This window comes from Anaerocolumna xylanovorans DSM 12503, assembly GCF_900143645.1.
GTDB classification, from domain to species: domain Bacteria; phylum Bacillota; class Clostridia; order Lachnospirales; family Lachnospiraceae; genus Anaerocolumna; species Anaerocolumna xylanovorans.
Map to the genome: position 1 here is coordinate 57,672 of NZ_FRFD01000012.1, position 57,671 is coordinate 115,342.

Genomic DNA, 57,671 nt, shown 5'->3' on the forward strand with positions numbered 1-57,671 from the left:
AGCTTTATGCCGAATATTTTGGTAAACCCGGCAGCCATAAGGCTCATGAGGTTCTTCATACAAGCTATGTTAAGAGAACAGTTAACAGCGTAAAATAAGCAGTGACTTAAGAGGAGAGTAACTACTCTCCTCTTTTTTATTCCAGCCCATATACCATATACTGAATTTCTGTATACGTTTTCAGCAACAGATGAATTGACCCTGTCTTTTAATATGCGTATATAGAAAAACGATTTGCAAACCCTATATATTACTGGTATATGGATTGTCAAAATATGATTTATACATTTAAAATACAAGAGTAAAGTTATGGAAATGTTCATTATTTATCAAATATTAGTTGACAAATACATTATATATAATATAATAGACCCATAATATTTACGAGACAAAGCGGTCGCGAAAAGGTTTCCTTTTTGCGGCCGTTTTTTGTTTCCATTAAAAAGGAGGAACATTTGTGATAAAAGTGAAAAAATTAGTGGCATTATTCTTTTCTCTTGTTTTGGTATTATCCTTAACTGCCTGCAGCGGTAAAAACACGGAAGAAAAGACGAATAATGCAGGTACAGATTCACCTGCCGCTACAGAAGGTACGGATGAAAATGCTGCCGGCGGCAATGTATTAAATGTTCAATTCGATGTGGAAGTTGCTTCTTTGGATCCGCAGATAGCAACGGACGGTACTTCCTTTGAAGTATTATCTGATGTTACAGAAGGTCTCTACACCATTGACGCTTCCGGTCTTCCGGCACTTGCAATGGCACAAGACGTACAAAAGAGCGATGACGGACTTACCTATACCTTCACCTTAAAGGACGCAAAATGGTCTAACGGAACTCCCGTTACTGCGAAAGATTTCGTATTTGCCTGGAGGAGATTGGTAGATCCCACAGTTGCCAGTGAATATTCCTTTATTGCAGAAATCGCAAACATCAAGAATGCTGCCGATATTATCGGAGGCAAAAAAGGTATTGAAGAATTAGGCGTAACAGCAAAGGACGACAAGACCTTAGAAGTTCAGCTTGATGTTCCGGTTCCTTTCTTTGAATCCCTGTTGGCATTCCCTTCCTTTCTGCCGGTAAATGAAGATTTCTTTACCAACGCAGGGGATAGCTACGGTACTTCACCGGATACGATTTTAAGCAACGGTGCTTTTAAGATTACATCTTATGAGCCTGCTGCAACTACTATTTCCTTAGTAAAAAATCCTGACTACTGGGATGCTGGCAAGGTTGGTTTGGATGGCATCAATTATCAGGTAATCAAGGATTCCCAGACAGCTATGCTTTCCTATCAGAACGGTGACTTAGACGTTGTTACCCTTTCCGGTGAGCAGGTAGAACAGTTCCAGGCTGATACAGAGTTCCACAATATTATGGCTGGTTACTTATGGTACATCTCCCCGAACCAGAAGGTAAAAGGACTTGAGAACCTGAATCTTCGTATGGCTCTGGCACTTGCCTATGACAAATCCGCTATCGTAAGCAATATCTTAAAAGATGGTTCTATTGTAGCTGATTTTGCTGTTCCTACTCTCCTTGCTACCGGTCCTGACGGAAAAGATTTCCGCGAAACCACTGGTACTTACCTTCCCAGTGATAAGACAAAAGCTCAGGATTACTGGAAGAAAGCTCAGGCAGAGCTTGGCATAGATAAATTAACATACACCATGATTGTTGAAGATACGGAATCTGCTCAGAACGTTGCACAGTTTATCCAGTCTGAAATCCAGACCACTCTTCCCGGCATTACCATTAAGATTGAAACCATGCCGAAGAAAAACCGTGTAGAAAGAATGCAGTCCGGCGACTTTGAACTTGGACTTACACGTTGGGGTCCTGACTATTCAGATCCTATGACATATCTGGATATGTGGGAAACCGGTAATCCAAACAACTATGGTTTCTGGTCTAACTCTGACTATGATGCTATTATCGAATCTGCCAAGAAAGGCGAACTTGCCTTAGATCCTGCTAAGAGATGGGAAGCCTTAAAGAATGCAGAAAAAATTGTAATGGATAATGCCGTAATCTTCCCTGTATATCAAAAGGGTGATGCCGTAATGATTAAATCCGGTGTAGAAGGCATTGAATTCCACTCTGTAGGCATTAACCGTATCTATAAGGATGCAACGAAGAAGTAGATTGGAATTAATGACTGAACTTATTAACCTGGACTTTTGATTTCAATTATGGATGTTGGAATAATAATTCAGATATTATTGAAATATTCTATTAAACAGATATCCATATATATATTTATGACGCTGTCAGGCGTGTTAACTCACCGTTGACAGCGTCATTTATGCATTGTATATGGTAAGGAGAGTGGTTACGTGAAAAAATATATACTTAAAAGGGTAGCAATTTCTATCGTGACATTATTGGTAATCCTGCTGGTATTATTCCTAATGCTTGAATTTATGCCAGGTTCACCATTTAACGATGAAAAACTGACTGCTGCACAAAAGGCAATCTTAAATAAAAAGTATGGCTTGGATAAACCAATGCTCATAAGGTTTTTTAATTACATTAAGGCAATGCTCTCCGGTGACTTCGGAGTTTCCTATACGATATCGAAAAATACACCTATTACATCCCTCCTTCAGACAAGGCTTCCCATATCCTTAAGGCTGGGCGGACAGGCGATTCTTATTGGAACCGTTATAGGTCTTATTCTGGGTCTTATTGCTGCCATAAAGCATAATACCATATTCGATACTATCACAACGGTTATTTCCGTATTGGGTGTCAGCCTTCCTTCCTACGTATTCGCCATGGCTTTGATATATGGTTTAGGCTTTCGTTTAAAATGGTTTCCTATCCTCTATGATGTAAAGAAACCTTTTGACTCCTCGATTATGCCTACGATTTCCCTTTGCATGTTTACCATTGCAACTGTTGCCAGATTTACAAGAACTGAAATGCTTGAAGTCCTGGGCTCTGATTACATGCTGCTTGCGGAAAGCAAAGGTATTAACAGCTTCCGCCTCATTTTCAGGCATGCTTTAAGAAATGCCCTGATTCCTATCATAACTGTTCTGGCCCCTCTGGTAGTCGGTCTTATGACAGGAAGTCTGGTAATTGAAAAGCTCTTTTCCATACCGGGCATCGGAAGTCTTTTAGTATCTGCCATACAGTCCAATGACTACAATGTTGTAGTGGCCCTGACCTTTATCTACAGCTTAATGTACATTGGCATTATGCTAATAGTCGATATCCTGTACGGTGTTATCGATCCCAGAATCAGACTTGTAAAGGGGGCTGGCAATGAATAATCCAAACATAAAAACAGAATTTCTGCCTGGTGATTTTGACCTTCTAGGAAGTGAAAAGATATCCCAGATAGATGAAACTTATGCAAGCCAATCCTATTGGCATGATATCCTAAAGCGCTTTACAAATAATAAGGGGGCCGTTGTGGGACTTATCTTCATCCTCCTGGTTATTCTTATGGCTATAGTAGGTCCTCACATGAGCGGCCGCACGTACTATGACCAAAATATCACCCACCAGAACCTGGCTCCAAGAGTTCCGGGACTTGAAAAGATCGGCTTTCTGGACGGTTCGGAAAAAATGCACACCTCCCAGGGAGCAATAAAGCAGAACAAGTACATTTCGGCTGACTCTTCTAAAACAACCGGTCTTGAAGATGTTTATTACTGGTTCGGCACCGATGTACTGGGACGCGATATCTTCACGAGAACCTGGATCGGAACCCGTATCTCTCTCTACATTGCTCTGGTAGCCGTTTTAGTAGATATGTGCTTTGGTATGGGATACGGACTTATCTCCGGCTATTTTGGCGGCAAGGTGGATATGTTCCTTCAGAGATTTTCAGAAATATTAAACGGAATTCCTACTCTTGTTATTGTAACTCTTTTGATTCTTGTATTCAGACCGGGATTGCTGACCATTACCCTGGCCCTGGCTATAACCGGCTGGATTGGTATGAGTAAGATTGCAAGAGCTCAGGTATTGAAACTTAAGGAGCAGGAATTTATCCTGGCTTCAAAGACATTGGGTGCCAAAGATTTCTTTATTATATTCCGTGAAATCCTTCCGAATATATTTGGGCAGTTAATTGTTATGTCCATGTTTTCCATTCCCAATGCCATCTTTACCGAGGCCTTCTTAGCCTTTATCGGTCTTGGTGTGCCGCAGCCCCTTGCTTCTCTTGGTACTTTAATCAGTGATGCCTTTAAATCCTTTACCACCCATCCTTACATGATTGTATTTCCAGTTATTGTTCTGGCAATTATCATGTTAAGCTTTAACCTGGTGGCTGACGGCCTAAGAGATGCCTTTGACCCGAAGATGAAAGAGGTATAGTTGAAAGGAGCATGGTTATAAAAATGGAAAATAAGAAAAAAGAGAAAGTCCTCTCCATTAAGGACCTGTCAATAACTTTTAAAACCTCTGCCGGCGAAGTGAATGTCATAAGAGGCATGAATCTCTCCCTCTATAAAGGAGAAACCCTGGCTATTGTTGGTGAAAGCGGCAGCGGTAAATCCGTAACTGTAAAAGCCATTATGGGCATCTTAAGCAATAACGGCAGAATAGACAGCGGAAGCATCGAATTTACCTATCACAGGGGAGACAAAGAGATAAAGGAAGATTTATTAAAATTCTCCAAAAAAGAAATACGGAGACGTATCAATGGAAAGCGTATCTCTATGGTATTTCAGGACCCTATGACCTCCTTAAACCCCACCATGACGGTTGGTGCGCAGATTATGGAAGGTATGATTTACCACTATAAAACGCCTAAGAAGGAAGCTTACCAAAAGGCTGTATCCCTCTTAGAGTTAGTTGGCATTACCAATCCGGAAAAGCGCATGAAGAATTATCCTCATCAGCTCTCCGGCGGTATGCGCCAGAGAGTTGTCATTGCAATTGCCCTGGCCTGTGACCCTGAGCTATTAATCTGTGATGAGCCCACCACTGCGCTGGATGTTACTATTCAGTCCAAGATACTGGAATTAATTAAGGACATTCAGGAAAAGACAGGCATATCCGTTATTTATATCACTCATGACTTGGGCGTTGTTGCAAAGGTAGCAGACTATGTAGCCGTTATGTATGCCGGAAAGATTGTAGAAAAGGGTACTGTGGATGAGATTTTCTATGATCCGAAGCACCCTTATACCTGGGGACTTCTCTCTGCCATGCCGGACCTTAACTGTAATGATGACAAGCTCTATACCATACCAGGAAGTCCGCCAAACCTCTTGCACCGGATTGAAGGAGACTCCTTTGCACCCAGAAATATCTATGCCCTTAATATCGACTTTCGCAAGGAGCCGCCGATGTTTCACATTACCGATACCCATTATGCCTCTACCTGGCTTCTTCATGAAAATGCTCCTAAGGTGGAGATGCCGGGAGAATTACGCCAAAGAATTGATTACATGCTAAAGGAGGCGAAATAAGATGGCACAGCCCTTATTGGAAGTAAAAGATCTAAAGCAATATTTTAGAATAAACCGCCGCTTTATCATAAAGGCCGTGGACGGCGTCTCTTTTGTACTCTATCCCGGTGAGACCTATGGCCTGGTAGGAGAATCCGGAAGCGGAAAATCCACCATCGGCCGTTCCATCATAAGACTTTATGAACCGACAGAAGGTGATATCCTCTTTCAGGGTGTGAATATATCCGGGAAGCTTTCCGCCAAGGATACCACCCATCTAAGGACCAAGATGCAGATGATATTCCAGGACCCCATGGCATGCTTAAATCCCCGCAAGAAGGTCATAGATATCATTGCACAGGGACTTGATATCCACCATATGTATGCCTCACAGCAAGAGAGAAAGGAAAAGGTCTACCGCATACTTGATATGGTTGGTCTTTCAAGAGAACATGCCAACCGCTACCCCCACCAGTTTTCCGGCGGACAAAGGCAGCGTATCGGTATCGCCAGAGCCCTGATTATGAATCCTGACCTGATTATTGCAGACGAAGCCATCAGCGCTCTTGATGTATCCATACAGGCACAGGTTATTAATCTTATGAAAGATATTCAGCAGGAAACCGGAACTGCTTATCTTTTCATCGCCCATGATTTATCGATGGTAAAGTATATTTCAGACCGCATTGGTGTTTTGCATCTGGGACATATGGTTGAGACCGGAACCAAGGATGAGATATTTCAAAACCCTATTCATCCTTATACCAAATCCCTGCTCTCTGCCATCCCGCAGGCCAATCCTAAGATAGAAAAGAAACGGATTGCCATGTCCTACGATTATGGCACCAGCGGAATCGATTATACAAAAGGAGTGCAGCAGCATATCGGCGGACAGCATTATGTACTGGCTACCGAAACAGAGCTAAAAGCCTGGACATAAAGGCTGTGGCTAAAAAGGCTGTGAAATAGAAATGAGTGTAAGCAGTAACAAAGGAGATATTCCTTTTGTCAGGCTTACACTCATTTTTATTTCACACTAACACCCATGCATTTCGCAAGTTTACTTGCGAAACTGCCTAAATCAAAAGTGAAAAATGCTTTCTATTTTTCACACTAGCTCCCATGGCATAAATCATCTGCTTGCAGATGATTTACTGCCTCAAATCAGGGTGTGAATTATGCTTTTAATAATTCACACTACTCTTCACCGCCGCAACAGCCTCCGGAGGAAGAACCGGCAGAGGGTGTGTAATTTCCCACTTCACTTTTGATTTCATCCAGGTTGACATTCTTAACATCATCCACTACCTTTACATAACCGTGAAGCATATTCATACTGCACTGAAAAGTGTAATCCGCTGTGGTAGGAAGCCAGGGAGTTTCTGTCTCCTTTGTTAAGTCAATCTGCCCCTGATATTCCGGAAATACCACAGTACTGTTGCAGCTGTTTAAATCCTTGCCTTCAAACTTAATCCTGGCATCCACACCCTTTTGCAGTACAATGACGGCTGGTGTGTATCCGTTGCCATCTACTGTAACAGTTACTTCCTGCTTTCCATCCTTTACTTCGGCAACCGTTATATTATCAGTAGGAATCTTGCCGTTCTCAAAACCTTTTGGCGTCGTACCGCAGCAGCCGCCGGATGTACTGCTATCCTCCAGCAGATTTTGGCTCTTTGATATAACCGTATCTTTACCAGATTCGGTATTGATATTATCTACCACCTCTATGCTGCTTCGTATCATTCCCATCCAGCAGGAATAAGGAATTGTACCTGTCTCGTCAGGGGTAAATTCAATGATATTGTCCCCTTCCTTTAAGGCCGCCTGTATGTTATATTTTGGTATGATAATTGTATCATTGCAGCCATTGAGGTCCTTCTTTTCAGCCTTTATGATCCATTTAACAGGAACACCTTTTTGCACTACGATAGGCTCATAGCTTCCTGACTGCAGTTTCGTTGTAACAACCTGGACATTTTCTTCTACTTTTGCTGTATTTCCCGCTTCTGCTGTAATGGAGGCATGGACAAGGTCAATGCCGGATAAGCTTAAACCTCTGTTTAGCATAATAACTCCAAGGGCCATGACCAGCGCAGCGCTTATCTTCATCATCTTCTTCGTATATTTACTGCTTAACAGCCCTGCTACGGCACTAAAGCCAAACATCAGAGGAACGGTACCAAGACTGAATAGGAGCATGGACAGGGCCCCTCCTATAAAGCTCCCTGTTCCAAGGGCATACAGCTGCATGGACTGAAGAGGTCCGCAGGGCATTAATCCGTTTAAAAGTCCGATATAAAAAGGTCCTTTCATTCTTCCTGACGCCGCCAGTTTCTTTCGGAATATCTTTGGCATGCGGGGCATGATTTTTCTTAAAGCCGGAAAAATGTTCAGCATATTCAGCCCCATAACTACCATGAAGATACCGGAGATTACTGCTACTGCTCCTCTCGCCGTACCCGACAGGCTTATAACAGAACCAAAAGCCCCCACGATACCTCCAATAACCGTATAAGATACTACCCTGCCGGCATTATATAAAAGTCCCGGCTTATATTTTGATATTCCGCTTCCCGCTGTCTCCCTGGCATTAGCAGGCACACACTGGGATAGATTGATTCCTCCGCACATGGCAATACAGTGGACCGATGTAAGAATACCCACTAAAAACAATATTCCATAGCTCATATTCTGATTTATCTGAGGCACAAACTGAAAGACACCGGTATTTTTCTGTATCAAATAAACTGCAAGCAGTATAATTCCGATTCCAAGTATTTGGTTTAAGCCTTCCGCACCCTTACCTGTTTTTCTGTCCTTTTCTCTGCCAATGCCATAATCCAGTTTTTCAATTTCCTTTTCTATCTGCCCCTGGCTTATCACCTGGGAGTTGTAGGAAATAACTGCATTTGCATTCTTATAGCTGACCTTTGCTTTCTCCACTCCTTTTAGCTCATTCAGTCTTTTTTCAATTTTAGCTTCACAGGATACGCAGGACATTCCTTTAATGGAAAGGACCAGACCGGTCAGGGTACTGTTAAAAACCCTGCTTCCCGCAGGCTTGTTTAAAACCCGGTAACCTAAGCTTTCCACTGCATCCGCTAACTCTTCCAGGCTTACTTCTTCTTTTTCATATGTCAGATAAATATTGGCGCTTTGCAGGACTGCTTTTACCTGCAGAACTCCTTTACAGGCTCTAAGTACTTCTTCTATCTTTTCCGCACTTATCTCATCCTTAAGGCCTTCGACCATAAGAACCCCATGAATCTTAGTATTCTCCATACCCTTCCTCCTGTACTTGCTCACTCAAAAATATAATCTTATTGTAGCTGTCCGATATGGAGATACTATGGAGATTTTTCTAAAAATAACTTGTATTTTTTTACAGGATATAAATTTTGAACTTTTTAGTCTTCTATTAAAATGATAACCGTTTCTTTTAAGTCTTTTTTATCCATCCACAATTTATCAATTTTCATATCTTCATCCCATATAGAAGGATATACCTCCTGATTTACAAAGAAAGTACGCTTTTTGCTGTTCTTCTTGCAATAGTGTATCTGCAGCAGGCTATTTTGGTATTTCAGGCTGAACTGATAGTTTTCAAAAGGAATCCAGGCTGCAGGCTGCAGAAAGAATCCGCCGTATTCCGCCTGAAAGCCGAAGACAAAGCGCAGAAGAATCTTTAATACTACATTGGAACTTCCCGTCTGCCAGTCCTGCATGGATTCCCCGTCAATATTTAAGAAAAGATTATCACCATAGGAATTTGGCATTACATAAGGGGAGCAGGATATATGTTCATGGGTAAAGGGCAGAATCTTCCTTAATTGTTCCCAGGCTTTTTCCGGTTCCCCCATCATAAATAATGCCATAATTCCAAAGGCAGTGGCGTGAATATAAGCAGCACCGTTCTCTGCTGTACCTGGAGGCAATTTATAAATCCGTCCGACTCCCGGAGTATCCGGCTTAAAATACGGCTCAAAGGTTTTAAGTCCAAATCGGGAATCCAAATGTGCAAAGGCCTCCAATATCATTTCTTTTCTTTCTCTATCCTTTTTGTACAGGCCGCTTATTACCCAGAAAGCATTGGAGGTAATCCCATAACGGGAAACCAAATCGGGATCCTGATAGCTTCCTACATAATAGGCCTGCCTGTCGCCCCAGCCGTGTACAATCCGCTTCTCTCCCTCTTCATTCTCTATTACTGCATGTCTTTTAAGGCCCTTTTCTATTTCCTCCGATACCTTTTGATAGCTTTTAATTATTTCCTCATAGCCACCCAGAAGTTGCAGCAGCTCCTCCATATCATAAAGATTCTGATATACCTGAAGAGTTACCATAACCGATACCCCGTTGCCAAACTCCCCTGTACCGTCCATGCTCACTCCCAATCCGTCAAGGGCATCGTTCCAATCCCCGTAAAGTGCCCTGATACAGCCCGTCACCGGGTCCTGATTCTGTATGAGATAATCCATAATACAAAGCATATGGGCCAGGACACTGTCCGTCTTAGCGCTTAATCTTACACTTCTTCTTTTCTCATCCACAATCTCATAATAGCCGCAGGATTCTTCTAATATTTCAAAATCTCCGGTGAATTTCAGATAGGCCGTCAACGTATTGATGACCCATACCCCCTGGTCGATAAATTCTCTTAAATCCATTACCGGTGCCGCATCCTTGCTAACCGGAAGGGCATACTGCCTTGGGCATCTTCCATTTGGCGCAATAAAGCCTAAGGCTTCCAGCATTTTAGCTCTTGCTGCTTCCGGGTTATAATACAGCATCCCTTCTATTGCCTGAAACACATCCCTTATACCAATCAGGGAACTCTCTGCCAGCTGGACATATCCTTTAATCAAAGAGCAGAAGGTAACCTGGTACTTTAGATAGGTAAAAAAATGTGTGAACACCCTGTTATCAAAACCTTTTACGGCAGAAGTTCCGAATTCAGCCAATAATCTTTTATCTTCCTCCTTCTCTTCCCTGTTCTTAGCCTGGACCAGTTCATCAGTCTGACAGGGATTCTGCTTTTGTAATAATAACTCGAGATCTTTCGAACTATCCGAATGGATGCAATAGCGGAAGGTAAGCTCCAAACGTACGGACTGGCGGGCAGGAACAGAAAAATATAGCAGTTCTCCTGCAATGGCAGTATCATTAAATGCCGTAGTATGGACTGCCTTTCCAAACCCTCCTCTCTTTAGAGCTTCCCCAATATGTAGACTGCTGTAAATTCCGCCCACATACTGGTATCTGGATGTTGTGGCCTCCTGCTTTTGTAAACGGCACCCCTCTGTCAGGATTACCTTCTGTTCAAGGACACCATAATTGGTAACGGATTTCGTGCGGGATAAATCTTCATTGACAGAAAAGATAAACCGTCCGGAGTCATCGGTCCCGCCTTTTTTGAACTCCCCCTTTCGAAACCATCTGTGCTCTGAATTCTCAAAGATACTATTGCTTAAAAATGGGTTAACATAAGGCGATAAATAGAATTCCTGCTCTTTGTCTCCAAAGTTTTGCATTAAAACCGTAAAGTACATTCCTTTCTTTTCATCTGCCAGCACACGAATAGCAAACCTCATCTGTCTGACTTGTGTGATATAGTTAGTACAGGTCCTGTTAAAGACCGTATACCGTATAACTTCCGGGAACTTTGTTTCCGGAAGCCTTGGTACTGCCAGCAAAGAAAGGACCTCATAGTTATCTTCTCCCTTCCATCCTGCAAAGAAAGCAATCTTTGGTTCCTGCCCCTCATTTGCCCGTATGAAGGGAGAAAACAGTCCATCGTTTGCATGCATATACCCGGAAGCATAGGTCCAGAAATTAAATCCTTTTGTGCCGTAGGGAAAGCGGTTATCTCCGTCCTTTCTCGGAAAGCACAATATGCTCCCGTCACTAAGAAAATACGTATTTCCCGGCATCGCACAGATTTCTTCACTTTTCTCCTGTATCAGCTGCAATTGTTTTGCGTAGAAATCAATCTCTTCCTCCATCCTCATATATAGCGGCCTCCCTTCCTAGGCTGTGGCTTTTATCTGATTCAACTGTAAAAATTCTTCCATCTGTTTTACTGCTTCATATGCCTCTTCCTTTGACTCCATTTCGGAAAATATGCGAAGCACCGGTTCCGTACCGGAAAAACGCACAATAATCCACCCGTCATTTTCAAAATATATTTTTACCCCATCCAGATAGCTGATATGTTTTACCGGTTCAGAATAAGCTGGAAGTTTCTTTTCTTCAAACAAAAGACGGTACAGTTCTTTTTTTCTTTTCTCCGAAAAAGAATAATCCCGCTCCTCTGACCAAAGTCTTCCGTAGCGCTCATGAATCTCCTCTAACAGTCCGGATATATTTTTCCCCGCCACACTGATCAGCTCTGCCATTAAGGCAGCTGCAAAGATCCCGTCTTTACCGCGGATACGGCCGTTTATAGTCAGTCCGCCGCTGCTCTCTCCGCCAATGATTGCCTGATGCTCTTCCATAGCACTGCTGATATGCTTAAATCCAACCGGAACCTCATAGCATACTTGCCCGTGATCTATTGCAATACGGTCAAGCAGATGGGTCGTAGCGATATTTCTTACAACGCTGCCCCTTAGCTTCTTATATTCCAGCAGATAGTAATACAAAAGCACCAGAATATCGTTGGGATGGATGAAATTTCCCTTTTCATCAACGATACCGAGCCTGTCTGCATCTCCGTCGGTTGCAACTCCCAGGTCATAATTTCTCTCCACTACCATATCCTTTAACTTATTTAGGGTATTGGCAGAGGGGGATGGCAATCTGCCTCCGAATAATGGGTCATGCCGGTCATTAATAACGTCAACCTGGCATCTTGCGGATACCAGCACAGCCGCAAGGCAGGTTCTGGAAACACCATACATGGGATCAATTAATATTTTCAAACGCCTTTCCTTAATTTTTTCCAGCTCAATGCTGCTTAAAATATTATCTATATAGCTGTTAAAAGGATCTGTTATCTGAATCCTGCCAAGCCTTAGAGCTTCATCATATTCCATCCTTTTGATATCTTTTTGCTTTAAGCGGTTCCAATTCACCTCTACCTGGTCTGTTATATCCTGGGTAGCATCCTTTCCTCCATCCACAAATAATTTTACGCCATTATAGTCTGAAGAATTATGGCTTGCCGTAACGGCTATCCCATACTCCAGCCCACTGCTTAAGATGGTATACATAATCAAAGGGGTAGGTGCCACTTCTTTGATAAAATAGACTGTTAATCCATTTGCCGCCATAACTTCACTCATCCATACTGCTGCTTTTTGTGATAGAAAGCGCCTGTCGTAACCGATAACAAATCCTAATGCTTCTCTCTGGTCTGCCTGATTCTTTATGTAATCTGCAATAGCCTGCGCAAGTGATGAGATGTTATCCCTTGTAAATTCGTCTCCTATAATTGCTCTCCATCCGCCTGTACCAAAACTTAACATTTCATTTTCCTTTCCTGTCCGTCCTGTGTTTTCTTTACATTTTCTCCGCATACTTACAGGGAGCTGTTGCAGATTACTCAAAATGCAACAGCTCCGATATTTATCTTTTTATTCTGCTACTGATTTATACCTGTCATAAGCCTGTTTCTTTAAGGTCGTCATCTCATCAATACCCAGTTCCTTTACTCTGGAAACAAAATCGTCAAATTCCCCGATGGGTCTTGAGCCTATGAAGAACTTAAGAAGCTCTTCATCAACATAGGTCTTAACAGCACTCATCTTAATATCATAGATTTCCTGCTCTGCTGCTGTCAGCGTTAAAGTAGGGTTATAGGGATAGAAATAATCCTTGTCGATATAGTTGAACAATTGCGCTTTCACATCCTCATTTGCACAGGAAGCTGCTTCATATTCCGGCATCTGCCTTATTCCGATTAATGCCTGCAATCCGTTGGCACGTAACCAGTTGACACGTCCGCCTTCACTGTTGTTAACCTTATCCGTATACTGTGGCACCCCATTTACCATCTCATAACTGTCTCCCTCGATACCAAAGTTAAACAGCAGGGAGCCTTCATCGCTATAAACATAGTCAAACATCTTGATAATATCTTCGGCATTTTTTGCAGAACTTGATATTGCCCAAGAAAAACCTACTATTGCTGACTGCTGGCTGTAGGTCTTTGGATCCTGTCCCTCTTTTAACACAGGGGGCTGAATTACCTGCCAGTTTGTATTTGGATCGTTTTTCAATACTTCAGAATTGATATTCTGTCCTGCAATATATCCGGTCCAATAACAGGTGGCACCTGCTTTATTATTTAAGATATGGTAATTATTTGTGTCTTCCCTTGTAATGAATTCACTGTCAATCAAGCCTTCCTTATACCACTTTGCCATAGTAGCCAGAAATTCCTTTGTTTCCGGAAGGATGGGAGCAAAAGCTACTTCCCCGTCTTTTATCATCCAATAATCATTGTTTCCATTTAGTTCGATTCCCCAGGCATCCGCAAAATTCATAAAATAATTTTCCCAGGCACGGTCAAAGATTAAAGGCGTGACATCACCGGCTCCATGGCCGTTTAAATCATTGGTTTTAAACGCTGTCAGGACATTGTGCCAGTCATCAATAGTAACGGGAACTTCCAAATTCAGTTTCTTAAGCCAGTCCATACGGATGTTATATCCCATAGCCGTACGTATGGCAGATAACATGGGAATTCCGTATATCTTACCGTCGCTGCCGACACACTGTGCCATCGCTTCTTTATTTTCCACCAAATATTTTTTAATATTGGGCGCATATTGGTCGATAAGGTCATCCAGCGGCATAAAAGCTCCGGACATACCAAAGGTATTAACATCACTTACTGTGCCTGCCATAACATCCGGGTAATCACCGGAAGAAACAATTACTCTGAATTTCTGTTTTGCTTCACTTTGAACTACAGATTCGATATCTAACTTCAGATTCAGTTTTTCTGCCAATGTCTTAAAAGTCATTGTGTCTTTATCATAGATGGCTTCCGGCAGACGACTTGGTAAAAACATGGATATTTCCACCGGTTCGCTGCTTTCCGGCTGGGTAATGGAATCAGTGGCAGCGTTGTTGCTGCCCGTCTTCTCTTCCTTTGTTCCTTTGGCACAGCCGGCCAGCAGGCCGATGGCAAGTACCAATACCAGAACTAAACTCATACATTTTTTTGCTTGCTGAAATAACATAAAAATCCTCCTCTTTATTATTTTAACATAGTTCTTATGCTTATCGCAGGCTAACCTGCGGTACTGCCTTTCCTTATTCTTTTACACTGCCCACCAATGCTCCGCTTACAAAATACTTTTGGAGGAATGGATATATTACAATAATAGGTATTGTCGTTATCATAATTGCCGCAAACTTAATTGTGGTCGGTATACTTGCCTCCCCGGGAGATAGTGCTTTTGCTATATCCTGACCCAGTTGGCTGGATATGATAATCCTCTGTAACAATACCTGTACGGGTACTTTTTTATCATCACTAAGTAAGAGCATCTCCCAAAAATAAGAATTCCAACGGCTGACTGCATAATACAGTGCTATGGCAGCCATAATCGGCTTTGACAGGGGAACAAGAATCTTTACTAATATCTGCAGGTCATTGGCTCCTTCCAACTTTGCCGACTCTTCCAGGGATACCGGAAGACTTTGAAAGTGGGTCCGAAAGATAATAACATAAAAAGCACTGATGGCCGGATATAGCAATATCCCTAAACGGCTGTCCAGCAGATGAAGACTTCGCATCACCAAATAGAACGGAATCATTCCGCCGCTAAACCACATGGTAAATACCACAAACAGACTCATAACCTTTCTGGGTGCCCATCTTTCCTTAGAAAGAGGGTAAGCTGCCAGAATAGTCAGCACTAAGCTAAGTACCGTGCCGACGCCGGTGTAAAATATAGTGTTTCCATAGGCCAGCCAAATTCCTCTATACTTTAATACCACCGTATATGCTCTTAAGGTAATATCCTTTGGGAAAAGGAACACTTCATTCCGCATGACACTGGCAGCCGAACTTAAGGATGCTGATATCAGGTAAAGAAAGGGATAAAGTGTAGCGATACATATAACTACGATAATGATGTAACATACACTCACAAATGCAATTTCACTGACACCCATTTTTTGTTTCATACTTAACCGCCTTCCAATTTATTACCACAGGGTAGTTCCATCTAATTTCCTGGTGATCTTGTTTGCCATGTATACTAAAGCAAAACCTACCACATTTTGAAATATCGTCATTGCCTGACCATAGCTGTACCTTCTGTTCAGAATACCTTCCCTGTAGATGTAGGAATTAAATACATCTGCCGTCTCGTAAATAGATGGATTATACAAGAGAATAATTCGTTCATGTCCGACATTTAGGATAGAACCTAAATTAATCAACAGCATAATTACGATGGTAGGTGCCAGCCCCGGCAGGGTAATGTACATCATTTTCTGGAACTTGCCTGCACCATCCACTGTTGCGGCTTCATACTGGTCATTGGAAATCCCCGCCAAAGCCGCCATATAGATAATCGCCCCAAAGCCTGTTCCCTGCCAGATTCCCGTACTGATAAAAATAGTCCGGAAATACTTGGCTTCCTGCAGAAAATGAATACTTTTTATTCCCAGATGATTTAAGAATACATTCACCAAGCCTGTTGTTGAAACAAATTGTATTACCATGGACATTACTACGACGGAAGATATAAAATAGGGCAGATAACTAATCGTCTGTGTTATTTTTTTAAATTTTTTCCGCCGTATTTCATTAAAAGCAATGGCTAATATAATCGGTAACGGAAAACCAAAAACTAAACCGTAAACATTCATCAAAAGTGTGTTACGAAACAAACGGAAAAAATACGGATCATCAAATAATATTTTAAAGTTTCGAAAGCCAACCCATGGACTATGTAATATCCCCTTCACAATATCGTACTTCTGGAATGCGATAACCATCCCTCCCATAGGAAGATAGGAAAATAATAAATACCAGATAAATACCGGTAAAAACATCATATATAACCATATATTTGTTTTTAATTCCACTTTACATTTTTTTATTTTCTTTAATAGCATTTTCAACCTCCTCTCTTTTTGCCTCAGTAACGTTACACCCCCATCATAGGGGGAATTGCCTGGAATCTCAATTGAAAATATTCCTTATCCGTGTATAATTTCATGAAGTATCTTCTTTAAGGCTGTTACCGGGAATAGCAGAATTTCTGCTTTTTATCATTTTTTCCGCTTTCCCCCTGTGGTTTTTTGGTATGGCCTGTCTTCACCGGAAACCTACACAAAAAAGCCCTGTGAACTCCCTTTGCCTGGTGCAGGTAAGAGATTCATAGAGCTCTTTACAGACGGCAGTACGTATAAAAGTACCGCTTTTACATAATGGAATTACGCCGGTATTGTACCGGTGTTACAGAATATTTTTCCTTAAACTTCTTAATAAAATAATTGGAACTGCCAAATCCAATCTTTTTGATCAATTCATCTAAAGGCATATTGGTTTCAATTAATAATTTAGCAGCCTTTTTTAATTTGCAGTCGGTAATAAACTGTGTGATATTAATGCCTTTCTCATCCTTAAATAAACGGCTGATGTATTTAGGGCTTAAGAAGACCTTCTCCGCGATAAATTCTAAGGACAATTCTTCTCCCAGGTTCTCCATAATAACCTTTTCAATCAGCCCTGCCACCGTTTTTGATGGATTATTCTCCACTTTATCTAATTCATCGAATGTATTTTCTATGAGACTTAGGAACCAATAATAGAAATCCTCCACATCATACTGGTCATTTACATCCGTAAAGTGCTGGGTTTCATTATCCTTTCCCTTCATAATATCTCTCATGAAATAGTTGTATATGAATAAATACTTCAAAATAGCTCCGTTTAAATAATTCGTTGAAACCGTCAGCATACTTGCTTCATCAATAAAATCCTTTAGTATTTTACGGATGATTTCAATGTCTCTGGTAACCAGCGCTTCACTGAAGGTTTCATAATGACAATCCATCGTATCTCTTTGTCTTTCCAGCCTGTCTCCCAGCACTTCTGCATCAATAAAATACGTTCTTGGAAGAAAATAAACGTACTCCGACAGCTTTAATAAACTAAGATATGCCTCGTGGGCAATGCCCAGTTCTTTAAAAGTACTGCTTTGCAATATAATGGGGTCAATAGAGAAATTCATCTTCATATAATCGGTGAACTTATTTCTTAAGGCCTTCAGCTCTTCTTTTCCGGAACCTTTTTCCGATACGATTACGCATACTTTCCCGTCAAACAAGTCAGCCGACAGGCATTGCAGATAATCATTTTTATAATTATCAAAATAGTTAATCATATTATAAATAATCAGACTCTTTAACATTTCATCCAGATTTTCATATATTTTGGGATGAATCTTAATCATCAAAACATGGTTCTGCGGATAATCACAGTAATACCCTAAGAATTTCAGCTTATCCTCCGTGGATTTCCTGTCACTTAGTTTCGCAGTAAGAATCCTTACAACAAAATCACTCTTTATGATGTTTTTATTATCATTTAATACCTTTTCCTTTTCATCCGCTTTGTCACAAAGTTCTTCCATTGCCCTGTCTATGTAATAATATTCACTTTCCCTCGCCTTTTTGTCTAACTTTGCTTTCATCAACCTAGTCATGACGGTATTAAATGGCTGATATAGTTTCCTGGCAAAGCAATAGGACAGCACTATTCCAAGCAGGACCACCAGTAAGGATATTATAACAATTCTGGTCTGGATTGCTCTCGTCTCATCAAAATATTCCTTGGTAGAAATCAGATTGACAATCGTCCAATCTCCCATGGCAACAGACTGGCTCATGATAATATGGTCCTTTACTGTATAAAACCGCTTCTTTCCTTTATTAGCAAGAATCTCATCCATATATTTTTTATCTCTGTCCATAAAATTATGAAATCCTTCTACATTACCCTCTGCATCTACAATATCGCCCCGGCTGTTTATGATTGCAACTGCATCCAGTCCTCGGGTGAGGTAATCCCGCAGCAATTCCTGCAGGACTTCCTTACGTATATTAACAATAACATATCCTTTGTATCTTGATTCCTCCTCCGTATACAATGGGTAACCGGAAGTTACCGAATACACCGGTATTTCTCTCGTACTGTACTTCATAATTCTGTCTGATATCCATCTTTTACTGCCTTGGAACTGTACTTCCGATTCAAATATATCAAGACTCTCTTTAAATTTCTTTGCATCTTCCTCCGTATAGTTAATTCCCGTAAAGGTAGAAATCCAGACATCATTATTCTGAACATAAAGCTCAAGGCTTGATACAAAGGAGTCATTTTGAGAACCTAGTATTTGCAGATATTCCAGTAAATTAACCGCCTTGAAAAAATCATTCTTCATGGGATGATACAAAAAGCTTTGAAGCTCCTTATCTTTATTGCCCAGGCTTGTAATTTCCTGTATAATCCGGTTGGACTCCTCAAACAGATTGTTGATTTTATGCTCCAGGTATTCAAGACGGTACTGCTCCAATTCCTCTATCTTCCGGTTGTAGTTATAAGAAAACTGTATTGTTAAAATCCCTCCGATAATAAGCACTACCAGTACAACTAAAATAACAAAAGAGGCTATCATGCGGTTAAATATGGTATCTATTCGGTTCAGATAGTTCCTTACTCTGTTCATTGGACGAATACCTCTTTCTATTGCTGATTGTTACATGCTAGTCTCATTATAATGTTCTTTTGTGCTTTTCTCAATTGCACAAAATCCACATTATATAAATATATACGGTTCTTTTCTTCTTTGCCAAGAAATATCCCTTTGTACAAGTCATACGTCAGGTGGGGCAGGACATGGCTTGCTCTCCTGTCACATGGCACACAAAAAAAACAGGACTTTTCATGATTCTATTCTCATAAAAGGCCCTGCCTGATTATTTTTCACACCTATCTTAAAACATCTTTTCTTTAGTTCATAAATTGTATCATAATCTTATTCTGCAGCTCGTCCAAATCCTTTGTAAGTATTTCTTTATCTTCTTTGTTTTCCACCTTTTCGGCTTCTCTTAATGCCAGCTCCAGATATTTGGTACATTCACTTTTATTTCCCTTCACCAGATATGCCCTTGCTAAAGCCTCATAGGCATATGCCAGGTCAAATCCCCCGAAACCATTCACCTCGCATAAATGAAGGGCTCTCTTTCCATGATATAAACAGGAATCGAAATTGCCAAGAAGGGCATATACCCTTGATACCTGCCATTCCCCTACATAGATATTATGAGGCGTCCCGACTTGTATCCAATGGTATAAAGATGCATGTACCATATGGACCATAAGATAATTTTCCTCTTCCGATCTTCCCTCTTTATCCATCAAAGCCCAAACATCATTAAACAGCTTTGCTGCAAGCGCTTTTGTTTCTTCACTCATATAGTCTCCTCCTTAGCCCAAGCTAGTCTTGCCTCAAATAAACTTACTATAATAGTATTATTTTCTTGCTTAACAGTCAATAGGAAGAATCACACAAAACTACTCTTTTATTACTTTTAATAAAGTAGTAAGGAATTTATCCGAATCGTCTCTTTGAAGGATTTCCCTGATATAGGCTGGATTATCCGTTATAATATTATCTATCCCAAGCCTTTTTAACCGTTCTACTTCACTTCTGGTATTGACTGTCCAGGCAAGTACCTTCTTGCCGTTTCTATGCACTTCATTCACAATATTCTTTGTGACGAGATTTGATTTCATGCTGAAAAAGTCAATTGCATCATTCCCAAAAAGGCTTGTGTAAATCCCATACGTAATATACCCCGTCCTGATTTCGGGATTTGCTTCCTTTACCTCCTTTAAGCAGCGAATACTGGTAGATGTAATGACACATTGCTTTTGCATATCATATTCCCCAATAAGAGCTACCACTTTTTGTGCAAGCTCTTCCGAATCGTTACGGTATTTCAAATCCATGTTAATCTTTATCTGTCCCTTGCAAAGGTCAAAAAGCTCACGCAGGGTGGGAATCTTTGTACCTGTAAACTCACTCCCAAACCAGCTTCCGGCATCCAGCTCACTTACCTGCTCATAAGGTACATCCCATATATATTTGTTAAATCCGGTGGTCCTTTTTAAGCTGGTATCATGTAAAAGCACCATTTCGCCATCCTTTGTGACCCTGACATCTACCTCAACATAATCCGCCTTTTCTGCGATTGCCTTACTGACTGCTGCGAGAGTATTCTCCGGCACGGAATGAGAATAACCTCTATGGGAAGTGACCTGGATATCCTCCATATTCATATATTCAAGAGCTGATCCATTTCGCACCACCTGGTAAAAATAGTAAAAATTAATTGAAAATAAAGCTATTATCAAGAAATATATTATCTTTTTATAGGGATAGGCTGGCTTGAAGAAACCCTCCGCCTCTTCGTGTCCGTTGATTTTAAGCTTTCTGTAACGGTGAAAAGTATAGGAAATCAGAGCCATATTGGCGGTTATTCCAAATACAAAGATAATCAGTGCAAGATACACACTCATACTATCATATACTTCAATAAAGGTTGCTGTTGCCTGTATTCTGTCTGTGAAACCGGATACCAGCAGCGCTGTCATACTCATGGTAAAAACATATATCAGGAACAAAACGCCTGCCAGGAGAATATTCCATCCGCTTATTGAAATGAGAAGGTTCCTCCGCTCATGAGGCAGAATATCTTTTTTACTCACCGCCAGGATTCCGCTTTTTTCGGTCAAAAGACTGTGATAATAATAAGGACCGACATAATAAAGAAATAGCAGCAGCCCGGCAATAAAAAGTATTGCAGCAAGCGCCAGATATCCGTCAGGGGCTGCCTCCATATAATAGTGAAGTATCCGAAAACGCCATATGGAAAAGAAAATGAAGGGTATGCCGCTTAATATGGCTAATATCCACGAAGTAATCAGTGCCGCTGCCCTGCCTTTTTTCAGGCAGTAGAAAAGACGGTATACCGTAAGCTTTACCAAGATAGAAATCTTTATTTTCTGCCCACGTTCTGTCAGTGCAAAAAAAGTAATCAAAAACAAGATATCCAGAGTCAGAAAAATACCAATGATAATAAACAGTATCAAGAGCATTAGAATAGTGACCGGTCGGAGCAAAAAGCTGTCGATATTCCCTACTGTGATATAGCTGTAGCCCGTAAGCTTTAATGTTATATCCACTATCTCGTTAACAAGGGGAAAGAGCAGAAAATACGCGGCAGCCATTAATATACCCTGTCCAATAACGAGATAAAGAATATTCCTTGCAATTATTTTTATCGTTTGGGCATAAATATGAAGTATCTTTTTATGTTCTATTTTATCCATGTTAGGTTTCCTGTCATATAAATCTATGCATATCATTGTACACACAGTGACTTCCTAAAGTCAAGCATATCAAAAAATGGGCGGCAAAAAAATTTTCGCTCGCCCACCTTTTTGCATATCTATGTCAAGCAGCCAAATATTATTTGTGCTTTTCAAGAAGGAAACTAAAAGTATAAGAAGTTCAGCTGCGAAATTTTTAGATATGTAGACCTCTTAGTACTTGATTATCAAAAAAAGCACGAATGGCTGCTTTCATAATAGTATTATATTCTAAAAGCAGGTAATTGTTCCTGCTAAGACAGGCAAAAAACCTTGCACGCCATACACGAAAAAAAGGCTGGACTCCCGTAAGGAACAGCCTTTTTAATGATTTTTGTTCTGGTTATATCATTTCTTTAGCAAGGTCATGGGATCAAGAGTTTCTTTGTTCTTCTCTACCATGAAATAAAGGTTGCCTCCCTCTACGGAGTAGTACATAGTAGGCTTTGCAATTGTTCCAAGGACTTCTCCTTTTTCTACCATGTCACCTACCTTAGCTTTCAGGCTATCATCCAATTGGCCATATACCAGACTATATCCGCTTCCGATATTGACCTTAACTGTAACACCTGTTTCATCTTCCTTTGTAATAGAAGTGATTATACCCGTAGCTGCATTTGTTACCTCTGCCCCGACTTTGGCTTGAATAACAACAGCAGGGTTGCAGCGGAACTGCTCTAAGGTCTTAAAATAAATCACTCTGTCTGGACTGTAGTTAATCAATACATCACCATTAATCGGCCAGGACAGACCCTTTTCTGTATCAAAATACAAAGAATCGGCTGTCATAACTTCCTTGGTGTCATCCGCAGCTTTTGCAGTATCTTCCTGTTTGCCTTTGCTGGCATCTGCTGCTTTTTCTGCTGCTTCCTTTTCTTCTAATGCATGCTTATAATTGGGATCATCTTCTGCATTAGCACTTTCTAAATTATCTCCGGCACCGCCTGGTTCTGTTGGGGTCACCTGAGCTTCTTTGGTACCGCCGGATGAACTGCCAGGCACATTTTTAGCAGTATCCGAGGGGGTTGTGTTATCAGGAACATCTGTGGCTCCCAGAGAGCCATTATCAGCTACATTAGAGTCAGGCGTGTTTAAATCTGCAAGATTTTGCCCTTCATTCTTTCCTGAAGGCTGATTTAAGCTGACTACCGTTATAGCAATGATAGCTAATGCCCCGATGCCCAATAACACGTAAAAGCTTTTGCTCTTGAAAAATTCAGCTAAGCTATGTTTTTTCATTATCATCACCTCTAGATATATTTTCACCAGAAATGATTTTTTTATTCATGTATCAAATAGTGTGAAAAATAAAAAACATTTTTCACTTTCTATTTGGGCAGTATCGCAAGCAGGCTTGCGATATGCACGGGGAATAGTGTGAAACAATAATTTAGCTGATTAGTAGGAAGTATTATCTATGAACCTTCGTCAGATGCCAAATATCCCTTACATATTCTTCAATTGTACGGTCTGATGAGAACTTACCGCACTTCGCAATATTCATTAAAGCTGATTTTGCCCAGCCTTCCTTATTGCAGTATGCCTTCTCAACTTTCTTTTGAGCCTCCTCATAAGATCTGAAATCCTTTAGGATAAAATACCTGTCCGCAGGTTCTCCTCCTCTCCCTGAAAGCAGAGATTCATAAAGAGATGCAAAAAGTGTTTTATCTTCCTTGCTATAGGTACCGTCTACCAATTGGTCTACTACCCGCTTAATCTCCTTATCGGAATTATATACCTCTCTGGGGTTGTATCCCCCCTGATGTTCATATTCTATTACTTCGTCGGAATGAAGCCCGAAGAGAAACGCATTTTCTTCTCCTACTTCTTCAACAATCTCAACATTGGCGCCATCCAGTGTTCCAAGTGTCAATGCACCGTTTAGCATAAACTTCATGTTTCCTGTCCCCGAAGCTTCTTTACTGGCTGTTGATATCTGCTCGGATACATCCGCTGCAGCAAAGATTATTTCTGCATTGGATACCCTGTAATTTTCTATGAAGACGACCTTGATTTTATCTTGGATCGTGCTGTCATTATTCACTACCTCGCCCACACTGTTTATAAGCTTGATAATTGCTTTAGCCCTCTCATAGCCCGCCGACGCTTTTGCTCCAAAGATGAAAGTCCTTGGATAAAATTCCATATCAGGATTATCCTTTATCTTATTGTAAAGATACATTACGTGGAGAATATTAAGCAGCTGCCTTTTGTATTCATGAAGCCTTTTAACCTGTACGTCAAAGATGGAATCCGGACTTACGGTAATACCATTCTTCTCCTTAATGTAATTCATAAGACGCAGTTTGTTTTTGTATTTGATTTCAAGAAATTCCTTCTGACTTTGTTTATCCTCTGCGTAGGGTATAAGCCTCTGCATCTGAGATAAGTCCGTAATCCAGCCGTCACCAATCTTATGTGTTACCCAGGAAGCCAACAGGGGGTTGCCGTGAAGAAGAAATCTTCTCTGGGTGATACCATTGGTTTTATTGTTGAATTTTCCGGGGAACATTTCATAAAAATCCTTTAATTCCTGTTTTTTCAGTATTTCCGTATGAAGCTTTGCTACCCCGTTGACAGAAAAGCTTCCTACAATAGCAAGGTTTGCCATCCTTACCTGGCCGTCATAAAGAATTGCCATCTTTTCTATCTTTTTTGCTTCCGAAGGATATTCCTTTAATATCTGCAGAATAAATCTGCGGTTGATTTCCTCCACTACCTGATAAATTCTGGGAAGCAGTCTTTTGAACAGATCGATAGGCCATTTCTCCAATGCTTCAGACATGATAGTATGATTGGTATAAGCACAGGTCTTTGTCGTAATACTCCATGCTTCCTCCCATCCCAGGTAATAGTCGTCTAAGAGTATTCTCATAAGCTCCGGTACCGTTACAGTCGGATGGGTATCATTTAACTGGAAACACACCTTCTCATGAAGATTATGGATATCATCGTGCCTTTCCATATACTTTGCCACTGCTCTCTGGATACTGGCAGATACAAAGAAATATTGCTGTTTCAGGCGAAGTTCCTTTCCAGCAATATGGTGGTCATTTGGATAAAGTACCTCACAGATTGTTCTTGCAAGATTCTGCTGTTCAACTGCCTTCTGGTATTCTCCCTTATCAAAAGAATCCAGATTAAAAGTGTCAATAGCTTCTGCATTCCAGATACGAAGCGTATTTACCACATGGTTTCCATAACCTAATATGGGCATATCATAGGGGATTGCCCTGACAGACTGGTAATTTTCCTGAATAAAACGGTCATTGCCATATTCATCCCGAATCATTCTTACATAGCCGCCAAACTTCACAGTAGTTGCATACTCACTTCTCTTTATTTCAAACGGGTTACCGTCCTTTAACCAATTATCCGGTACCTCCACCTGATAGCCGTTCTCTATTTTTTGCTCGAACATTCCATATTTATAACGGATTCCGCAGCCATAGGCAGGATACCCAAGTGTTGACAGGGAATCCAAGAAACAGGCAGCCAATCTTCCAAGCCCTCCATTTCCAAGAGCTGCATCCGGCTCCTCATCTTCAATATTCTCCAGGTCATAGCCCAATTCCTCCACGGCTTCTCTGATGGATGCATCTGCTTTTAAATTGGTAATCATATTTCCTAATGCCCTGCCTACCAAAAATTCCATGGAAAGATAGTAAACTGTCTTTAAATCCTGTTCCTCGTAAGCCTTATGAGCCTCCAACCAGTCATCTATAATCATATTCTTTACAGTAAAGGCAACGCCCTGATACACCTGCTGCCTTGTGGCATCCTCAATGGGCCTTCGGAAAAACACACCGATATATTCCTCTACATTCTTTTTAAATTCTTTTTTGTCAAATTCTTGCATATAGCCTCCTATTTGTCCATGCCATGGCATTCCTTTTAATAAAAGTTTCCATACGGCTGTACTCTTTTGTTCTGTGCCTTTTCTTCACACATATCCAGGTTGCTTGTTATACACATTATATCTTATGCCTTGGCAGGTATACAAGGGAAAACTTTAAAGATTATTCCAAAACAGACATCAATATGTATTTTATCCATATATATATCATCAATACCCATATGGTTTTCACTTGTAATAGCATTTTTTAGTAAATTAATTTTGCAGAATACTTTTATTGTATGTTATAATGGAAAAGCGTATTCCGGGGTAGTGCTTCTAAAGCCGATACCCGGAAAAAAAGATGGGAGAAGGGCAGTAATACAAAGCTGCCCTCCAAGAAAGAGGTCAACATGGAACAAAATTACTTAAGAAAAATTATCCAGAAAAATACCCGAGGCCCATTATTGATAAGCCTGATTCTTATTTTTATTTTTGTGGCAGGCTATACCCAGGAATCTCATAAATGGAGCACCTTATTTACTCCTCTGGCAGAGGAAAACAGTGTAGAAGGGATTCAATCCCTCCACAAACAGGGTAAATTTTATTTTCAATTAAAGAAGGCAGATATTTATTTTCTGGACTATGGCATCTATAGTTATAATACTGTAAACGGCATAAAATCAAGTGAAGAAAAGCTTTCCCAGGTATATGGAGTTCTGGTGTTAGATGATGGCTATCTGTTAACCCTCTTACCAAAGAATTACCTTGATATGTCCGAAGAGGAACTAACCTCGGTAACTGCTGTGGCAAACTTAGACGCCTTAAATGGCAATGAATATCACATGGAAGCCTATGACGAAATGGTTACTACCTTAAGTGATGCCTTCGGGATAGATTCCTCCGTAGTAAAAGAAAATGTACCGGAAATCTGTGTAACTATCCCAGAAAATGGCCGTCTGGGTGACCAGGCATTATTCTTGGTTATTCTTTCGGGCTTTCTAATATCACTGGCATTTTTCCTTTATCAGCTTCTTATTATATTTAATTACAGGCTGTCCAAGTTTTACAGAAAGCTTGCCAAGACCGGCAACGCTGAGGATATTGAATACAGTATCAACCGCGCAGCAGCAGACGGAACCTGTCTTTATATAAATACCTTAAAGTCCGCCGGCTTTACAGGCCTTGTTACCTCCGATTATATCATCGGAAAGAAAAATACATCCCTTATGCTGGGGAACACAAAGGATTTAGTTTGGGTCCACCTAAAGCTTATCAGGCATAAGACCTACTTTATTACTGTGGGAAAGAGCTATCAGGTACTTTTTTACTTTAAGGGCGTAAAAGCTCCCATTACTATTAACTGTAATAAAGAAGAAACCGCAGCCGGTCTGATTGGAGCAGTATCAGAAAATTTAAGGGTATGCTGCGAATATTCCGATGAGCTTGCAAAACTTTATAGGAAGAATTATGATGCCTTTCTAAAGGAAGTCACGGAAAGGGTGTCTGCAAGAAACCAGGAAGAATATGGCTATGATGAAAACAGCGAAGCCGGAAATTACCGTACAGACAGCAGTGAGACAGAAAGCAGCCGCGAGGAAAGTAATACTGACGAAACCACCCTTTAAATAAATCTGATGGATTTAAACCGGTAAACTCAATACGAACATCATTAAGATAATAACTGCCTAAAAATAAAGCGGGCCGTTTCATTCTATAAGCAATGAAACGGCCCGCCTTATTTTTTATCATTTTATTTTTTAACAACTCCAAGCACTACATTTTCACCGTTAATATTCCATTCCTTGGTAAATCCCTTGGTTTCTCCAAGCGTAATCTCCTCTGCCAATACCTCTGATTTAATTTCTTCGGCATTTCTTTCAAAGATTCCCTTGATTACTTCATTGCCTTCCTGATATATCAGAATATGGTCCATTACCTCAAAGCCGGCATCTTTTCTCATGGTCTGTATCTTACTGATAAGTTCTCTTACAAAACCTTCTTCAATCAGTTCAGGAGTTAACCTGGTTTCCAGAACTACCGTAATTCCCTTATCAGAATCGGATACGAAGCCTTCGGTCTGAGCAGCTTCAATTAATAAATCATCCTTTTCCAGGTAGCTTTCTGTTCCTTCAAGAGTAATCTTAAGTTTCCCTGTAGCATTGATTTCATCCATGGCTTCGTTGCCGTTAAGTCCTGCCAAAATCCCGCGGATGGCACCGATTTGCTTGCCAAACTTCGGTCCTAAGGTCTTTAACTGGGGCTTAAAGCTGTAGGAGGTAAAGTTTCTCACATCCTGTGTAAATACAACCTTCTTCACATTTAATTCTTCTTCTATGATGCTAAGATAGAAAGAAGGAAGTCCTTCTGCCTGTTCGCCCTTCTCATCGGTATAGGAATAATCCGCCTTTACATACATGGTGCCAATGGGCTGCCTGTTCTTGATATTGGCAGTATTACGGCAGGCACGGCCCAGCACCACGATATCCAGAAGTGCTTCCATATTCTTCTCAAGCTCCTTGTCGATATAATCTTCCCTGTAGGAAGGATATTCGCATAAGTGGATACTTTGAGGCGCAGATTTATCAATCTTAACTACCAGATTGCGGTAAATATCCTCTGTCATGTAAGGAATAAAAGGAGCAGATATCTTTGCCAGGGTAATCAGCGTGGTATAAAGGGTCATATAGGCATTGATCTTATCCTGCTCCATTCCCTTTGCCCAGAAGCGTTCCCTGCTTCTTCTTACGTACCAGTTACTCATCTCATCCACAAAATCATCCAGCAGTCTTGCTGCCTCTGTAATGCGGTAGCTCTCCAGATGGCTGTCAACGGTCTTAACAAGGGTATTTAACTTGGACAGCATCCACTTATCCATAACAGACAGCTTATCGTAATCCAGAGTATATTTTGTGGCGTCAAATTCATCTATGTTGGCATAGAGTACAAAGAAAGCATAGGTGTTCCAGAAAGTACCCATGAATTTCCTCTGTCCTTCCGTTACCGCACCGCTGTGGAAACGGTTGGGAAGCCATAACGCACTGTTAATATAGAAATACCAGCGTACCGCATCGGCTCCATGCTCTGACAGAGTATCAAAAGGATCTACGGCATTGCCTTTGGACTTGGACATCTTCTGTCCGTTCTCATCCTGAACGTGTCCAAGCACAATTACATTCTTATAAGGAGACTTCTCAAATATCAGGGTCGAGATGGCAAGGAGGGAATAGAACCATCCTCTGGTCTGGTCTACCGCTTCACTGATAAAATCTGCCGGGAAATTCTTCTCGAACATTTCCTTATTTTCAAATGGATAATGCCATTGCGCGAAAGGCATAGAACCGGAATCGAACCAACAGTCAATTACCGGCTTTACACGCTTCATTTCCTTGCCGCACTCAGGACACTTGATTGTTACGGCATCAATGAAAGGTCTGTGAAGCTCGATATCATCCGGGCAGTTATCGGACATGGATTTTAGTTCCTCAATGCTTCCGATGGCATGACGGTGTCCGTCCTCACATTCCCAGATATTAAGGGGAGTTCCCCAGTAACGGTCACGGCTGATACCCCAGTCCTGAACGTTCTTAATCCAGTCTCCGAACCTTCCCTGTCCGATACTCTCCGGCATCCAGTTAATGGTATTATTGTTTGCAACCAACTGGTCCTTTACCTCTGTCATCTTGATAAACCAGGAGTCTCTTGCATAGTAGATAAGAGGTGTATCACAGCGCCAGCAGAAAGGATAGCTGTGCTCGAATTTCAAAGTCTTAAATAAGAGGTTCTTAGTAGCTAAGAGCTTTATAATGCCTTCATCTGCCTTCTTGCAAAACATACCGGCAAAGTCGGTTACTTCAGGCTTCATCTCGCCTTTTCCATCAACTAACTGTACAAAGGGAAGATCATATCTGCGGCCGACACTGGCATCATCCTCACCAAAGGCAGGTGCAATATGAACAACGCCGGTACCGTCTGTTAAGGTTACATAAGTATCACAGGTTACATAGTAAGCTTTCTTATCCGGCTTTACATAGTCAAATAAAGGTTCGTATTCCTTGTACTCAAGGTCCGTACCAGCATAAGTCTCTTCTACGGTATATTCCCCGTCGATTACAGAAAGAAGTGCCTCTGCCAGAATGTACTTTTCGGTTTTTACGGCTTCTTTGTCTTCACTGTCCGCCTTTATAATATCTCCTTTGGCATTTAGCTTAACAGATGCTTTAACATAGGTTTCTTTCGGGTTAACGCAGAGTGCCACGTTGGAAGGTAAGGTCCAGGGAGTCGTTGTCCAGGCAAGAATATATTCGTTTTCTTCACCCTTTACCCTGAACTTTGCAATAACGGACTTTTCTTTTACATCTTTATAGCCCATTGCCACTTCGTTACTGGAGAGAGGGGTTCCGCATCTTGGGCAGTAGGGGACAATCTTAAAGCCCTTATATAAAAGTCCCTTTTCCCAGATTTGCTTAAGAGCCCACCATTCGGACTCAATAAACTTGTTGTCATAGGTAACATAAGGGTCTTCCATGTCCACCCAATAGCCTACAGTCTCGGAGAAATCTTCCCACATTCCCTTGTACTTCCACACACTTTCCTTACATTGGTGGATAAAGGGCTCCAAGCCATACTCTTCAATCTGCTCTTTCCCGTCAAGTCCAAGCTTTTTCTCAACCTCTAGCTCAACCGGTAATCCATGGGTATCCCAGCCGGCCTTTCTTAATACATTATAGCCCTTCATGGTGCGGTATCTGGGTATGATATCCTTTATAACCCTGGTTAATACGTGACCGATATGGGGCTTTCCGTTTGCTGTGGGTGGTCCGTCATAAAAGGTATAGGGTTTCCCGTTTTTTCTTTCTTCAATGGTTCTTTCGAAGATTTTTTCATTCTTCCAGAATTTTAATACTTCCTTTTCACGTTCTACAAAGTTCAGATTCGTAGAGACCTTATCATACATGTGATATCCTCCTTACTGTGATTAAAAGTGTCCGCTTGCTGACACTTTCGCGCCCGAGCGGAATGCATAGCAATAAACTTCCTCGCCGCGAGGTGTGCATCCTGCCGGTCGGGCTTTTTATTTCATAGGACGTGCTTTCCTATAAGATAAAAAAGCTCCCATCCATAAACAGGATGAGAGCGTTTGTGCCTCATTGTACCACCTATTTACATACGTTTCCTCTCTAAGCTTTCCCAAAAAGGAACATGATATGCTATCTGTATAACGGCAGATACCGGCGCGGCTTACTAACTTTGCTTTCAGCTTGCAACTTGGGAGTGATTTTCGTAAATCTGCTACTGGTACCGGGCTTTCACTCTCCCCGGCTCGCTTTGAGGTTCGCTGATTTCTACTCTCTCCGTCATGGTCTTTGTAATCTTTATAATATTATAATTCATAATCATAGTATAAAAATTTTTATTTGTCAATCCGAAAGTTCTTCTGTCTGCTCCAGAGTGCTTAGGTATTCATCAAATTCTTTTTCTGATTCCTCATAATAAACATCAATGGAAGGTAAATTCAGTGCAAAAAAAAGTCCTAACAGTGTCTTGGCATCAAAATCAAAGGTTCCGCTCTGTGTCTTCACTCTGATATCCGTCTTGCATCTTTCTGCCTGACGGTTGAACTCATATAGATCATTCGCTTCTTTAAAAACAATAGTCTTAGTTTTCATTTTGGGCTCCCATCTGCGTGCTTTAGCACGCGTGCAAAATCAGGGGGAAGTGAAAGGATCATCTTTCACTCCTATCCTCCTTCCTTTTCATACCTGCTGTACTTTCCTCTGGTTTCCGGTTTTGCTACAGCGCTGCATATGAATGACTGAAACATGAAATATTTGAGATACCGATTACGTTATATGTCATTCCCATTATACTGTAATTATCCATTCATTACAATAGAATCCTTGCGTTATCTCTGTGCAAACGCACGGGGGATCGTCATGTCCATTATCTTCACCGTCAGAGCATATGGGCTATTTATTGCAGCTCCCCATGGCATAAATCATCTGCTTGCAGTACCTTTGCGAACGTTCCATTAAGTGATGCCATAAATGTATTGTGTACTGTTTCGGCGGGAATTACAGCACCGTTCTTTAAGACCAAGTCCATTGTCGTACAGGCATCTTCAAGTACCGTAACCGAAAATCCATAGTCCCATGCAGCTCTGACGGTTGTATCAATACACATGTGGCTCATCATACCGCAAATGACAAGATGATTAATGCCATTGCTTAAAAGCTCCCCGGATAAACCAGTATTATAAAAAGCATTGGGTGCGTGCTTTACGAAAACTTTTTCCTCTGCAAGAGGTGTGACACTCTTATGAATCTCCGCTCCGTTGGTATCCGGCAGAAAAAACGTGGCACCTTCCCCGCCGCTGACATGCTGAACATGATAAACAGGCATTTTGGCGTTTCTAAAAAAGTTCAGCGCCTGTTTGGCATGTACCGCTGCCTTATCCGAATGGTGCAGTTCATTTTTCCCGCCTTCAAAGTAGTCATTTTGGATATCAATTAAAACAATAGCACTTTTCATTTCCCTAACCTCCGGTTATATTATAAAGGTTATTATAGCGCTGTCTTTTGAAGGCGTAAATTACCCACTTATTTGTGGGTATCCCGCTCCTTGTCCTTGTAACTGATGACTTTCCTTTCAAGCATCTCTGTCATGCCATGCTCCACCATATATTCAATGCCGATTTCCTGCATAATTGTAATCGCTTTAAGAATCTTCATGCCTCTGCCTTCTGTCAGAAAATATTCCACATGTAAGGGATAACCTTCAAAGACCCGTTTATCCACTAATCCGAATTCCTGTAATTCCTTCAATTGCTGCAGCAGCATTTTCTGATTGATCCCTACAATATCCCGCTCTAATTTTGACAGCTGTATGCTGCCATTTCTAAGCTGAAACAAGATAATCGTTTTCCACTTCCCTTTGATAATGTCATGGACGATTTCTAAAGGGCAGGTATAGTCCTCTCTTACTTTCATCATTCTTCCTCATTCCCTTTTATAAACTATTACACAGTTGGTACAAGTTGTTCTGATAGTCCTTTACATAATATCTGATATTGCTTCTTCCGCGCTTTACTATGGTATGTCCTTCCGCCTCAAGCTTTTCCTTCTGTACTTTTACACCGCCCGGATATTTTGGATTTAATTCACCATCCGCTTTCAGCGTTCTCCAATATGGTGATTTATCGTTATCTCTCTGCTCGCTTGCCCATGCTGCAATAGAGACAAAAATTCCTGCGGTAATTGGATCCGTAAAATCTGCATTATTTCTCTTAGCAAAATATTCCCTGATTTCACCTACCGTGATAACCTTACCTATGGGTACTGTCTTCATTACTCTGTCATAATCAAGCGGCGGTGCAAAATACATCCGTTTACCGCCATACTTTTCGATGCTTTTTTCATCCGTGATAATCTGTACCTTAGGCATTCCCTTACCATCCTGCAGCATAGCATTGAAATCCTTGTTCTGTTCATTTGCCATATTAATAGTCATGCCTTTCCTGTACCTGTAAACTTTGGGCCGCAGGCACAAAGTTGTGTGTGAAAAGTTTCCATAGCTAAAGAATAAAGCATCTTTTCCTATTATGCAATGAGGCTGTTTTTAATTTATATATTTTTATTCCGTCATAAACTTTCATGATTTGCAGGAAAAAAGCAGCTGTCAAAGGTCACTTATTAAGGCCTTTGACAGCTGCTGTCTTATTATATATCAAAAGTTCTATGTTTATTTTCTTATCCTAGGGAGTCTGTGCATTTGCCCCAGAGGTTCCATCCCCAGAATCAGACGCTCCATCTGTAACATCCGGAGTAGGGGTTATTTCCTCGGTAGGCGTCACCTCCGGTGTTTGTGTTACCTCTTCTGTCGGAGTAGGGGTTACTGTTACCGTAGGCTTATCCTTCCCCGGCTTTTTGGTGGGCGTAACAGAAGGTGTGGGAGTCACACTTGGCTCCTCACTGGGAGTCGGCGTTTCAGTCGGCGTCGGTGTCGGCACTTTTGTCGGTGCCTTTGTCGGTACCTTTACATCATCCGGATTGATTCCGTAGTCCTCCAGGTTGTCATAATTTATACACTGGCTGTAATCCTCTGTAGGTTCAAACTTATAGTATTCCTCCAAGCACATATCATTCTCATAAAGAAACTTTGCCAGAGCCTTTCCCACATAGCGGATGTGCCAGGGTTCAAAGGAATATCCCGTTATACTGGTCTTATCCTCTGGGTAACGTATAACGAAGCCATACAGGTGTGCATTATCCTTAAGCCACTTATACTCATCGGTATCCGCAAAAGAATCATCTATCCGGTAGTTTGCGGATTTTGTTGATATATCAATGGCAAGTCCTGTCTGGTGCTCACTATATCCCGGAATAGCCGAATATTTTACCGTATGGCCCATACCTTGAGTCTTGACATTATTGGTAAATATTTCATATTGCCTTTCATAGGAGCGGTACGCTGAAACCCCGCACAAATCAAGTCCGTTATCCGCCGCTGCATCAAACAGCTCTTTTAGGGCCTGGGCAGCAGATTTTCGCATCAGTTTCTTTTCATCATAATAAGAAATGGAAAAGTTCACATCGGGTATTACTAAATCTGCCGGAATATAATCCGATGGCAGTCTTAATTCTTTATTTACCAGCACTGTCAGACTGTCCGGTGTGGTGTCCAAGACTACATCGTCATTATTTGTAATTTCTTCTTCCTGTGCAGCCACAGAACTATCTCCCTTTGTCTTTCCGTCATCATCTTTATCATATTCGGAATCACCATCCTTATATGAGGAATTGTTATAAAAATGACCGGAGGCAGCAGATTCGTTGGTGCTTGCTAAATCTTTCAAGGAAAAATAGCCCATTCCGCCTATTAGTATAACAGGCAGCCCCACTATAAGAATTCTTCTTATCATTTTTATTCTTCTGACTTTTTTCCTTCTGTTTTGCATAATCTCTCCGTACTTTATTCCTGCTTAATTATTTCCAGCAACATTGATGGTATCAAGCAGTGAATGCTTTAACTGGTATAAATCATTTGATAAATCCACATATACATCATGAGGATTTACAAGTCTTCTGGTCTCATCCCAAAGAGTGTCAAGCTCTCGCTGGCAGTATGCCCTGATGTCCATAACGTTAGGGGATTCATATACACATTTTCCTCCTGCGAAAATAGGCACCAGCAGCTCACGCAAGGTATAGCTTCCGCCCTTTAAATAGGTCTTCTTCCAGGTGGCCATCGGATCAAAAATCTTTAGAGGATATTCCTCTTTATAGACCTCATATGCCATGGAAATTAAGTCCGCTTTTATTTTGCCGGTTTCCTTATCATAAATTCTATATATGGTCTTATTGCCAGGATTCGTTATCTTCCACTGATTCTCTGACAATTTAATCTTTGGTATAAATTCATTCCCCTTCTTAATTGCAGCAAGCTTATACACTCCGCCAAAGGCCGGGCAATCCTTTGAAGTAATCAAATTTGTGCCAACACCCCAGGAATTGATAGCTGCTCCCTGCGTCTTAAGGGAATCTATTAAGTATTCGTCAAGGTCACTGGAAGCAACGATAACCGCATCAGGAAAACCGGCTTCATTCAACATCTTCCTTGCCTTCTTGGACAGATAGGCAAGATCGCCGCTGTCCAAACGGATCCCGTATTTTAACGGCATCTTACCTGCCTCTTTCAGTTCACTGAACACTTTGATGGCATTTGGCATGCCGGAACGCAGAGTGTCATAAGTGTCTACCAAAAGGGTGGTATTTTGAGGATACAGCTGGGCATATTCACGAAATGCCGTAATTTCATCCTCAAAACTCATAATCCAGCTATGTGCATGAGTTCCAAGAGCAGGAACATCAAACATTTTGGCTGTTAAAACATTGCTGGTACCTACACAGCCTCCAATTACGGCGGCTCTTGCACCATATATTCCCGCATCAGGACCTTGCGCTCTTCTTAGCCCAAATTCCATGACCGGCTCTCCCTTTGCCGCATAGCACACTCTGGAAGCCTTTGTTGCTATAAGACTTTGGTGATTGATAATGTTTAAGATAGCTGTCTCAATCAGCTGTGCTTCCATTATGGGTGCAATTACCTTAAGAAGCGGTTCCATCGGAAATACCACTGTTCCTTCCTCTACCGCATAAATATCACCGGTAAAATGAAAGCCTTTCAGATATTCCAGAAAATCCTCTTCAAACATGCCAAGGCTTCTTAAGTAGCTGATATCTTCCTCCATAAAGCAAAGATTCTTGATGTAATCAATAACCTGTTCCAGACCGGCACAAATGGAGTATCCGCTGCCGGAGGGGTTGTTTCGGTAAAATACGTCAAATACAACCGTTTCATTGGTTTTATTTTTATAGTATCCCTGCATCATTGTCAGTTCATAAAAGTCTGTCAGCAGAGTCAAGTTTTCTCTTCCCATTATTCCCTCTTTCTGGATAATCTTTCGTATTTGTCACATTAATCCCGTGCATTTCGCAAGTTCACTTGCAGATTGCGAGCAATCTGCAGTACTGCTCAAACAGGAATTTTAAAAATGCAACGCATTTTTAAACTAATTACCCTATCTTAAATCATTTTCACCAGTCCTTCTCTGATATTATAACACATTATTTTCAGAGTACAAGAAATAGGCGTATTTTTAATAATACTTAAGGAAATTGTAAATTGTTGAAATTCTGCAATGGATAATGATATAATGGAAAGGATGAAATCATAATAGGAGGGTTTATGAAAACCTTAATTGTCTTACTGTTTTTACTAGTATTTTTTATTGTCAGTCTTCCTGTGTTTCTATACGAAATAATTCTGGGGAAAATCAATCCCAGAAAGAAAGCGGCATCTTCCCAGCGGATTGTTTCATGGGCATTTCATGTGATATTATTTTTAAGCGGTGCCAAATACGAAGTGAAAGGGCTTGAAAATGTTCCAAAGGATCAGGCAGTATTATATGTATCAAATCACCGCAGCTATTTTGATATTGTTCTGGCATACTCCACCGTGCCGACACTGACAGGCTTCGTGGCAAAAAAGGAAATTAAGAAGGTCCCAATCCTAAGAGTCTGGATGAAATACTTAAACTGCCTGTTTTTAGACAGGGATAACCCCAGAGAAGGGCTTAAAATGATACTTACGGGAGTAGAACTGGTAAAGCAGGGGTATTCTGTTTTTATCTCTCCGGAAGGAACCAGAAACCATGGTGAGGATATGCTTCCCTTTAAAGAAGGCAGCTTAAAAATCGCAGAAAAAACCGGCTGTCCGATTATTCCGGTAGCACTCACTAATACAGACAATCTCTTTGAGAACCACACTCCCTGGATAAGGAGAGCACATGTGACAATTGAATACGGAAAACCCGTATATGCGGATTCTTTAAGCAAAGAGGAGCGTAAATTCTTAGGCTCCTATGTGCAGAATATTATCCGTACGATGCTTGAGAAAAATGCAAAAGAGACCTCTTAATTACTTGAACTTTTTAAAAAATAATGATACAATAAATCCATTGCAAATTCAGGGGAAGGAGGTAGAATGTTGAAAGTCGGTCTTATTGTATTGATTATAGTTCTGGTTGTAATCCTCGCAGCATTTATTGCTTTGTCCATCTACGGGAGGAAGCTTCAGAAACGTTCCGAAGAAGGTCAGGCTCAGATGAGAGCAGGTGCCCAATCAGTTTCTATTTTAGTAATAGATAAAAAGCGCATAAAGCTTAAAGAAGCCGATCTGCCAAAAATTGTGGTGGATCAGACTCCTAAATATCTGCGCCGTTCGAAGGTTCCAATTGTAAAAGCCAAAATCGGACCTAAGATCATGAACTTAATGTGTGATGATAAGATTTTTGATCTTATCCCTGTTAAGAAAGAAATAAAAGCCGTAATGAACGGTATTTACATCATGGATGTAAAAGGTTTACGTTCCGGACTGGAAGTTAAGCCGGAAAAGAAGAAATTATTTGCAAAAGTTAAAGGTATCTTTACAAAAAAATAACTTCCTAAATAAGAAAATACCCTCTGTCTGAAACGGAATCCATTTGACAGAGGGTATTTTTATTTATTGTTTTCTTGAGGTTATCTTCATCTGTATCTGACAATCAGCGACAAAGGCGTAATTAATATCAAGTCCGTAGTTAATCTGAAGCGACAGCTTATCCTCTTCTTCATTTACCTGAATCTTCGCCGTATACACACCTATCTGCAAATCTCCATAGGGTGTATTGTAGTAGGTAGTATTCTTCTTTCCCGTTTCAAAAACCATATGGACATTATTTGCACCTTTTTTAATAATATCTATTTGTCCGGGTGCTGCCTTAACCGTACAACTGGTTACTCCGTCAGATTCTTCTAATATTTCATCATAACAGATATAATGCTTTCCGTTTTTATTATAATACTGTCCGACAGAAATCACTTCAATAGGCTCGTCCTTATCAACCTCATATTGAAGCCCAGATATGGAAACCAACACATCTTTTTTCATGGAATCCTCCTAATTATGATTACTGCCCCATATGCTCTTAATAAGAAGCTAACAACGAATCAGCAAAGCTTTCAATGTTGACGTCTTCTGTCTCTACCACATCACAGGGAAGTATGGTATTTGCAAACCGCTTAAATTTGTCCGCACCATCACTCACATAGAATTTATGTTCTCTGTGAGGTTCCAGATTCTCAAGTCCTGCCCGCATAAGTACTTCCTTTAACTCTATGGCTGTCTCATAAGCAGGATTGACCAGTGTCACATTTTCACCAACAATATTTCCAATGATATTCCTGATAAGCGGATAATGGGTACAGCCAAGTACCAGCGTATCAATATTCAATTCTAAAAGACTGCTGATGTACCTTTTTGCTATCTCTACTGTTACCGGATCTGTAAGCCACCCTTCCTCCACCAAAGGAACGAACAGGGGACAAGCCTTTCCATAAACTCTGACATCCGGATTTAATTCTTCTATATATGTGTTATAAATACCGCTGTTAATAGTAGCTTCCGTACCGATTATACCGATATTGCCGTTTTTTGTTGTCATAGAGGCTACTTTGGCTCCCGGCTTTACCACTCCGATTACTGGAATGCTAACCTCCTTTGCCACTGCTTCAAGAGCCAGCGCACTTGCCGTATTACAGGCTATTACAATTGCCTTCACATTTTTCGTCTGCAAGAATTTAACAATTTGTTTTGAGTAAGTTATGATTGTCTTTTGTGATTTACTTCCGTATGGAACCCTTGCAGTATCCCCAAAGTAGATTATGGTTTCTCCCGGAATTTGTCTCATAATTTCCCTGGCTACTGTCAATCCCCCGATACCGGAATCAAAAACACCGATGGGTGCATTACAAGGCATCACTCTCTCCTCCTGCTTCTGCTGCTCTGGTAAAGGCAAGCTGCAATAATTTCTCTACCAATTGAGGCTTTCCGATTCCTTTGCCTTCCCAAAGCATGGGATACATGCTGATGGAGGTAAAGCCAGGCATGGTATTAATCTCGTTAAAAATAACCTCGCCGGTATTTCTGTCCACGAAGAAATCTACCCTTGACAAACCATGTCCGTCCACTGCCTTAAATATTCTTATGGCATAGTCTCTTATTGTTTCAGCTGCACCTGCCGGTAACTCAGGAGAGAGTACGGTCTTAGATTCTGCATTGTTATATTTTGCATCATAGTCATAGAACTGGGCTGCTGCTATAATCTCACCGACACCGGAGGCCTTTGGCTCATTGCCTCCCAGAACGGCGCATTCAACTTCCCGTCCGTTAATTGTTTCCTCTACCAAAATCTTGCGGTCATGCTCACTTGCAAGCTTTAATCCTTCTATCAGTTCTTCTTTTGCTCCGGCTTTTGAAATACCTCTGGATGAGCCTGCATTGGAGGGTTTGATAAATACCGGATAGGATAATTCCTTCTCCACTTTTTTAACAGCTTCCGCCATGTCAGAAAGTTCCTTTTTTGTAACAGCTACATATTTTGCCTGTCTGATTCCAAGAGCATCTACGACAATCTTCGTATATAGTTTATCCATGGATACCGCAGAAGCTAACACTCCGCATCCGACATAGGGGATCCTGGCCAGCTCTAAAAGTCCCTGTATTGTGCCGTCCTCTCCATAAAGTCCATGAAGTACTGGAAATACTACATCTATTTTTATGCTTTCCGCTTTTTCTCCATTTAATATTATTGCACATTTCATAGAAGCATCCGGCAGGATTACGGCTGTTTGTGTATTCTGCCTCCATGAACCGGAGGTTATTTCCTCTGTATTGTTTACCTTAAGCCATTTTCCTTCTTTTGTAATACCTATAATGACAATATTATAAATGCCTGTATTGATATTATTGATAACTGTAGTAGCGGAAATGCAGGAAACTTCATGCTCAGAAGACTGTCCTCCGAACAGTACTGCAACTGTTTTTTTACTCATATTGACCTCTTTTCTGAATATCCAATTTTTGATTGAATATTCGTTAATTCTTAATTGAAAAGTTTATGACTTTCCCATCTATTTTTATTTTTTCATTTTCCCATTGTATTCTGGTTTTCACCGCTAAAAAGCAGAAAAAAGCACACCTATTACATCCATTTTATACATATAGCCTTTTTTATTTTACACTTTCTTTTTATAAATCGCAAGGCTTTTATTCTTTTCGGGTATTTTGTTTAAGTTTACGTTTTCTTTCCCATACTTAATTAAACAACTTATTTGAAGGAGGTCATAATTTGAAAAATAAAAAGCATTTTTCAAATTTTTATTTAAGCAATACTGCAGATTGCCCGCAATCTGCCGGCAAGCCTGCGGTATGCACGGGAATTCGATTGAAAAACCTGCACTCTCATATTTTATTATACTTACATAGGAAAAATTCCATAAATTTAATTGCATCACTTTCCCTTTGCCTTATCTGCATTCTTTTATCTTTTAAAGCTTTTAGCAGCTCCGGTCAAAGCGCAGAGGCCATGCAAAAGGATATTGCTTCCGAAATCATACGTTTTCATGTTATTGCAAACAGCGATTCCACAGATGACCAGGCCTTAAAGCTAAAGGTGAAATCTGCCCTGACGCAGAATCTCTACCCGGTGTTATCAGGTACCAAAGACATTGACGCAGCAAGGCATATTATTGAAAAACAACTGCCAAAAATTGAAGAATTAGCAGAAGAAGTTATAGAAAATAACGGATATCATTATACCGTAAAGGCATCTCTTGAAAAAGGCTATTTTCCCATTAAAGTTTACGGTGATCTTACCCTGCCGCCGGGCCAGTATGAAGCCCTGCGAATCGAAATAGGAAAGGCACAGGGGCAGAATTGGTGGTGTGTTATGTTTCCTCCCCTTTGCTTTGTTGATGCCACTTACAGCGTAGTGCCAAAGGACTCCAAAAATCAACTTAAGCATGTTTTAACAGAAGAAGAATATAATTCTGTCTTTTCCTGTAAAAAGGCAGATATTAAAATTAAATTTAAGCTGTTTGATGTCATTAAGGACTGCTTTTCCAAAGAGAGTTAATTCTTGCAATGTGCTTTTCCTAAGCTTATAATAAGGTAACATGACTTGAGATGAATATGTGCAATGAATCAAGTCGTAGAATACTTTCGTACAAGCAAAGGAGTATCCATGAATTCCATTAAGCTGAAAGCATATGCCAAGATTAACCTGGGTTTAGATGTGGTGAGAAAAAGAGAAGACGGCTATCACGAGGTCCGTATGATTATGCAGACCATAGGCCTGTATGATAAGGTGTCCATTCTCCGTACCAACAATACTTCAATAACCGTAAAGACCAATCTTCCTTATCTTCCCACAGATGAAAATAACCTTGTATATAAAGCTGCTGCTTTGATAAAGAAAACCTATAATATCAGCCAGGGCGTCCATATCATACTGGATAAGAAAATACCGGTTGCCGCGGGCCTCGCAGGAGGAAGCAGCAATGCTGCCGCTGTTCTTTACGGCCTAAACCGGCTTTTTCATCTAAGACTTCCAAAGGAGGAGCTTCTGGCGTTGGGACTTAAGCTGGGAGCAGATGTACCTTACTGCCTTATAAGGGGCACTGCCCTGTCAGAAGGTATCGGCGAGAAGCTTACCCCTCTTCCTCCCTTTCCTTCCTGCTATGTACTTATTGTAAAGCCCGGAATTAATGTATCTACCCGGTATGTCTATGAAAATCTGAAATTAAACGAAGAAATTGACCACCCGGATATTGATGCTATTCTTCTGGCAATTAAGGAAAACGACTTACATGGTGCGGTGAAACATTTCGGAAATGTACTGGAAACAGTAACAACAAAGGAATACCCGGTTATCGGGGAGATTAAAGAACAGCTTATTAATGCCGGCGCTATCACTTCCCTGATGAGCGGAAGCGGTCCGACTGTGTTTGGACTCTTTGACAGTAAAGAAAACGCAGAAAGGGCTTTCTACCATTTTAAAACAGGAAAACTGGGAAAACAGGTATATTTAACCGGTTTATTCCAGCCAAGCCTTAAGTTTTTATAAAATCCTTCCGATATTATTAACATCAGAATAATTTTTTGGAACTTTCAATCACAGGGTTTGTGTCTTAAAAATACATGGCTCAAATTTCATATGCACAAAAGACACACTTCTTATTGAAGCAGTATCATGTAGATTGTAAGCAATCGTGTAGATTGTAAGCAATCGTGTAGATTGTAAGCAATCTACAGGCATGCCTGCGATATGTATGGGAGGGATAGCATGAATGTAAATGGAATTACAGCAAATACTTATATACCTTCAGTGAAAGCTGCCGGTAAGACCTCCAGTAAAACTTCATCTTTTGCCGATATCTATGAGAAATCGGCGCATACAACTGGCAATTCCAAGCCAAAGGCACAGAATGCAGCTGTAATTAAAGCATTAAAGGAAGATACCGAAAACAGAGCCGAACAGCTTAGAAGCCTGGTTCAAAAAATGATGCTGGCGCAGGGTAAGACTTTCGATGCAGCCGGTATGTGGAACTTTTTGCAAAGCAAGGAATATTCGGTTGACGAAGAAACCGCAAAGCAAGCTCAGGCGGATATTGCAGAAGACGGCTACTGGGGAATTGAACAGACTTCTGACCGTTTAGTATCCTTTGCCAGGGCACTGGCGGCAGATAATCCCGAAAAGGCAGACGAAATGATAGAAGCTGTGAAAACCGGCTTTGAACAGGCAACAAAAGTCTGGGGCGGAGAGCTGCCGGATATTTGCAAGAAAACTCTGGACGCCACTTTAAAGAAACTCAACAGTTGGAAGAATCCTTCCACTGATGAATCACAGTAAATAAAGAGGTAAACTGTACCCCGTAGGTAAGACACAGCTTCTTTTTCTGTGTCTTACCTACAGGGTACAGCTTACCTCCTCTGTTATGCCCTGTCTATAAATTCTTGCCTAATCTAGATTATTCTGTCTACCCGCTTGGTAATCAAAAGCTTATCGCCCTGCTTAATATTTTCATCTGCCAGATCGTTTAATTCTTTTAATTTATCCACCGTGCTGTAGTATTTTTTGGCAATACTCCACAGGCTGTCGTTGTTTTTCACCACATAGCCAACCATACTTGGCATGTTCTTTAACTTATCATAGTCCAGCTCATGTTCCAGCACATCTGCTATAATTGGTTCTGTCAGAGAATTAAAAACAATAGTGCTAAGCCCGACTCCTGCCTTCACTTCCATTTCTTCCCCGTCAAGAGCCATTACGCTAAGCTGCTCTAAAGAAGGCTTTATACGGTAAATACTTTCAGGATTAATTCCCCTTGCCTCAATGGTTTGATTAAAAGGAACCATTCCTTTAATAGAATTTAAAGGTCTCTTATCATCCGGGCAGATATAGAGTATCTGTACTTCTACGACGCCGTTAACCTCAAGTCCATTGTCAACTACTTCTATGTCGTCTACCTTGACATCTCCTGAGGCATGGCATATCTGCAGAATCTCAGGCTGGCCGGATGCAATACGGATTCTGTCATTCGCACGCACCTTACTGTTATTCTTTACTAACAGGCTCTCATAATGAGCTTCCTTCATAACCGGAACCAGATCCTTGTAAGGAGAATAAACGTCGCTTAACAGTTCCAGATCCTCTTCCTCGTACATTTTGATAGCCATCTCAATAACTGCTTCCACGTCTACGATACGCTCTTCACCGTCAGCATCCGGTACCACTTCCAGGTTCTTTCCTGCTATGGTAAAGACGATATTATCAACCATATCCTCTGTACAGCCATTGCAGTCAATCGTTGTGCTAAACGGTATCTCTGATTCATAATAATCTACCGGATTGTCTTCACTCTCCCCCGCATAGATGAAGAAAACAAGCACTTCACCCTTTACTGCGAACTTATCCTCAAGAAGCCTTACTTCTACATTTCTTAGCTCCACTTCACTGTAAAGAATCTCAGAAATATTACCTTTATTGGCGGGCAGATGAATCTGGTCTTTTACCCTGTAGGTATCCCGTTTATCTACTGCCACATCAGTAACCGTAATGGTTTTATTTTGAAATTGAGTGTCTCCGTCATCCTCAATGCCAACGGCGGTAGCTTCATCATATAAATCCTCCACTAATACCGTCAGGCATACAATTGCTTTTACACTTAATTTTCTGGAGTTAATCAGCCCTGTGGTCATATCCTCCAACTCCCAATTGACAACTGCATCATCACCTGCACAGGCGTCATCCATATGAATCAATTCATCAAAAGGAATCTCACCCGACATATTATGTAAGGGTCTTGCATTTTCATCACTTAAGTAAAGGACATTAAAATTCAGAGAGCCATTTACCATAAGCTTGCCGTTAGACATTTTTACATCATTGATTTTGACCGTGCCTTGTTCTTTAATAATTTTATAAATATCAGGCTTTGCATCCGGCACATTAAAGTCATCATCCAGGGTAAGCTGAAGGCTGGTTTGACATTTTAATTTATTCATATGAACATTTTTCCTTATCAGTTCCACAAAAATATCCCTCCTTGTCTTATACCACATCATATTCGTGGGAGGTTATATTTATGAATGATTTTTCTTTAACGCAAAAAAAGCCCCCCTTATAAAATATAAGGGAAGGCCCTTCCTTCTCAATTAGCACTAACTGTTTACGATACCGCCTAAATAGAAATTGAAAAATGCTTTTCAATAATTCACACTAGCACAGCATCATTTGTACATCCTTTGTCAAAACATCAGCATAGCTAAAAGATAATGTCTTAAATGTATCAGATGATCCATCTTCTATTTTTACCAGAAAGATACTCGGATAGGTTTCTGTAATGATACCTTCTGTTATGTCAATTTTATTTCTGCCCCTATTAGCCTTAATCTTGACTCTGCTTCCTATGTGACTGACTACTTCTCTGCGAACCTTGCTTACATCTGCTTGTTTCATCATCATAACAGCCTCCTTATGGGTATGCCTATTTATATTAAGGGTTTTAGATATCAAACCAATAATTCGGAACACAAACATTAAACACCAATCTTATTATATCACGAATTTGTATAAATGTCAAATAATATTCTGACAATTCAGGACGTTTTTCCTACTTGTTTATATAAAACATGATGGACGGTGAATTAAAAAGGCAATATGCCTTGTTAATATTTTACTATCGTATGCTAGTATGCCCATTTTTTCCAAAATAATGCACATATTTCTTCTAAGTTTTATAGGTTTTATATATATTTTATATAATTTTGAGAATAAAAACAGTTGCTGTGATTGACTCTTTTTGAGTTCTCACAGCAACTGCCTTTTCTTATATTTATTCTACTTATATTTTGGGGTTTTATCAATAAATGCTGTCTTTATTACGACATACGGATAAGTAAGTGCATTTGTTACCTGCTCATTCTCACCCGGTCCTAAAAGATCGGTATCCACAACAACCGCATTATCCGTAAGATACACCGCATTAACGGCAATACTGTATCCGCCTGTAGGCTGCTCGCCGTATCCCACCACTATGTATAGATTTTCCGTATCGGAATAAGAAAGCTTAAAGGGTTCTTTCTTCTTCTCATTTATCATTTTCATAAGGGGTTCCGGTACATCTGCATCCTCAACTATGGTAAATTCCAAATCTTTTATTTTCTTTCCGCCGGTATCTTCTGTTTTACAGCCTGTTAAAAGCAGGAAGTTCCCTGCAAATATAATAAGTAAAAGGCCTATTGCAAGTGTTCTTCCTCTGATAATTCTTCTTACTGCCAGGAAAAATCCGGTCTTTTCCATTCCTCTTTAGCCTCCGCATAAAGTCTACTTACAGTATTCTATGCCCGTAAACAAAAAATATGCAAGAGAAGACCTTCTGCTTTATTTGGATGCCTCAAGAGCAGGAAAATTTAATTTGGTATCCTCTCCATCATTTTTTACCTCTACCGTATAGGTCTTAGTTTCATAACCTGATTGGATAAAGGTTATATAGAGCTGCCCTGCGGTTGTCTTCGGAAAACTGACCGGTGCAATTCCTTTAAACTCACCATTTACATACACAGATGCTCCGTCCGGGCTCTGTATATAGACATAATTTGTGCTGCCATTGTCGGAAGTTGTACCATTAGAAGAGGTATTGGAGGAACCCGTATCCGTGGAACTGTTATTTGCCCCGTTTGTGTTTGTCCCGTTTGTATTGGTGTCTGTTGAATCGGTATTCCCGGAGCCTGAATTTGTGTCAGAGCCGTTCTCTGATGCACTGCTCTCCTCGCTCTTATTGTCCGATTCTACAAGCTTGATAAAAATATCCTTTTCTTCCTCCTCTGTCTCAAGGGTTCCGGTATAGGTTTTATATCCGCCAAGAGAAACCTTGATATCATGCTCACCATACTCTATGTCAACCGGATTATCATAAAAAACCAGCAGATTATCAATGTAGAGCTCTGCTCCAAGGGGTGTTATATGAAAATTAACCTTACAGGTCTTAACGGGAGGCTTCTTAAATTCTCCCATATTAACCTCTGTTTCCTTATCTGGCAGAACCGTCACGGTCTTTGTGCCGGAAAAGCTTCCTTTTTCCATGGTGATATCATAATCACCTTCTCTTACGGTAACAACCATATTCTCTTCAATAGGAAGGATTTCCTTTTTTCCGATATAAACAGTTCCTCCCAGGAAATCACCATAGTCTTCAAAGCGCAAAGTACCATGTCCTTTTGTAACAAGAATAGAATAAACGTTTTTTTCATATCCGATTGCCATCAACTCATCTGTCTTATCGAGATCATTTAAAGTTAAGGACTTTCCCTCCCTGGTAATCAAAAGATAATCCGGATATTTATACAGCCTGTCGGCAATTGTGAAGGTGCCTTCCTCTGTATTTACGCTCCAGTTCTTTATTCCCTCATAACGCCAGGCCTGATCCCACAGTTTGAGGCTGATGATGATGCTGGTATCCGCATCATAGGTAACTTCGGCCAAATCACCAATCTTAAGGCTGTCAGCTACCACATTCTTTCCGTATTTGTCCATAACAGCAGAGCCTCCCGTTAAAGTAAGGCTCAAATCTTGTCCGTCTTCTATATTTCGCAGAGTAAATCCCGGCATCATATCATCTCTGCCCGTAATAACAGCAATCAGCTGGCTTTCATTTCCTTTTGCAGCCTGGTCTGCAGTATTTTGTACTGTGTCTGAACCGTCGCCTTTCACCGGTGTCTTAGGCAGCATGGTTGCCAGGCTTACAATTAATATAAGGATAAAGCCTCCTATAAGCAGGAATATAAAGCTATTACTCTTTTGTTTTTTCTTTACCGGCATTTTTTCTTCCAATGTACTTCCTCACTCAAAGTTTTTCAATAAGTTATGTTTTGCTTTCTTCAATTATAAGACATATACTGTAAAAACTCAAGAATTACTGCTCTTGTTGCTTTAGCTCAGGGTACCGGCAAGACATTCCAGGAATTTTTTTCTTCCCCTTGACTGATCCCATGTACTGGTCAGCTTTTGGATATTTCTCTGGGGCACCCAGGATTTCTTGCCATTATAGTAGAAATTCGTAATTTTCCAGAATTTCTCCGGATACAAAAGCAGTATGTATAGAAGCCTTCTCTCATCCCTGTCAAGAGGCAGGATGTCATTATATGTATCAAGTATCATGCTGCCGGTATCAATGTCCCAATCATTCTTCTCCAGACACTTCCGTATATAAAAGTACAAATCCGTACACTGTACTCCAATACAGGACTTGTCAAAATTGGTCGTTGCCATTTCCACATCCGGCTTGTTTTTAAAAACAGCAGCAGATATAAGACCTTCCCGCATATTAGCTCTCGGTAAGGCGCCTGCTCCCTGGGCAGCGTGAACCATGATAATATTATGATAGGTATAGTTACCGTGACAAATATAACTATGTTCCTTTGCTTCCTTCATAAGCTCCCTGTAATTGCTTTCAAGAAGGAGCCTGCTGGCTTCTTTTGCCTGCTCATAGAACTCATCATAACAATTAATATAACACAGTTCGAATTCATTTTTCTTTTTCTTTTCCCGGATATAGCCTCTGACTCTTTTAAGCTCCCGGTTTCTTTTATCAAAAAGCTCAATGAGATCCGGTCCGGTATTTTTCATAACCTGCTCTTCCGATAACGGTACTTCCCTTAAGCAGCTGTGAAGTAAGGCTAGATTAGCGGCACCGTTGGCAATATCGGACTCATTGCGAAGATTACACTCTTCTCCCGGGAACCAGTTCTTTAACAAGTACTTATTGCCGGCTCCATCCTCTGTTATCAGTTCCCCGGCATTATTTCTCATATATAAATCCACATAAGGATAGTCATACAGATATTCTAAGAGGGTATTCTCAAATTCCACCCGGCTTTTCGAGCTTTCCAAGCTTTTCAACAGCTTGAGTCCCTTATCCGTTTCTGCTATAAATGCCCCCCTGATTCTATATGTGTTATAGATTTTTATATTATATTGTCTAAAAATTTCTAGATTTCTATCCTCCATAGGAAAGCCTCCTGACTCAAACTATTGCACCGCATCATAGGGTGTCTCTTCTAATCCTATGATATAATGCAGTTTTTCATGACAGGAATCCTATGGATTCCGAATAAATTTTAAGGCAATATTTTTTCTGCTGCCAGGGCTATTAAGCTCTCTCTGGTATTAAGGTCCGGATCTGTTAATACTGTCTCTAAAAGCTCTCCTAATACCTGTCCCATTGCCTTACCGGGCTTAAATCCAAGCTCAATTAAGTCCTTACCGTTAAGCATCATGTCCTTCAATTCGATGCACTCCTGCTTTTTCAGTATTTCCTCATAGAGCTCCTTGGCTTCCTCAAGCTTCTTTCCCTTTTCGTTTAAAAGATTCCCCTCCTCCGCCAGAATAAGTGCAGCTTTCATCTGAAAAAGCATTTCCATCAGATCCTTTCCGATGGTGTTAGCCGCCTTTCTCATTCCATAGGGAGTGAGTGTAAATTCATAGCCATACCAGGTTATAAGCCGGTATACATAATCAACGGTTTCATTGTCAAATTTAAGCCTTTTTAAGACCTCTTTTCCTTCCTCTGCCAAAAGTCCATGCAAAAGCATCGCCCAGGCAAGTATCAAAGACTCTTTCCCTTTGCCGCAGAAGCTCCCCGCATCCCTGATAAGCTTAACGCCTCTTAAAGCAAAAATCCCCAAAGGTTCTTCTCCCTTTAAGACAGGCTTACCCTCCGTCATCATACGGTCAAACTCTGTAAACACCACTTCTGTAATTCCAAGCTCATAAGCAATTAAAAGCCTGTCCGGATTTGGCGAGAGTAAGAGCTTATTAATCTCTGTTCTTATCCGCTCTGCACTGATATTCTCAAGATTCTTTGCCATCTCCCTTGCAGCAAGAAGAGTTTCCTTTTCAATGTGAAAGCCAAGCTGGGCAGAAAAGCGTACAGCCCTTAGTATCCGCAGCGCATCTTCATCAAAACGCTTCTTAGCACTTCCAACACAGCGGATACGCCCTTCCTCTATATCCTTAAGCCCCTCAAAAATATCTACCAGCCCGCTTTCTTCATTATATGCCATAGCGTTTATGGTGAAATCCCTTCTCATTAAATCCTCTGAAATATAAGGGGTATAGGTCACTTCCTTCGGGTGTCTGCTATCTTCATATTCCCCGTCAATCCGGTAGGTGGTGACCTCATAGCCTGTCTTATCCAGCATGACAGTAACCGTACCGTGGAGAATACCTGTGTCAACGGTTCTTTTAAAAATTCCCTTTACCTGCATGGGACTTGCCGAGGTGGTGATATCCCAGTCCTCCGGCTCTCTTCCTAATATTACATCTCTGACGCATCCACCTACCGCATAGGCTTCGTATCCTTGTTTCTGCAATTCCTTTATAATATAATCCACATCTTTTGGCAGTTGTATCCTCATAAAAAAATCCTTCCTGACTTACTATCTTTATTATAGCCGAAGTCAGGAAGGATAACAAATTTTTTTTAAGGTTTAATATTCATCATAAGTATAAGGGACCTCTTCCAACCCAACCTTTTTAGACAGCTTGATAAAATGAATAAGAATTAATATGATACCCGCTGCACTTAAAGCAAAGAGAGGCACCCCGGTCACAGGATTTAAAAGTACCTTGTCCGAGAGGAAATAGCCAAGGAATATACCGCTTAAATTAACCGACATATGAAGGGCAATGGGAGCCGCAAGTGTATTAAAGGTGTAGCGCATAAGCCCGAAGCAAAGGCCGATGGCAAATGCATACAGACCCTGAACCATGTTCATGTGGTAGATTCCAAAAAGAAGTGCCTGCAAGATGTTTGCAGCGAAAAAGGGCATAACCCTCCTTGCTTTCTTCATGATAACTCCACGGCAAATCAATTCTTCTGCAATAGGCCCTATGATTCCGACATACAAAAAGGAGAAAAATGAAGTGCCCATGCCCAGCTGTTCCATAAGCTTTCCGTATTCCTCAAACCACTCCGGTCTTAAATGGGATATCAGGGTAAGTATGGCAGAAAGCCCGATCTGAAGGCAAAGGCCAAGTACAATAATAAGGAGCACCCTTTGTACAGAGAGGCTGTTTGCCTGTTCAATAGTTTCTTCCTGCCTTTTAAGCTTCTTTAACCAAATTCCAAACACAATAATATCAATAACACCTAATACTGCCGACAGCAGCAGAAGAAACTCCGGGTTTTGTAAATCGTTTGTGATAGCTTCCTGTACAGTCTCCATATCAAGTCCGTCTTGGGAAGCCAGCTGAACCCCTTTTACAACGGCATAGATAAGTCCAACCCATATACCTCCAAGAATTTGTATTACGAATGCCATTAAAAGGGGTAGAACCGGTGCCAAATATTTTCCTGCTTTTTTCATGTTAATATCCATGCCTTTCCTAAATATCCAACCTACGGTTGAATATTCATTAATTTGTAGTTGAGAAACTATTGCTGTATTAATTTTCTTTCCTGTTACAGGAGGGTTAATAGACCTTTAATCCTACCTCCTTGCTATAAGCCTTTTGAAAGCCCTCGGTCATATATCTTGAAGCAGTGACCTTGTAGCTTCTTTCTTCGGTAATCAGTTCCAACAAAAAGACAGATGCGGTTTTATTCTCAATGTTATAGTTTATGATAGTTTGAAGTTCAAACTCTTTATTGTGCGTCGGTATATAACAAATCCGGTCATTTATGTAAATGCAGTTGGAAAACCATCCCCATATATCAAGCAGTATCATCCAGTAAAAACTATAGAGCGGCGTTACCCCGATTATATCACCGCCATTAAGAATCCAATAATTCTGAACCAGATAAATTGCCATAGCTGCTAAAAGAACCGCGCCTGCCGCTGCATCGGGTATTCTGTAAAACCGATATACCTTACAGCCCTTTAACTTCCGGTATCTATATTCCCTGATGCAGTAATATCCCACAATGCCTATCAGAAATTGTATCACTGACTCACACAACCAGCCAATCCCTATATGAACAGAGAATCCGGTCTCCAAAAACCTTGGAAGCATCATTGCTGTTGCAATAAGCACTGCTGCAGCTGTAATTATAAACCCATCTCTTTTCCGCATTCGTATATTCTCCTGTCAGTTCCCACCCCTGCATCTGTTCACCGTTATTTTACTGTCTTAACCTGTATGTGCGGAATTTCTTTTGTGCCTCCCATAATAATATAGATAAATACAAAACAGAACTATCCCTGCTCCTAAATATATATCTTTTGCATCACATATCTTATTCCCGGCAAGGAGGTAATCAAGGCTGCCCTGATAAAGCAGTTTATCCGCCAGTGAGCATACGCACCCCGCTTCCATTATCAGAATGGCATAATCAAAGTACCTGTCCGTATATTCCCTTTTCTTAAACAAAATATAAATAAGCACTAATGCTATTATGGATATTATATTGATAATAAGCAGTATACCAAGGCTTAAGTTCATATTCAACTCATTATTAAACACCGACAACTGATCTTTATTCATATATGGGAAAAACCCTAATTTTCCATTTGCCGTTCTGTAATCTGCACCCATTAAAGTATAATAGACTATCCCTTTCAGCAGTTGGTCAATGCTAATCAGCGCTCCAAAAACGATTATTTTTTTTCTCATGTGTTCCCCATTTTATGTATTTAATTTCTACTGCCAGGTAATTTATCGAAAAATATATTATAGAAACTACCATTAATGTTCCAAAGAGAAGAACCTTTCCAAAACTTATTGATTCTCCTGATAAATGTTATTATCCAGGATATCCTCCCACTGCATTACTTCCATACAGCAGCTATAAAACTTCAGGCTCACAGACTGCCTGTCCAGATAAGCCTTTTTTACCTCTAACTGCGTAGCTCTTTTGCATTTAAAGCTCTCTTCTATTATTTTACACTTATTATCCGCAATGTCCAGCTCTGTTTTTGCCGATAACATCTTACGGAAAGCTCCTTCATAGGCGTTGATTGCCTTTTTCACATAATCCTCTATCTGCCGCCCTACTTGAACCTTTTGCAGTCTGTAACTTTCTACCGTTAGTTCAGTTTGGCGCCTGTAGGCGGAACTTGCCATAGCATCGGAAGAAAGATAATTTTGATAACTGGTCTCCATATTTTTAAGCTGCAGATAGGCTGGGGTACTATCCATAAATGCATTTACTTTACTTGCTGCCGTATAGTTTTTGTGGTCCAATGTAATATTGAATTGGATTGTATCATTTTCTGCAATGCCGGTCTCCCTCTTGATGCAGGAACTTAAAAAATTATAATCATTCTGCTTTTCCCCAAATAGTCTGTCATTTTCCAGAAGACTTAAGGAAATATCATCAATACGCCCCTTGGTGGAATACCCATGCTGATACTTTATATCTTCTATCTGTTTTTGCATCCCAATGTATTCCTGGTTTAAGGTATAATACTTTATTCCCTCTTCGTTGATTATCAAATTCAGGCAGCTCTGCATAAAACTATGCCTTGCCTTATCCCTTCCGTCCTGTGTTAACAGGTTCTGATAGTTTTTATAAAACTCCGCAAGATCCTGGGACAACTTGGCATCGGAAGCACTTTTAGCAAGAACAGCCGCATTCTTTTGATAGGAGGCAATCTCTGCCTCTACCGCACTTAGCTGATTATCTGCCTGCATGATAAGCGCCTTAATATCCTCTGCCTCGCTGCCTGCCGCAGGAGTATCCCCTTCACTTGTATTACTTTCACCAACTGCCATAGCTTCACTGCTTTGTGCCAACAGTTTATTCTTTGAATCAAGCAGCCTATCCTTTGCCGCGCTAAGCTCCTGTATTTTAGCCTGAACATACAGGTAGTCTGACCGTGCATTATTGTAAGTGTCTCCTGCTGTCAATGCCTTCGCTGCCTGCAGTTCGTTCTGCAGCCTGTTAATCTGATAATCTATGCCATAACTTTCGTATCTGCCTATGACATCCCTGAAATCATAGGCCTTCCCGCCTCCCGGCAAAAGATAGGATACAGTCTCCGCAGATACCGTTTTGCTGCACAGGCAGAAGGTTGTAATCACAAGGCAGATTAAAAGCAACTTTCCTGTTTTAAATACATCACATTTCTTAACCCTTTTCATCCGTGTCTTGTCCTCTAATTCTTTAAGAAGTTCATTTTCTCCAGTACAAACTTAAGAATACGTTTGTTTTCTATAATCATCTGGGCCTGACAGGACATTCCTGTCTTAAGCGCTGCCTCTTTTCCCTTGGAATCATAAAGGGACTTTCCATTTATAGACGCTTCCACCAGATAGTAGCCACTTGCATTTTTCTCGTCCACCTTAAGGTCCTTGGATATCTTTGTTATCCTGCCTGTCAGATATCCATATTCATTATTAGGAAGAGCATAGACATTAAATTTCACTTGCATACCTTCTTTTAATTTCCCAATATCTTTATTGCTGACATAAATATTAGCCTTAAAGCTGCTTTCGTTATCCGGTATAATTGTCATCACCGGAGTTCCGGCATTTAAGGTATCTCCCGTTACAAGTTCCGTACCGCTATTAATAACTCCCGTTTTCGCTGCTTTCACCGCAGCATCCTCTATCTGGGAATTAAGCTTCTCTATTGCCGCTGCCAGTTCTTTCTTCTTATCTTCGTCAGCCTTGATGCTGTCAATGGTACCTCGTATCTCCGTATTCTTATATTCCTCCAAGGCAGCATCCGTCTTTGCCTTTCCTCCGGTCATAAGAACCTTTTTATCTTCCAGCTTCAGATTATCAAGGTTATCCGTAAGGGACTTTATACTATCCTTTAAGGCAGTTATTTTGTCCCGCAGATCCACCTGATAGTTTAACTGAAAATTCAATAGTGCATTCTCTCTCTCTTCTTCGCTCTTTTTAAGAAGATCCTCCTTACTTAGAGTCCCTTTCTGGGAAAGTTTAAGCTCTTCGATGCTTTTCTCTGTTTCTGCTATATTGTTTTTAATTTCTTTTAAGTAGGAAGCCTCATAGGTATCAATTGCCCTCTTTGCATCCTGGACTTTTATCTGGGACTGTTCCACTTCCCACTCTGTTACGGCAAGTCCAGCCAGAGCTTTATTTATATCATAGTCTTCTTTTGCCTGCCCGTAAGCTGTATTTAATTCCGCCAGCTTATTCTCATATTCCTGGTATTGCAGGCTGTAGCTGCTGTTATCCGTAAACAGGCTTTTTCCTTGTTCTATACTTTTCTTTAAGAGATTTAATCCCGTCTTTCTCCCGGTGTAATACTCTAAGGAATCCACTACCCCCTCCGCAGTAGTCGACAGGCGGATTTCCGATTCAGTACTGTCATACTTTTGCACCAGGGTTTTATAATCACTCTGATACTTCCTGTAAAGGTCATAGTACTCCTTCTCACCCCCTGCAGCCTGAAAAGGATTTTCCCCTCCGGTAATGGACTGTTCCAGCTTCGTAAGATTTAAAAGCCGTGCCTCCTCTTCGGATAGCTGCTTTGCTACGGACGCTTGATTCAATCTTCTTGCCTGATTTTTATAATCCGTATCCTTTTGGGATATCTTATAATTTATGTAAAAACTACGGTATTTTAAGTAGTATTCTTCTTCGTTCTTATCAAAATAATTTTCTCCGTCTTCAATGGACTTCTTATATGTCTTCAGATTTTCAAGTTCTTTTGTGATTTCTGACATCTGTTTCTCATAATAGTCCTTTTGCTTTAACAGGTCATCATGCTCTATGACATAGAGCACATCTCCCTTTTCCACCTTCTGCCCATCTTCAATATTAACGGTTTCAATGGTTCCGGCATAGTTATTAACAACAGTTGCCACTTGCTTATTAGGGCGCAGAATTCCTTCGGACTTTACTACAATATCTATTTTCCCAAAGTACGTCCAAATAAGTGCCACAAGAAACATTCCAAGCACCAGGTATACAAACAGGGATAGGAATATATTCGGCTTTGATTCGTAAACTTCCCTGCTGTCAGACATTTCGTTTAAATTTAATATAATTGGTTTCATCAGATAGTCTCTTTCTGGATTTATCTATTGTTTAAGTTCTTTAATTTATTTCTTTCCCTTTGACGTATAGCCATAAATATATAAATTATCTATTTTTTATTGATGTCTCGTATTAATATTTTCCCTTATTAAGTTCCAAAATGGCCTTATTATAAGGTTCTTTTATCTTTTCATAAGATATCCGGTCCAGAACCATTCCAATGCATAGAACAATTGAATATGCCAGAATGAACCAGGCTATATTTTCTGTTCTATTTAATCCATTTAAAGTAAAACATTTCATTAAAAGCTTAAGCTTTATTACAGTTAAAGTTATTACTTTATCCGGTTTGCTGCTTCCAAAGCCTTGCATACTGTCCATCTCTATCCAATAATGCCTGATGGCTTCCATCTTCAATGACTTTCCCTTTTTCCATTACATAAATTCTGTCACATCTTCTGATAGTACTTAACCTATGGGCAATAATTACCGTTGTCATGTCCTTACTGTACTCCTCAATGGTATTCTCAATTGCCCGCTCCGTAATCGAATCCAAATTACTGGTAGCCTCATCAAGTATTAATATGTCCGGTTTCTTTAGTATTGCTCTGGCGATAGCAAGGCGCTGTCTTTGCCCTCCGGATAAATTGGAACCATTCTCTTCTAACCTTGTCTCGTACCTTAAAGGCAGCTCATTGATAAAATCATGGGCCTGTGCCTTTTTGGAAGCTTCGATTACTTCTTCGGGTGTTACATTTTCCAGTCCCAGCATCAGATTATCCATAATGCTTCCGCTAAAAAGGAATGTCTCCTGGGGTATATAAGCAATACGCTCCCTTAAGGCTTCCAGTTGAATATCTTTTATATTGTAATCATTAATTAAAACTTCTCCTGACTCTACGCTGTAGAGATTCAGGAGAAGCTTGGAAAGTGTCGTCTTGCCGGAACCGCTTTCCCCTACCAGGGCAATTTTCTCCCCTTGCCTGATGTGTATGTTAATCCCCTCTAATACCGCTCTTCTGGTTCCATAACGAAATGTAACGTTTTTAAATTGTATATCTCCCTTTAAATCTGCCGGATTAATTTTCTTATTCTCTCCTTCTGTTCTTTCCGCCTCCAGGTCCAGGATTTCTCCCAGCCTGTCCGCTGCAACCACCGCTGTCTGCATCTGCGGTTGAAGGTTAATCAGATTCTTAACCGGTTCAAGAAAATAAGCTAACAGGGAATTAAAGGCTATCAATTGTCCAATTGTAATATTTCCTTTGATAGTCTGATAAGCCCCTACCCATAGAATGACAATGCCGCCGGTTAATTCTGTGAAGCCTACGAGGGAGCCTTGGAGATTACTCACCCAACTGATCTTGAATACGCTTTTTAAAAGCTTGATGAATTTTTTTTCTGTTTCCAATTCAACTTTTCTCTCAGCATTGTAGGCTTTCACTGTCTGAATACCATTTAGGGATTCGACCATGTAGGAGGTCAGCTGCGCATTGTCTTCCATCTGGGCCTGGTTTAGCTTCTTATACCATTTATTAAAACTCAAAACAATAATGAAGTATAAGACAATCACTACAGCAGTCACGCCAAACATATAGGCGTTCTGCATATAAAGTATCACTCCTCCGGCAACCGCCATCAGAGTATCTATCATAATGGTAAGGGTTGCCCCTGATATGGCATCTCTTACCTTGGAAGCATCGTTAAAACGTGAGATAATTTCTCCCACTTTTCTGGTACCAAAAAAGTTCATGGGCAGCTTCAGTACATGTCTGTAATATCCGAGCAGCAAAGCAATATCCAGCTTTTGGCTTAAATACAGCATCAAATGGGAGCGGAAGGCTGATAAAATAACCTTAAAAAGATTTAATAATATTATTCCCACGGACAATATATGTAATGTTTTAATTAATCCGGCTGAAAGAACATCATCTAACAGTACCTTAAAATAAAAGGAACCCAATATTCCCATTGCCGTTATAAGAAGTGATGCCACAAATACATGAAGCAGCAGACGTCTTTGCGGAATGAGTAAGGAAAAGAAACGCTCAAACAGCCCCTTCGTTTCATCTCCCTTTTCAAAGGTCTGGCCAGGAACCAGGAGGATTAAGATTCCTGACCATTGATATAC

Annotated in this window: 47 protein-coding genes (2 of these 47 cut by a window edge); 12 read left to right on the forward strand and 35 right to left on the reverse strand. The window is 40.7% G+C overall.

What is annotated here, in order from left to right:
• The 6 genes from BUF11_RS19255 to BUF11_RS19280 form a co-directional block, all read left to right on the forward strand.
• Positions 1 to 98, forward strand: the 3' end of a protein-coding gene (locus BUF11_RS19255) for an NADH-dependent [FeFe] hydrogenase, group A6 (RefSeq protein ID WP_073590501.1). The gene continues 1,654 nt to the left of window position 1, outside the view; 98 of the gene's 1,752 nt are visible here — the last part of the coding sequence; its start codon lies beyond the left edge, outside the window; the stop codon is at positions 96 to 98.
• 359 nt (positions 99 to 457) lie between these two features.
• Positions 458 to 2,143: a peptide ABC transporter substrate-binding protein gene (locus tag BUF11_RS19260; protein WP_073590502.1), complete on the forward strand. Its 1,686-nt coding sequence runs from the start codon at positions 458 to 460 to the stop codon at positions 2,141 to 2,143.
• A 192-nt stretch (positions 2,144 to 2,335) separates the two neighbouring features.
• Positions 2,336 to 3,277, forward strand: coding sequence for an ABC transporter permease (locus BUF11_RS19265; RefSeq protein ID WP_073590503.1), 942 nt, complete (start codon positions 2,336 to 2,338; stop codon positions 3,275 to 3,277).
• On the forward strand, positions 3,270 to 4,331 hold the full coding sequence (gene opp3C / locus BUF11_RS19270; protein ID WP_073590504.1) for an oligopeptide ABC transporter permease: 1,062 nt from the start codon (positions 3,270 to 3,272) through the stop codon (positions 4,329 to 4,331). The genes BUF11_RS19265 and opp3C overlap by 8 nt, the downstream gene beginning before the upstream one ends.
• A 23-nt stretch (positions 4,332 to 4,354) precedes the next feature.
• Entirely contained in the window at positions 4,355 to 5,431 is a 1,077-nt protein-coding gene (locus tag BUF11_RS19275) for an ABC transporter ATP-binding protein (RefSeq protein WP_073590611.1), read from the forward strand.
• A gap of 1 nt (position 5,432) precedes the next feature.
• On the forward strand, positions 5,433 to 6,350 hold the full coding sequence (locus BUF11_RS19280; protein ID WP_073590505.1) for an ABC transporter ATP-binding protein: 918 nt from the start codon (positions 5,433 to 5,435) through the stop codon (positions 6,348 to 6,350).
• Positions 6,351 to 6,607: 257 nt separating this feature from the next.
• On the opposite strand, the gene BUF11_RS19285 is transcribed toward BUF11_RS19280, so the two are convergent.
• The 11 genes from BUF11_RS19285 to BUF11_RS19340 all read right to left on the reverse strand — a co-directional run bounded on the left by BUF11_RS19285 (position 6,608) and on the right by BUF11_RS19340 (position 25,677).
• Positions 6,608 to 8,695, reverse strand: coding sequence for an urease accessory protein UreH domain-containing protein (locus tag BUF11_RS19285; RefSeq protein WP_084558773.1), 2,088 nt, complete (start codon positions 8,693 to 8,695; stop codon positions 6,608 to 6,610).
• 125 nt (positions 8,696 to 8,820) lie between these two features.
• A complete protein-coding gene (locus BUF11_RS19295) occupies positions 8,821 to 11,421 on the reverse strand; it encodes a GH36-type glycosyl hydrolase domain-containing protein (protein ID WP_073590506.1) in 2,601 nt (866 codons plus the stop codon).
• Positions 11,422 to 11,439: 18 nt separating this feature from the next.
• Complete coding sequence (locus BUF11_RS19300) at positions 11,440 to 12,879, reverse strand: phosphoglucomutase/phosphomannomutase family protein (RefSeq protein WP_073590613.1); 1,440 nt, start codon at positions 12,877 to 12,879, stop codon at positions 11,440 to 11,442.
• Between the two features lie 108 nt (positions 12,880 to 12,987).
• Positions 12,988 to 14,601, reverse strand: a complete 1,614-nt coding sequence (locus BUF11_RS19305; protein ID WP_073590507.1) for an extracellular solute-binding protein — start codon at positions 14,599 to 14,601, stop codon at positions 12,988 to 12,990.
• Between the two features lie 73 nt (positions 14,602 to 14,674).
• A complete protein-coding gene (locus BUF11_RS19310; protein ID WP_073590508.1) occupies positions 14,675 to 15,553 on the reverse strand; it encodes a carbohydrate ABC transporter permease in 879 nt (292 codons plus the stop codon).
• A 21-nt stretch (positions 15,554 to 15,574) separates the two neighbouring features.
• Positions 15,575 to 16,492 (reverse strand): ABC transporter permease, encoded by a 918-nt coding sequence (locus BUF11_RS19315; RefSeq protein WP_073590509.1) that lies wholly within the window; start codon positions 16,490 to 16,492, stop codon positions 15,575 to 15,577.
• Positions 16,493 to 16,800: 308 nt separating this feature from the next.
• The gene (locus tag BUF11_RS19320; protein WP_073590510.1) at positions 16,801 to 19,110 is read right to left on the reverse strand and encodes an AraC family transcriptional regulator; all 2,310 of its coding nucleotides are present in this window, start codon (positions 19,108 to 19,110) and stop codon (positions 16,801 to 16,803) included.
• Between the two features lie 284 nt (positions 19,111 to 19,394).
• Positions 19,395 to 19,859 carry a hypothetical protein gene (locus BUF11_RS19325; protein ID WP_073590511.1) on the reverse strand — a complete coding sequence of 155 codons (465 nt, stop codon included), beginning with the start codon at positions 19,857 to 19,859 and terminating at the stop codon, positions 19,395 to 19,397.
• Between the two features lie 99 nt (positions 19,860 to 19,958).
• Positions 19,959 to 21,779, reverse strand: a complete 1,821-nt coding sequence (locus BUF11_RS19330) for a glycerophosphodiester phosphodiesterase family protein (RefSeq protein ID WP_175562107.1) — start codon at positions 21,777 to 21,779, stop codon at positions 19,959 to 19,961.
• Between the two features lie 387 nt (positions 21,780 to 22,166).
• Positions 22,167 to 23,057 (reverse strand): M23 family metallopeptidase, encoded by an 891-nt coding sequence (locus BUF11_RS19335; protein ID WP_073590513.1) that lies wholly within the window; start codon positions 23,055 to 23,057, stop codon positions 22,167 to 22,169.
• 172 nt (positions 23,058 to 23,229) lie between these two features.
• Positions 23,230 to 25,677, reverse strand: a complete 2,448-nt coding sequence (locus BUF11_RS19340; RefSeq protein WP_073590514.1) for a glycogen/starch/alpha-glucan phosphorylase — start codon at positions 25,675 to 25,677, stop codon at positions 23,230 to 23,232.
• Positions 25,678 to 26,066: 389 nt separating this feature from the next.
• On the opposite strand from BUF11_RS19340, the gene BUF11_RS19345 reads away from it, so the two are divergent.
• Entirely contained in the window at positions 26,067 to 27,281 is a 1,215-nt protein-coding gene (locus tag BUF11_RS19345) for a DUF6709 family protein (protein ID WP_073590515.1), read from the forward strand.
• A 125-nt stretch (positions 27,282 to 27,406) separates the two neighbouring features.
• Here BUF11_RS19345 and ileS read toward each other — a convergent pair whose 3' ends face one another.
• From ileS to BUF11_RS19385, 8 genes are all read right to left on the reverse strand, one after another.
• Positions 27,407 to 30,610, reverse strand: coding sequence for an isoleucine--tRNA ligase (ileS, locus tag BUF11_RS19350; protein ID WP_073590516.1), 3,204 nt, complete (start codon positions 30,608 to 30,610; stop codon positions 27,407 to 27,409).
• Between the two features lie 335 nt (positions 30,611 to 30,945).
• On the reverse strand, positions 30,946 to 31,077 hold the full coding sequence (locus tag BUF11_RS24980; protein WP_278277157.1) for a hypothetical protein: 132 nt from the start codon (positions 31,075 to 31,077) through the stop codon (positions 30,946 to 30,948).
• On the reverse strand, positions 31,074 to 31,322 hold the full coding sequence (locus BUF11_RS19355; protein ID WP_073590517.1) for a hypothetical protein: 249 nt from the start codon (positions 31,320 to 31,322) through the stop codon (positions 31,074 to 31,076). The genes BUF11_RS24980 and BUF11_RS19355 overlap by 4 nt, the downstream gene beginning before the upstream one ends.
• Before the next feature lie 304 nt (positions 31,323 to 31,626).
• Positions 31,627 to 32,184, reverse strand: a complete 558-nt coding sequence (locus BUF11_RS19360; RefSeq protein WP_073590518.1) for a cysteine hydrolase family protein — start codon at positions 32,182 to 32,184, stop codon at positions 31,627 to 31,629.
• 68 nt (positions 32,185 to 32,252) lie between these two features.
• Positions 32,253 to 32,642 carry a winged helix-turn-helix transcriptional regulator gene (locus tag BUF11_RS19365; RefSeq protein ID WP_073590519.1) on the reverse strand — a complete coding sequence of 130 codons (390 nt, stop codon included), beginning with the start codon at positions 32,640 to 32,642 and terminating at the stop codon, positions 32,253 to 32,255.
• A 19-nt stretch (positions 32,643 to 32,661) separates the two neighbouring features.
• Positions 32,662 to 33,150 carry an MGMT family protein gene (locus BUF11_RS19370; RefSeq protein WP_073590614.1) on the reverse strand — a complete coding sequence of 163 codons (489 nt, stop codon included), beginning with the start codon at positions 33,148 to 33,150 and terminating at the stop codon, positions 32,662 to 32,664.
• A 256-nt stretch (positions 33,151 to 33,406) separates the two neighbouring features.
• Positions 33,407 to 34,573 carry a M15 family metallopeptidase gene (locus BUF11_RS23850; RefSeq protein WP_175562108.1) on the reverse strand — a complete coding sequence of 389 codons (1,167 nt, stop codon included), beginning with the start codon at positions 34,571 to 34,573 and terminating at the stop codon, positions 33,407 to 33,409.
• Positions 34,574 to 34,633: 60 nt separating this feature from the next.
• Positions 34,634 to 36,091: a nicotinate phosphoribosyltransferase gene (locus BUF11_RS19385; RefSeq protein ID WP_073590520.1), complete on the reverse strand. Its 1,458-nt coding sequence runs from the start codon at positions 36,089 to 36,091 to the stop codon at positions 34,634 to 34,636.
• Positions 36,092 to 36,399: 308 nt separating this feature from the next.
• Here BUF11_RS19385 and BUF11_RS19390 point away from each other — a divergent pair, with 308 nt between their 5' ends.
• Together BUF11_RS19390 and BUF11_RS19395 are read left to right on the forward strand one after the other, a co-directional pair.
• Positions 36,400 to 37,131, forward strand: a complete 732-nt coding sequence (locus BUF11_RS19390) for a lysophospholipid acyltransferase family protein (protein WP_073590521.1) — start codon at positions 36,400 to 36,402, stop codon at positions 37,129 to 37,131.
• Positions 37,132 to 37,200: 69 nt separating this feature from the next.
• Complete coding sequence (locus tag BUF11_RS19395) at positions 37,201 to 37,653, forward strand: hypothetical protein (RefSeq protein ID WP_073590616.1); 453 nt, start codon at positions 37,201 to 37,203, stop codon at positions 37,651 to 37,653.
• Between the two features lie 63 nt (positions 37,654 to 37,716).
• Here the strand turns inward: BUF11_RS19395 and BUF11_RS19400 are convergent, their stop codons facing one another.
• From BUF11_RS19400 to BUF11_RS19410, 3 genes are read right to left on the reverse strand one after another with little or no spacing between them, the layout of a single operon-like run.
• Positions 37,717 to 38,142, reverse strand: a complete 426-nt coding sequence (locus BUF11_RS19400) for a DUF1934 domain-containing protein (RefSeq protein ID WP_073590522.1) — start codon at positions 38,140 to 38,142, stop codon at positions 37,717 to 37,719.
• Between the two features lie 37 nt (positions 38,143 to 38,179).
• The gene (murI, locus tag BUF11_RS19405) at positions 38,180 to 39,010 is read right to left on the reverse strand and encodes a glutamate racemase (RefSeq protein WP_073590523.1); all 831 of its coding nucleotides are present in this window, start codon (positions 39,008 to 39,010) and stop codon (positions 38,180 to 38,182) included.
• Positions 39,000 to 40,085 carry a D-alanine--D-alanine ligase family protein gene (locus BUF11_RS19410; RefSeq protein ID WP_073590524.1) on the reverse strand — a complete coding sequence of 362 codons (1,086 nt, stop codon included), beginning with the start codon at positions 40,083 to 40,085 and terminating at the stop codon, positions 39,000 to 39,002. Before BUF11_RS19410 ends, murI begins: the two co-directional genes overlap by 11 nt.
• A 392-nt stretch (positions 40,086 to 40,477) precedes the next feature.
• Here BUF11_RS19410 and spoIIR point away from each other — a divergent pair, with 392 nt between their 5' ends.
• The 3 genes from spoIIR (at position 40,478) to BUF11_RS19425 (ending at position 42,943) form a co-directional block, all read left to right on the forward strand.
• On the forward strand, positions 40,478 to 41,167 hold the full coding sequence (gene spoIIR, locus BUF11_RS19415) for a stage II sporulation protein R (RefSeq protein WP_242952428.1): 690 nt from the start codon (positions 40,478 to 40,480) through the stop codon (positions 41,165 to 41,167).
• Between the two features lie 108 nt (positions 41,168 to 41,275).
• The gene (gene ispE / locus BUF11_RS19420; RefSeq protein ID WP_073590525.1) at positions 41,276 to 42,157 is read left to right on the forward strand and encodes a 4-(cytidine 5'-diphospho)-2-C-methyl-D-erythritol kinase; all 882 of its coding nucleotides are present in this window, start codon (positions 41,276 to 41,278) and stop codon (positions 42,155 to 42,157) included.
• 219 nt (positions 42,158 to 42,376) lie between these two features.
• Positions 42,377 to 42,943: a hypothetical protein gene (locus BUF11_RS19425; protein ID WP_073590526.1), complete on the forward strand. Its 567-nt coding sequence runs from the start codon at positions 42,377 to 42,379 to the stop codon at positions 42,941 to 42,943.
• 113 nt (positions 42,944 to 43,056) lie between these two features.
• Here the strand turns inward: BUF11_RS19425 and BUF11_RS19430 are convergent, their stop codons facing one another.
• The 13 genes from BUF11_RS19430 to BUF11_RS19490 all read right to left on the reverse strand — a co-directional run.
• Positions 43,057 to 44,625 (reverse strand): DUF3794 and LysM peptidoglycan-binding domain-containing protein, encoded by a 1,569-nt coding sequence (locus BUF11_RS19430; RefSeq protein ID WP_175562109.1) that lies wholly within the window; start codon positions 44,623 to 44,625, stop codon positions 43,057 to 43,059.
• A gap of 187 nt (positions 44,626 to 44,812) precedes the next feature.
• The gene (locus BUF11_RS19435; RefSeq protein WP_242952422.1) at positions 44,813 to 45,058 is read right to left on the reverse strand and encodes a Veg family protein; all 246 of its coding nucleotides are present in this window, start codon (positions 45,056 to 45,058) and stop codon (positions 44,813 to 44,815) included.
• Positions 45,059 to 45,433: 375 nt separating this feature from the next.
• Entirely contained in the window at positions 45,434 to 45,895 is a 462-nt protein-coding gene (locus tag BUF11_RS19440; protein WP_084558777.1) for a protease complex subunit PrcB family protein, read from the reverse strand.
• An 81-nt stretch (positions 45,896 to 45,976) separates the two neighbouring features.
• Complete coding sequence (locus tag BUF11_RS19445) at positions 45,977 to 47,425, reverse strand: PEGA domain-containing protein (protein WP_073590527.1); 1,449 nt, start codon at positions 47,423 to 47,425, stop codon at positions 45,977 to 45,979.
• A 99-nt stretch (positions 47,426 to 47,524) separates the two neighbouring features.
• On the reverse strand, positions 47,525 to 48,601 hold the full coding sequence (locus tag BUF11_RS19450; protein ID WP_073590528.1) for a protein kinase family protein: 1,077 nt from the start codon (positions 48,599 to 48,601) through the stop codon (positions 47,525 to 47,527).
• A gap of 110 nt (positions 48,602 to 48,711) precedes the next feature.
• The gene (locus tag BUF11_RS19455) at positions 48,712 to 50,010 is read right to left on the reverse strand and encodes a CCA tRNA nucleotidyltransferase (protein ID WP_073590529.1); all 1,299 of its coding nucleotides are present in this window, start codon (positions 50,008 to 50,010) and stop codon (positions 48,712 to 48,714) included.
• A 72-nt stretch (positions 50,011 to 50,082) separates the two neighbouring features.
• The gene (locus BUF11_RS19460) at positions 50,083 to 50,961 is read right to left on the reverse strand and encodes a CPBP family intramembrane glutamic endopeptidase (protein WP_175562110.1); all 879 of its coding nucleotides are present in this window, start codon (positions 50,959 to 50,961) and stop codon (positions 50,083 to 50,085) included.
• 106 nt (positions 50,962 to 51,067) lie between these two features.
• Complete coding sequence (locus BUF11_RS19465) at positions 51,068 to 51,667, reverse strand: hypothetical protein (protein ID WP_073590531.1); 600 nt, start codon at positions 51,665 to 51,667, stop codon at positions 51,068 to 51,070.
• Positions 51,668 to 51,724: 57 nt separating this feature from the next.
• Positions 51,725 to 52,207, reverse strand: a complete 483-nt coding sequence (locus BUF11_RS19470) for a signal peptidase II (protein ID WP_073590532.1) — start codon at positions 52,205 to 52,207, stop codon at positions 51,725 to 51,727.
• 105 nt (positions 52,208 to 52,312) lie between these two features.
• Positions 52,313 to 53,677 carry a hypothetical protein gene (locus tag BUF11_RS19475; RefSeq protein WP_073590533.1) on the reverse strand — a complete coding sequence of 455 codons (1,365 nt, stop codon included), beginning with the start codon at positions 53,675 to 53,677 and terminating at the stop codon, positions 52,313 to 52,315.
• A gap of 14 nt (positions 53,678 to 53,691) precedes the next feature.
• Complete coding sequence (locus BUF11_RS19480) at positions 53,692 to 55,563, reverse strand: HlyD family efflux transporter periplasmic adaptor subunit (RefSeq protein WP_073590534.1); 1,872 nt, start codon at positions 55,561 to 55,563, stop codon at positions 53,692 to 53,694.
• 112 nt (positions 55,564 to 55,675) lie between these two features.
• Positions 55,676 to 55,915, reverse strand: coding sequence for a hypothetical protein (locus tag BUF11_RS19485; protein ID WP_073590535.1), 240 nt, complete (start codon positions 55,913 to 55,915; stop codon positions 55,676 to 55,678).
• Positions 55,884 to 57,671, reverse strand: the 3' portion of a protein-coding gene (locus BUF11_RS19490) for a peptidase domain-containing ABC transporter (protein WP_073590536.1). Its footprint extends 402 nt past the window's final position; only the last 1,788 of its 2,190 coding nucleotides appear in the window; its start codon lies off the right edge, out of view; it ends in the stop codon at positions 55,884 to 55,886. Before BUF11_RS19490 ends, BUF11_RS19485 begins: the two co-directional genes overlap by 32 nt.

Bases quoted from the DNA above. Each gene is read 5' to 3' on its own strand.
- BUF11_RS19435 (WP_242952422.1), bottom strand. From the start codon at position 45,058: ATGATGATGAAACAAGCAGATGTAAGCAAGGTTCGCAGAGAAGTAGTC.
- BUF11_RS19370 (WP_073590614.1), bottom strand. From the start codon at position 33,150: ATGGCAAATGAACAGAACAAGGATTTCAATGCTATGCTGCAGGATGGT.
- BUF11_RS19355 (WP_073590517.1), bottom strand. From the start codon at position 31,322: ATGAAAACTAAGACTATTGTTTTTAAAGAAGCGAATGATCTATATGAG.
- BUF11_RS19325 (WP_073590511.1), bottom strand. From the start codon at position 19,859: ATGAGTGAAGAAACAAAAGCGCTTGCAGCAAAGCTGTTTAATGATGTT.
- BUF11_RS23850 (WP_175562108.1), bottom strand. From the start codon at position 34,573: ATGATAAGAAGAATTCTTATAGTGGGGCTGCCTGTTATACTAATAGGC.
- BUF11_RS19300 (WP_073590613.1), bottom strand. From the start codon at position 12,879: ATGTTAAGTTTTGGTACAGGCGGATGGAGAGCAATTATAGGAGACGAA.
- BUF11_RS19455 (WP_073590529.1), bottom strand. From the start codon at position 50,010: ATGAGGATACAACTGCCAAAAGATGTGGATTATATTATAAAGGAATTG.
- BUF11_RS19475 (WP_073590533.1), bottom strand. From the start codon at position 53,677: ATGAAAAGGGTTAAGAAATGTGATGTATTTAAAACAGGAAAGTTGCTT.
- opp3C (WP_073590504.1), top strand. From the start codon at position 3,270: ATGAATAATCCAAACATAAAAACAGAATTTCTGCCTGGTGATTTTGAC.
- BUF11_RS19400 (WP_073590522.1), bottom strand. From the start codon at position 38,142: ATGAAAAAAGATGTGTTGGTTTCCATATCTGGGCTTCAATATGAGGTT.
- BUF11_RS19410 (WP_073590524.1), bottom strand. From the start codon at position 40,085: ATGAGTAAAAAAACAGTTGCAGTACTGTTCGGAGGACAGTCTTCTGAG.
- BUF11_RS19285 (WP_084558773.1), bottom strand. From the start codon at position 8,695: ATGGAGAATACTAAGATTCATGGGGTTCTTATGGTCGAAGGCCTTAAG.
- BUF11_RS19310 (WP_073590508.1), bottom strand. From the start codon at position 15,553: ATGAAACAAAAAATGGGTGTCAGTGAAATTGCATTTGTGAGTGTATGT.
- BUF11_RS19465 (WP_073590531.1), bottom strand. From the start codon at position 51,667: ATGCGGAAAAGAGATGGGTTTATAATTACAGCTGCAGCAGTGCTTATT.
- BUF11_RS19335 (WP_073590513.1), bottom strand. From the start codon at position 23,057: ATGAAAAAACATAGCTTAGCTGAATTTTTCAAGAGCAAAAGCTTTTAC.
- BUF11_RS19340 (WP_073590514.1), bottom strand. From the start codon at position 25,677: ATGCAAGAATTTGACAAAAAAGAATTTAAAAAGAATGTAGAGGAATAT.
- BUF11_RS19320 (WP_073590510.1), bottom strand. From the start codon at position 19,110: ATGAACAGAGTAAGGAACTATCTGAACCGAATAGATACCATATTTAAC.
- BUF11_RS19425 (WP_073590526.1), top strand. From the start codon at position 42,377: ATGAATGTAAATGGAATTACAGCAAATACTTATATACCTTCAGTGAAA.
- BUF11_RS19315 (WP_073590509.1), bottom strand. From the start codon at position 16,492: ATGCTATTAAAGAAAATAAAAAAATGTAAAGTGGAATTAAAAACAAAT.
- BUF11_RS19360 (WP_073590518.1), bottom strand. From the start codon at position 32,184: ATGAAAAGTGCTATTGTTTTAATTGATATCCAAAATGACTACTTTGAA.
- BUF11_RS19480 (WP_073590534.1), bottom strand. From the start codon at position 55,563: ATGAAACCAATTATATTAAATTTAAACGAAATGTCTGACAGCAGGGAA.
- ileS (WP_073590516.1), bottom strand. From the start codon at position 30,610: ATGTATGATAAGGTCTCTACGAATCTGAACTTTGTAGAACGTGAAAAG.
- BUF11_RS19280 (WP_073590505.1), top strand. From the start codon at position 5,433: ATGGCACAGCCCTTATTGGAAGTAAAAGATCTAAAGCAATATTTTAGA.
- BUF11_RS19275 (WP_073590611.1), top strand. From the start codon at position 4,355: ATGGAAAATAAGAAAAAAGAGAAAGTCCTCTCCATTAAGGACCTGTCA.
- BUF11_RS19390 (WP_073590521.1), top strand. From the start codon at position 36,400: ATGAAAACCTTAATTGTCTTACTGTTTTTACTAGTATTTTTTATTGTC.
- BUF11_RS19450 (WP_073590528.1), bottom strand. From the start codon at position 48,601: ATGGAGGATAGAAATCTAGAAATTTTTAGACAATATAATATAAAAATC.
- BUF11_RS19330 (WP_175562107.1), bottom strand. From the start codon at position 21,779: ATGGATAAAATAGAACATAAAAAGATACTTCATATTTATGCCCAAACG.
- BUF11_RS19385 (WP_073590520.1), bottom strand. From the start codon at position 36,091: ATGGGAAGAGAAAACTTGACTCTGCTGACAGACTTTTATGAACTGACA.
- BUF11_RS19440 (WP_084558777.1), bottom strand. From the start codon at position 45,895: ATGGAAAAGACCGGATTTTTCCTGGCAGTAAGAAGAATTATCAGAGGA.
- BUF11_RS19470 (WP_073590532.1), bottom strand. From the start codon at position 52,207: ATGAGAAAAAAAATAATCGTTTTTGGAGCGCTGATTAGCATTGACCAA.
- BUF11_RS19345 (WP_073590515.1), top strand. From the start codon at position 26,067: ATGGAACAAAATTACTTAAGAAAAATTATCCAGAAAAATACCCGAGGC.
- BUF11_RS19460 (WP_175562110.1), bottom strand. From the start codon at position 50,961: ATGAAAAAAGCAGGAAAATATTTGGCACCGGTTCTACCCCTTTTAATG.
- BUF11_RS19485 (WP_073590535.1), bottom strand. From the start codon at position 55,915: ATGCAAGGCTTTGGAAGCAGCAAACCGGATAAAGTAATAACTTTAACT.
- BUF11_RS19295 (WP_073590506.1), bottom strand. From the start codon at position 11,421: ATGAGGATGGAGGAAGAGATTGATTTCTACGCAAAACAATTGCAGCTG.
- murI (WP_073590523.1), bottom strand. From the start codon at position 39,010: ATGCCTTGTAATGCACCCATCGGTGTTTTTGATTCCGGTATCGGGGGA.
- BUF11_RS19365 (WP_073590519.1), bottom strand. From the start codon at position 32,642: ATGAAAGTAAGAGAGGACTATACCTGCCCTTTAGAAATCGTCCATGAC.
- BUF11_RS19305 (WP_073590507.1), bottom strand. From the start codon at position 14,601: ATGTTATTTCAGCAAGCAAAAAAATGTATGAGTTTAGTTCTGGTATTG.
- ispE (WP_073590525.1), top strand. From the start codon at position 41,276: ATGAATTCCATTAAGCTGAAAGCATATGCCAAGATTAACCTGGGTTTA.